The sequence below is a fragment of the Methylobacterium gossipiicola genome (assembly GCF_900113485.1).
Classification (GTDB): Bacteria; Pseudomonadota; Alphaproteobacteria; order Rhizobiales; family Beijerinckiaceae; genus Methylobacterium; species Methylobacterium gossipiicola.
On the sequence record NZ_FOPM01000016.1, the window covers coordinates 57,672 to 108,719 of the forward strand.

Here is a 51,048-nt window from a genome sequence, read left to right on the forward strand (position 1 = left end):
AAGAACTCCAGCAGGGTCCGGTAGCTCATCACCGCCGGATCGAAGAGGATTTCAATCGCCTCGGCATGGTTGCCGTGGTTGCGGTAGGTGGCGTTCGCCACTTCGCCGCCGGAATAGCCCACGCGCGTCGCGACGACGCCCGGCTGTTTGCGGATGAGATCCTGCATGCCCCAGAAGCAGCCTCCGGCCAGCACGGCGCGTTCGGTCGTCATGCGTCATCTCCCAACGGGGCAGCGGGATGCCGCCTACCCTCAAGATGGGAAACCGGGGTGGGTTTTCCAGCGCCTCGGCCGGATCACTCCGTGTCCGGGGCGGAGCGCGCGCCGCGATAGCCCGTGGCCAGAACGTAGAGTTCGCTCGAATCGGCGCGGCTGGCATTCGGCTTCACGTGGCGCACGGCGGCGAAATCACGCTTGAGATCGGCGAGCAGCGTGCCCTCGGTGCCCCCCTGGAACACCTTGGCGAGGTAGGACCCGCCGGGGGCCAGGATTTCGCGGGCGAACTCGGCCGCCGTTTCGGCCAGACCGATGATGCGCAGGTGGTCGGTCTGCTTGTGGCCGGTGGTGTTGGCGGCCATGTCGGAGAGAACGAGGTCGGCCGGTCCCCCGAGGAGGTCCGTGAGGATCTCGGGCGCCTTCGGATCGAGGAAGTCGAGGGTGATGAATTCGACGCCGGTCATCGGCTCGATCTCCAGGAGATCGATTCCGACGATCCGCCCCGAACCGCCGACGATCTTGGCCGCCACCTGCGACCAGCCACCGGGGGCGGCGCCGAGATCGACGATGCGCTGGCCGGGCTTCAGGAGTTTGAACCGCTCGTCGATCTCGATGAGTTTGAACGCCGCCCGCGAACGGTAGCCCTCGCGCTTGGCCCTGGCCACGTAGGGATCGTTGAGCTGGCGCTCCAGCCAGCGCTTCTGCGAGGCCGTGCGGCCACGTCCGGTTTTGACCCGTTGCTTGAGTTCGCCGCGCAAACCCGCGCCGGCACCACGCCTGTCGCTCACCGGTAACCCCCACGGCGCCAGACGCCGTCCTCACGCATCATGTTCATCAAGAGCCCCTCGCGCAGGCCGCGATCGGCGATGCGCAGGCGGTCGGACGGGAAGGCCCGGCGAATCGCCTCTAGGATGGCGCAGCCCGCCAGGACGAGGTCGGCCCGGTCGCGACCGATGCACGGATTGTCGGCGCGCTGGTCGAGGCGGGTGTCGAGGAGATCGTCGATGGCGCCGCCGACCTCGCCGTCGCTCATCCAGAGGCCGTCCACCCGGCGGCGCTCGTAGCGGGCGAGGCGCAGGTGCATGGCGGCCAGCGTCGTCACGGTGCCGGAGGTCCCGAGCAGGTGGAAGTGCCGGGCATTGGCCGCTGGCGCCGCCCGGATGGCGAAGCGGGACAGCATGTCGGCCACCTCCTCCACCATGCCCTCGAAGGTCAGGCGGGTGACATCGGCGCCGCCGTGGCGCTCGGCGAGGGTCACCACCCCCACGGGCAGGGAATCCCAGGCCCGGATGCGCAGGGTCGGGTCCGTGGACGGATTGGTCGCCGCCCCGTCGAGCCAGGCGATCTCCGTGGAGCCGCCGCCGATGTCGAAGATCACCACCGATTCCGCATACGGGTCGGCCAACGCCGCGCACCCCGTCACGGCGAGGTAGGCCTCCGTCTGGCGGTCGACGATCTCGAGGTCGAGGCCGACCTCGTCGCGCACCCGCTCGACGAAGGCTGCGCCGTTGACGGCGAGGCGGCAGGCTTCCGTGGCGATGATCTTGGCGCGGACGACGCCGCGCGCCTGCATCTTGGCGCGGCACACCCTCAGGGCGTCGATGGTCCGCTCGATGGCCGGCTCACTCAGGCGGTCCGCGTTCCCGAGACCTTCACCGAGGCGCACGATCCGTGAGAACGCATCGATGACCCGGAAGCCGTGGGAGGCTGGTTCGGCGATGAGCAGGCGGCAATTGTTGGTGCCGAGATCGAGGGCCGCGTAGGCATTGCGGCGTGTCGGCCGATGGGTGACACCGGACCCCTCCGAGCGCGGCGTTCCCCCGGGGGGCGCCGTCGGTGTGATCGGCCGGGCCGCAGGGCCGACCGGTATGGTCGCGGTGCTCTCTTCCCGCATCGGCTGTGCCGAATTCCTTGGCGCGTGATCCCAGGCGGAGAGCCGGATCATCATTCATCGACCAAGGTACAGGGCTCGCAGGCAAACTGCAAAGCCCTGATATGCTTGGCCGGATCGCCTGCGCACAGCCGTTGCGGGAGGTCGTGCGGCGGATCAGCTCGGCTTGCCGGCCGGGGCGGATCAGCTCGGCTTGCCGGCCGGGGATGTGCGCGACACTGGCCGCAGCAGGCTCTTCACCTGCGAGAACGGGCGCGGCCGATTGATCACCTCGTCGAGGCGCGTCCACAGGGTCTTCGGCGAGAACGGCTTGGCGATCACCTCGTTGACCCCGAGCGAAATCGCCCGGTCGACGACGTTGCGGCGCGGCTGCCCGAGCATGAGGATGATCGGCACCGTGGGGGAGGGCGAGGTGCTCGGGGTGCGGGCGAGGCGGATGAACTCTTCCCCCGAGATGATCGCCAGGTCCCAATCGATGATCGTGAGGTCCGGTTTGCTCTCGGCCAGCGCGCCGAGGGCCTCGGCCCCGTCGGGGGCTTCGAGGACGCGTTTGATGCCGACGCGCATGAGCATGTCGCGCACGATGCGGCGGATATACAGGCTCTCGTCCACCACCAGGGCGGAAAGGTCCGGGAAGGTCGGTGTGGCGATCATGATGGCGGCATTCGACTCCGGTCCGCTCCTCCGAACGGTCCCGTATGATCTTGAGGCAACGTCCTTTTCGTTTTCCTAACGACCAAATCCCGGGCGCGAATTTCGCGTTTTCCGAACCAGGACGGAAGGGAGTCTTTCCGAACTCTTCACCGGGACCCGGAGGCGGGCACCGCATTTTGCCGCACGAAAATGACGGAACCCCTACGCCGCAGGGGAAATGCACCTTGCGAGAAAGGCGCATTTCGGTCAGGACTAAGGCGTTATTCTTGGTCACCGCTGCCGGGGGTAATGATAGTGCGGAGCGTGGGCTGTCTGGGATGGCGCGCACGCGGTATTCAGAAATGATGGTCGGCGGACGGTTTTTGCGAGCTTTCTATGGGACGTGGTCGTGATTTCAGGGGGCCGCAGAAGCGCGGCTTCGATGAGGGTGGAGCCGAGCCGCGTTGGCCCGATCAAGCTCCGCCGAGCGGCGGTGGCTACGGCGGCGGTTTCGGCGGTGGCGGTTACGACCGCGGCCCGTCGCGGGCGGCGGCAGCCCCCTCGGGACCGGAGCGTGACGCGACGGTCAAGTGGTTCAACAAGGAGAAGGGCTTCGGTTTCGTCGAGCTGGCCGACGGCTCGGGCGATGCCTTCCTCCACATCCGCGCCGTCGAAGCCGCTGGCCATGCCGACCTCCTCCCCGGCACGCGCCTGACGGTCCATACGGCCCAGGGCCAGAAGGGTCCGCAGGTGACGGATGTCACCAGCGTGGACACCTCCACGGCCGAAGCCGCCCCCATGCGCGATTCCCGTCCGCCCCGCTCCGGCGGCTTCGGCGGTGATCGCTTCGGTGGCGACCGTGGCGGCTACGGCGGCGGTGACCGCTACGGCAGCAGCGACCGCGGCGGCGGCGGACGTTTCGCCAGCGGCCCCTCGACCGAGATGAGCGGCACCGTGAAGTGGTACGACCCGGCCAAGGGCTTCGGCTTCGTCTCCGTCAACGACGGTGGCAAGGACGTGTTCGTGCACCGCTCCGCCCTGTCGCGCGCCGGCCTCGACTCCCTGGCCGAAGGCCAGCAGGTCGTTCTCGGCGTCGTCGAGGGTCAGAAGGGCCGCGAGGCCCAGAGCGTCCACGTCGACGATTGATCGACCCCCGGTGGCCGCTTTGCGGCCATCTTTTCGAGACGTCAGTGAGCGGCGGCCCCTTCGGGTCGCCGTTTCGCGTTTTGGCATCGCCTTGTTCGGAGTGACGGATGCGGACCTTTTTGCTCGCCGCGCTGGGCCTCGTCGTGACCACGATTCCACCTGCGGCGGAGGATTTCACGGGCTTCTATGCCGGGGTGAACGCGGGCTATGCCTTCGAAAGGGGCGATGGGTCCGAGCGCGGTCCCGGGCCGACCGGGCTCGGCGGCGTCGGCTCATCCGAAGCCGGGCCCAATGCCCTGCCGCCGAGTGCGCAGGACGCCTCGCGCGCCCTTCAGGCCCGTAACCGGTCCTCGGGCGGCGGGACGGGCTTTCCCCGCTGAGGGCGGGACGCCGTGACTCACGCCCCCATCTCCTATCGGTCGATCGGCCAACGAAAAAGGGCCGCCCCTCGGGGCGGCCCTTCTCGCATTCGGCTGCGATCCGGTCGGGATCAGCGCGAATAGAACTCGATGACGAGGTTCGGTTCCATCTGGACGGGGTAGGGGACCTCGCCGAGGTTCGGGATGCGGGTGACGCGGGCGGTCATCTTGGCGTGATCCACCTCGATGTAGTCCGGCACGTCGCGCTCGGGAAGCTGCGAGGCCACCACGACGATCTCGAGCTGCTTCGAGGCTTCCTTGACCTCGATGACGTCGCCGGTCTTCACGAGGTAGCTGGCGATGTTCACCCGCTGGCCGTTGACCTTGACGTGACCGTGGTTGACGAACTGGCGCGCGGCGAACGGGGTCGGCACGAACTTGGCGCGGTAGACCACGGCGTCGAGGCGGCGCTCGAGCAGGCCGATCAGGTTCTCGCCCGAATCGCCACGGAGGCGGATGGCCTCGGCGTAGTAGCGGCGGAACTGCTTCTCGGTGATGTTGGCGTAGTAGCCCTTGAGCTTCTGCTTGGCGCGCAGCTGCGTGCCGAAGTCGGACATCTTGCCCTTGCGGCGCTGGCCGTGCTGGCCGGGGCCGTACTCGCGGCGATTGACGGGGCTCTTCGGGCGGCCCCAGATGTTCTGGCCCATGCGGCGATCGAGCTTGTGCTTCGCCTGAATACGTTTGGACATCGCGGTTCCTCTCGCAATGGAGATCTATCGAGGAACGCGCCCTCCTCTTTCCGGACCGGCCCGATGGCCTGCCCCGGAACGACAGAGCGGCCGAAGCCGACTCACGGGTGCGCTGGAAAATGCGACGGGGCCCCTCATCGGAGCCCCGTTGCAGGCGGTTCGTTAGAGCGGATCGGCGCCGGCGTCAATGCCGAGCCGGCTCGAAAGCGCCGCCTATTGCAGACCGAGCGGCATCGGCTCGACGGCGACGGTCCGGATGCCGCGCGCCGTCAGGGAGCGCCGCAGCGGTTCGGTCAGGCCGGCTCCCCCCGTGAAGGCGCCGAGCACGGGGCCCGCGTCGGGGGCGTCCCGGTCCGCCGACCCGAGGAGCTGGATCACCCGGCGGGCGATGGCGGGGGCCGGATCGATCCAGGTGACGGGCCACGGTGCCAGGGCCTGGAAGCGGGCGAGGAGGAGCGGATAATGGGTGCAGGAGAGGCAGACCACGTCGGTGCGGCGGCCATCGGCCTTCGTGACGAAGCAGGGCGCGATCTCGGCGGCCAGCGCAGCATCGTCGATGGCCGCGCCGGCGAGTTCCGCTTCGGCGAAGCCCGCGAGGTTCGGGGCGCCCACGAGGGTCACGTCACAGGTGCCGGCATAGGTCTCGATGAGTTCGTGGGTATAGGCCCGCGCCACCGTGCCGGGCGTCGCCAGCAGGGTGACGACCCGCGAGCGCGTCGCCGCCGCCGCCGGTTTGATCGGCGGCACCACGCCGACGAACGGGGTGACGAAGCGTTGGCGCAGGGCCGGCAGCACCAGGGTCGAGGCGGTGTTGCAGGCCACCACCACGAGGTCGGGCGCATGCAGCGCGAGGAGACGCTCCATCACCGTGAGCACGCGCTCGATCAGGACCGATTCGCTGAGGCGCCCGTACGGGAAGGCCGCGTCGTCGGCGGCGTAGACGAACGCCGCGTCGGGCCGCGCGCGGCGAACCTGCTCCAGGACCGTGAGGCCGCCGAGCCCGGAATCGAACACCAGGATGGTGGGCATCGGCGCCACCTTCCGGGCCACGGCACCCGTGGTCGCTCCTGCCATGAGATCGATCCGCATCCGAGAAACCGGTCCGATTGTCGCGCTACGAAGGCAAAATGTCGGTCCGCATCGGTTAAGAGGATGTCACCGTGGCCGGAAAAAGGCGTTCGATCCCCGGCCGCGACGAACGGCCCAGCTTGCCCTCCGTTGTCGAATGGCGGCCCGGCCTTATCTCCCTTGCTTGACGAGAGGGAGTGGCCGCCATGGCAGCGACGGCAGCGTTGCGCGAGATACGTGACGAGGCGAAGGACAGGCCGGTTTTTCCGCCCCCGTCCCTGACGGCGCGTCCCATCGACCGGGCCGCCTGGATCGCCGCCTTCCATCATGTCCGGGACGAGACCGAACGTCGCGCTGCGCCCCTATCGCCGGAGGACCAGCAGGTCCAATCCATGGCGGATGCCAGCCCGACGAAATGGCACCGCGCCCACACCACGTGGTTCTTCGAGCAGTTTCTTCTGCGGGATCACATGCCGGGCTACGTCCTCTACGACGAGCGGCTGCACTACCTGTTCAATTCCTATTACGTTGCCGCCGGCCCGCGTCAGCCGCGTATCCTGCGCGGCCTCATCACCCGGCCGACGACCGCCGAGGTCGCGGCGTATCGGACCCATGTCGACCGCGCCGTGGGGGCGCTCCTCGCCGAGGCCGCGACGGAGGCCCTCGCGACGCTGCTGCCGATCCTCGAAATCGGCCTCTATCACGAGCAGCAGCATCAGGAATTGCTGGTCACCGACATCCTGCACGCCTTCGCGCAAAATCCCCTCGGCCCCGCCTACGACGAAGCCTGGCGTTTTCCGCGGCCGCAGGGCACGCCCGGTTCCGTTCCGCTTCCGAGCGGCGTTACCCAGATCGGGCATGCGGGGGAGGGGTTCTCGTTCGACAACGAATCGCCCCGGCACGACGCTCTGATCCAGGGCGGCGCCATTGATCGCAGTCTCGTGACGAATGCCGATTGGCTCGCCTTCATGGCGGATGGGGGCTACGCCCGGCCCGAACTCTGGCTCTCCGACGGATGGCTCGCCGTCCAGGCGGAAGGGTGGGATGCCCCGGGTTATTGGCGGCACGGGGAGGACGGCTGGGCCAGCATGACGCTCGCCGGAATCCGGCCCATCGATCCGTCCCTGCCCGTGACCCATGTGAGCTACTACGAGGCCGATGCCTATGCGCGCTGGGCCGGGCGCGACCTGCCGACGGAGTTCGAGTGGGAGGTCGCGGCCCGCGACGGGCACCTGCCCGACGCTTTCGGCCTCGTCTGGCAATGGACCCGCAGCGCCTACACCGCCTATCCGGGCTACCGACCCGTCGACGGGGCCCTCGGCGAGTACAATGGCAAGTTCATGTCGAACCAGTTCGTCCTGCGCGGCTCCTCCGTGGCGACGCCCGGGGGCCATGCCCGGACCGGTTACCGCAATTTCTTCTATCCGCACCAGCGCTGGCAGTTCACGGGCCTGCGCCTGTCCGACGCCCGCGCCTGACTGAGAGTTCGCGCGTTGACCATCAATCCCGTCTTCACCAACGCCAAGCCCCTGGCGGCGCCCGATGCCCGACGCCAGTTCGAGGCGGATGTCGTCGCGGGCCTGTCGGCCCCGCGCAAGTTCCTCTCGGCGAAATACTTCTACGATGCGGCCGGGTCGGATCTGTTCGAGGCCATCACCCGGCAGCCTGAATATTATCCTACTCGCACGGAACTCGATATCCTCGACGCGAAGGGCGCCGAGATCGCCGCCCTGCTGCCGGAGCGCGCCAGTCTCGTCGAGTTCGGCAGCGGTTCCACCGTGAAGGTGCGGCGGCTCCTCGTTCACCGGCCCGACCTCGGGGCCTATGTCCCGGTGGACGTCTCGGAGACGTTCCTGCGCAGCGAGGCGCAGGCCCTCGCGGTCGATTTCCCGAACCTCGCCATCGCGCCCGTGGCGGCCGACTTCACCCGGGCCTTCACCCTGCCAGAGGGCCTGTCACGGCAGGGCGTCGCGGGCTTCTTTCCGGGCTCGACCATCGGGAATTTCGAACCGCCCCAGGCGACCCACCTCCTGGCCCATTTCGGCCGAGTGCTGGGTCGCGACGCCATTCTCGTGGTCGGCGTCGATCTGGTGAAGGACAAGGCCGTTCTGGATGCCGCCTACGACGATGCCGCCGGGGTCACCGCGGCGTTCAACCGCAATCTGCTGGTTCGGATCCAGCGCGAACTCGGCGCGATTCTCGACGTCGACGGCTTCGATCACCGGGCCTTCTTCGATCCGGCCGAGTCGCGAATCGAGATGCATCTGGTGAGCCGGGCAGCGCAGACGATCCGCCTCGGCGCGCACGTCTTCACCTTCGCCGAAGGCGAGACGATCCACACGGAAAACAGCTACAAATACACCCGCGAGGGCTTCCGGACCTTGGCGGACGCCGCCGGGTGGACTCCCTGCGCCGTCTGGACGGATCCTGACGACCTGTTCTCGGTCCACGCCCTACGGCGGTTGTGAGCCGTCGCCAACGACGGATACAACGGCCCCCGGATTAGGCTTTGAGATGATGGATCAGCTGCGCTTTTCCATCATCGCCTTGACCTGCATCAGCTGATCCCAGACGAGGCCGGGCGACGTGCCGAGGGCCTCGAAGGTGGCGTTGATGCCCCAATACAGTCCCACCACGATCAGCGGGACGAGGATCCAGCCCAGGATTTCCTCCCCGCGATGCCGCCGCCGCCGCCGGAGACGCCGGGCCTCACGGCGTGTCGGGGCCGGAACGGCGTGGTGTTGCACGGGCGTCAGGGGGCCTTCATGCAGCTCTGTCATCCGGATGCCCCCTCATTCCGCCTCGGACGAACCGCCAACGGCGCTTGTTCGACCGACCGATGTCTGAAGGAGGGCTTGGTAACCATCACGGACTCGGATGTCGACCGGGCGAACGACCGCATCGACCGCCGCTCGATCCGGGACCGGTTCGTGAAACCGATCCCGGCTGATCGTCGGAGCCTTCATCTGTACTCCGATCCAGTCCCTCGGAAAGGCGGAGTACGACTTTGTTCAGGCGCCGCGCGGGCTTTCTGGACCGACCGCCCGCTCGCGTCGAGCGGGCGCCGTATCAGGCCTTGACCAACGGCACCTTCGGCACGGTGCGGACGCTGCCCGAACCGCCATTGCCCGATCCATCGTCCTTCTTGCGCGGCGACACCTTGGCGCGTGTGCGCTTGTGCTTCTTCACCGCGTTGGTGACGTCCTTCTCGGGCTTCGGTGTCACGGGGCCTGCCGGAAACTCGAAACCGAGGGCCTGTTTCTCGTCCTCGCCCGGGGGCTTCACGATCACCCGCACGGCCCCGCCATCCTTGAGGCGCCCGAACAGCACCTCGTCCGCCAGCGGCGTCTTGATGGTGGACTGGATCAGGCGGGCCATGGGGCGGGCGCCCATGGCATCGTCGTAGCCGTGTTCCACCAGCCACTCGCGGGCCTCGTCGGACAGCTCGATGGTGACGTTGCGGTCGCCGAGCTGGGCTTCGAGTTGAAGGACGAACTTGTCCACCACCTTGGCCACCACCTCCTTCGGCAGGTGACCGAACGAGATGATCGCATCGAGGCGGTTGCGGAATTCCGGCGCGAACAGCTTGTTGATCGCCTCCACGTCGTCCCCGACCCGCTTCGACTGGGTGAAGCCGTAGGCCGACTTCGCCAGATCCGAAGCGCCCGCATTCGTGGTCATGATGATGATCACGTTGCGGAAATCGACCTGCTTTCCGTTGTGGTCGGTGAGCTTGCCGTGATCCATCACCTGCAACAGGATGTTGAACAGGTCCGGATGGGCCTTCTCGATCTCGTCCAGCAGCAGCACGCAATGCGGATGCTGGTCGATGCCGTCGGTGAGCAACCCGCCCTGGTCGAAGCCGACATAGCCGGGGGGCGCGCCGATGAGGCGGCTCACCGTGTGGCGCTCCATGTATTCCGACATGTCGAACCGCAGCATCTCGACGCCGAGGGAGGCCGCGAGTTGCTTGGCCGCCTCGGTCTTGCCGACGCCCGTGGGGCCGGCGAAGAGGTACGAGCCGATGGGCTTGTCGGGGTCCCGCAGACCGGCCCGGGCGAGCTTGATCGCTGAGGTCAGGGCCTCGATGGCATTGGGCTGGCCGTATACGACCCGCTTGAGGCTGTCGGTGAGATTCTTCAGCACCACCGCGTCGTCCTTCGACACGGTTTTCGGCGGGATCCGCGCCATGGTGGCGATGGTGGCCTCGATCTCCTTGACGCCGATGGTGCGCTTGCGGCGCGCCTCCGGAACCAGCATCTGCGAGGCGCCGGTCTCGTCGATGACGTCGATGGCCTTGTCGGGCAGCTTCCGGTCGTTGATGTAGCGCGCGGAGAGTTCCACCGCCGCCTGCACCGCCTCGGTGGTATATTTGAGCTTGTGGAACTCTTCGAAGTACGGCTTCAGGCCCTTCACGATCTCGATGGCGTCCGGGATCGACGGTTCGTTGACGTCGATCTTCTGGAACCGGCGCACGAGGGCGCGATCCTTCTCGAAGTACTGGCGGTACTCCTTGTAGGTGGTCGAGCCGATGCAGCGGAGCGAGCCGTTGGCCAGCGCCGGCTTCAGGAGGTTCGAGGCGTCCATGGCCCCGCCCGAGGTCGCGCCGGCGCCGATGACCGTGTGGATCTCGTCGATGAACAGCACCGCGTTCGGATGCGCCTCGATCTCCTTCATCACCTGCTTGAGGCGTTCTTCGAAATCGCCGCGATAGCGGGTGCCGGCGAGCAGCGTACCCATGTCGAGGGAGAACACCGTGGCGTCGACGAGAACTTCCGGCACCTCTTTCTCGATGATCTTGCGGGCCAGACCCTCCGCGATGGCGGTCTTGCCGACGCCCGGATCGCCCACCAGCAAGGGGTTGTTCTTCTGCCGGCGGCACAGGATCTGGATCGTGCGCTGCACCTCGGTCTCGCGGCCGATGAGCGGATCGATCCGGCCGTCGCGGGCCTTCTTGTTGAGGTTGATGCAGTAGGCTTCGAGGGCGTCGCCCTTCTTCTTCGGCCGCGCCTCGTCGCCGTCACCGCTCGGACGCTCGGCGGCGGATTCCTCATCGGCGCCGCGCACGGGCTTCGGCTCCGATGCACCCGGCCGTTTGGCGATGCCGTGGCTGATGTAGTTGACCGCGTCGTAGCGGGTCATGTCCTGCTCTTGCAGGAAGTAGGCGGCGTGGCTCTCGCGCTCGGCGAAGATCGCCACCAGCACGTTGGCGCCCGTCACCTCCTCGCGGCCCGAGGACTGCACATGGATCACCGCGCGCTGGATCACGCGCTGGAAGCCCGCCGTGGGCTTGGCGTCCTGCCGTCCGTCCCCGATGAGATTCGCGAGCTCGGTGTCGACGTACTCGACGAGGCTGCGCTTGAGGGTGTCGACCTCGACGTTGCAGGCCCGCATGACCGCCGCGGCGTCCTGATCGTCTACCAGGGCGAGGAGAAGATGCTCCAGCGTCGCGTATTCGTGCCGCCGCTCGCCGGCGAGCGCCAGGGCGCGGTGGAGAGCTTGTTCTAGGCTGCGAGAGAAGCTGGGCAAAGCGTGGCCTCTGAGTGGGGGTGGCCTATTTCTTTTCCATGACGCACTGGAGAGGATGTTGGTGTTTGCGCGCGAAGTCCATCACCTGCGTCACCTTGGTCTCCGCGACCTCGTAGGTAAAGATTCCGCACTCACCGACACCGTTCTGATGAACGTGCATCATGATCTGGTAGGCGTCTTCCTGAGACTTGTTGAAGAACTTCTCGACGACGTGGACGACGAATTCCATCGGCGTGTAGTCGTCGTTGAGAAGCAGCACGCGATACAGGCTAGGGCGCTTGGTCTTGGGTTTGGTCCGGGTGATGATCGCCGTACCGGAGCGACCGTCGTCGCCGTCGGTCGGGCCTCCGGGATTCGCGGCCGCGCGGATGGGCGGCTGGGGAACGCCGCTCCCTGAATTCCGCCCGAGGGACGGTGCGGCTCTGCCCTGCATCAGGACGTCGGACATCTGAATCGTATCGACCCCATGAGCCGGCTCGGCATGGCGCGCGGGGCTAGTCCCGCGCGTCGTTCCGAACCGTCTCAGGCAATCTATAGCCCCGTCGGCGACTTCGCCAGTCGGCTGCGCTCACTTGTCCGTTCGACGAAAGAGGTGAGCGGTTTGACCCCCCGTTCGCCGGGGCGCGGCCTTCGAGTCATGGCGGAGCGCCGCCCCCGTGCTCCGGTCGATCCGTGCGCCCCGGCTGCAAAATTCTTCGCTGCCGCCACCCGCCGAAGGACGAGTCCCCCGGCGGGTGTCGTGGGAGAGTCGGCTCAGCCGAACAGGATCAGCGCCTTCGCCAGGGTGGTCCAGATGCCCCAGGCGATGGGCAGGCCGACGGCCACCCAGGCGAGGAGCGCGACGGGGGTGAGGCCGCCGCGACCGATGCCACCGTCGCCGGCCCGGCTCGAGGCCGCCACCCCGCCCTTCGAGACGGCGGCGAGGTCCGCGTCGGTCATGAACCAGCGCGCCGCGAGGGGGCGAACCAGCAGGTTGGCGACGAAGCCCGCCGCCAGGAAGCCCGCGAGGATGTACAGGGTCCGGGTGTAGAGTTCGGCGCCCTGGATGCCCGCGTCGATCTGTGTCTGCCGGATCGCCGTCACCACCAGGGGACCGACCACGCCCGCCGTCGACCAAGCGGTGAGGAGCCGACCGTGAATGGCGCCGACGAACTGGGTGCCGAACACATCGGCGAGATAGGCCGGGATCGTCGCGAAGCCGCCGCCATACATCGACAGGATCACGCAGAAGAACGTCACGAACAGGGCCTTCGAGCCGATGCCGGCGGCCCAGGGCGCCGCCGCGTAGAGCACGCAGCCCAGGGCGAAGAACGTCGCGTAGGTGACCTTGCGGCCGATGCGGTCCGACATCGAGGCCCAGAAGAACCGGCCGAGGATGTTGAACAGGGACAGGAGCCCCACGAAGCCCGCCGCCACGGCGGCGATCTGGGTCTTCTGCCCGGCGTCCAACTGCCCGAAGGCGACGCCCGGCTGGCCGATGAGGGCGCCGCCGAAGATCTCCTGCAGCATCGGCGAGGCCAGCGCCAGGACGCCGATGCCGGCCGAGACGTTGAGGCAGAGGACGGCCCAGAGCAGCCAGAATTGCGGCGTCTTGTGCGCGTTGTCGAGGTGGACGTGGCCGGAGGTGATCATCGCGCTCTTCGAGGCGGGCGGAGTCCAGCCCGCCGGTTGCCATCCCGCCGGCGGAACTCGGTACCCGAAGGCGCCGCAAGCCATGGCCAGGATGTAGAGGCCGCCCATCACCGCGAGGGTCTGCCAGACGCCGGCGGAATCCGGGGTCTTGAAGGTGTTGATGAGCAGGGTCGCCAGGGGCGAGCCGATCATGGCGCCGCCGCCGAAGCCCATGATGGCCATGCCGGTGGCCATGCCGCGCCGGTCGGGGAACCACTTCACCAGGGTGGAGACCGGCGAGATGTAGCCGAGCCCGAGGCCGATGCCGCCAATGAGGCCCATGCCGAGCCAGATCAGCCAAAGCTGGTGCAGGTAGACCCCGGCCGAACCGATGAGGAAGCCGCCGCCCCAGCACAGGGCCGCCGCGAGGCCCGCCTTGCGCGGGCCGGCCCGCTCCAACCAACCGCCGAACACCGCCGCCGAGAGGCCGAGCATGACGATGCCGATGGAGAACACGATGACGAGGTCGCTGACGCGCCAGTCGCAGGTGGTGGTGAACAGCGCCGTCATGACGCTCATGTCCGGGCAGGCGGCCGGGGCCGGCTGGCCGACGCTGATCGCCCGCGACAGGGGCAACCAGAACACCGACAGCCCGTAGGACATGCCGATACAGAGATGGATAGCCAGCGCCGCCGGCGGCACGAGCCACCGGTTGAACCCGGCCTTGGCGACGATCCGCTCACGGGACAGCCAGTTGGGGGTGCCGGCACCCGTAAAGGGTGCCGCACCGGCGCGCATGGTCATTCAAACCTCCCCAGGATCGATCAATGTTTTTTCGGGATTAAAACACGTCGCCAAACGTAGCGCTATCCGCGACGCGGCCTGATGTGGATGGGGCGAAGCGGTCGGATGGAGGCCGTCCGCATGGGCCATGGGTCTCCGGGTGGCACCGCGCACGCTTCCGCCGAAACGGCCATAGACGATGTTTCGGCGTGTCGCATCGCCAAATAAGACATATATCGCCGATTTTAACGTCCCCTTCAGACAGTCGCACCGGCTTCCAGGGATTCTCGGCAAGATGCCCCGGGGCAAGTCGCCGCCGCCAAGGAGGAAGCTTCAGGCTCGGCGGACACCGATCTCCGGTGGCGTGACTCCCTTTCGGCCCGGCCGGCGCCATCTCTGGTCATGGAGTGCCGCGGGTCCCGCTGGCTGGACCGCAGGCGGATGTGCACACGGAGACGGACATGAAGGTCGGATTCATCGGGCTCGGGCAGATGGGCCACGCCATGGCGGCGAACCTGCTCAAGGCCGGTCACGAACTCACCGTGTGGAACCGCTCGGCCGACAAGGCCGGCGACCTCGTGGCGGCGGGCGCCCGGCTGGCCGCGAGCCCGGCCGAGGCGGCCGAGGACGACGTCGTGATGACCATGCTCGCGGACGATGCCGCCGTGGAGGCCGTGGTCTACGGCGAGAACGGCATCCTCGGCGCGCCGGCCCTGCACGTCTCGCACAGCACCATCGGGGTGCCCCTGGTAGAGCGGCTGACGCGGGACCATGCCGCCCGATCCGGGTTCGTGGCGGCCCCCGTCTTCGGCCGCCCCCCCGCCGCGCAGGCGGGCAAGCTGTTCGTGGTGGCCGCCGGGGCGGACGAAGCCGTCGAACGCTGCGCGCCCCTGTTCGAGGCCGTCGGCCAGCGCACCTTCCAGGTCGGGACAACGCCCTCGGCCGCGAGCGTGGTGAAGCTCGGCGGCAACTTCATGATCATGGCCGCCGTCGAGGCGATGGCCGAGGCCATGACCCTGGCGGAAGCCGGGGGCGTCGAGCGCCGCGCCATGCTGGAGGTGCTCACCGGCACGATCTTCAACGCGCCGGTCTACAGCCTCTACGGCGAACTCCTGGTCGAGGACCGGTTCCGCCCCGCCGGTTTCGCGGCGCCCTTGGGGCTGAAGGACATGAACCTCGCCGATGCGGCGGCCACGGCCGCCCGCGTGTCGATGCCGGTGCTGGGTGTCGTGCGCGATCAGCTGCGCGCAGCAATCGCCAACCACGGCCCGGACGTCGATTGGGCCGGCATCGCCCTGTCCGTGCGGCAGGCCGCCGGCCGGACCTGAGCCCGGCTCCGGACACAGGCCCTGGCCGCCTGAGTGTCTCTCACAAAACTCCCGCTGCACCGTCGTCTTGAGAGCGAGAAGCGTCCAGGGACGGGAGTTTTGTGAGGCACTCTTAAGCAGGCTTCGCTAAAGCGGCGGCCATGGCCCAGCTGTCCTCGCCCCCGCCCATCCCCGCCGCGCACATCCTCATCGCGAGCTTCGTCGGCACCGCCATCGAGTTCTACGATTTCTACGTCTACGCCACGGCCGCCGCCCTGGTGATCGGGCCGATCTTCTTTCCGCCCGGCGATCCCGCCGTGCAGACGCTCGCCGCCTTCGCGACCTTCTCCATCGCGTTCATCGCCCGGCCCCTCGGGGCGGCGTTCTTCGGCCATTTCGGAGACCGCGTCGGGCGCAAAGCCACCCTGGTCGCCTCCCTGATGATCATGGGCCTGTCGACGGTGCTCATCGGCTGCCTGCCGTCCTATGCCACCGCCGGCTGGTGGGCGCCCTTTGCCCTGTGCGTCCTGCGCTTTGGCCAGGGCGTGGGCTTTGGCGGCGAATGGGGCGGGGCGGCTCTGCTGGCCGTCGAGAACGCCCCGCCGGGCCGCCGCGCCCTCTACGGCATCTTCCCCCAACTCGGGGCGCCTGTCGGCTTCATCACGGCCAATCTCGGCTTCCTGGGGCTCGCCCTGGCGCTCAGCCCCGCCGACTTCCAGGCTTGGGGCTGGCGCATCCCGTTCCTCGCCTCCGCGGCTTTGGTCGGCGTCGGGCTCTATGTCCGCCTCAAGCTCACGGAGACGCCGGTCTTCCGCGCGGCCCTCGAAAAGGTCGCGCCCGAGCGGGTGCCGCTGGCGATCATCTTCACGAAGTATATCCGCGCGACCCTGCTCGGCACCTTCGCCATGGTGTCGTGCTACGCGGTGTTCTACCTCTCGACGGTGTTCGCCCTCAGCTACGGCGTCTCGACCCTGGGCTTCACCCGGCCGACCTTCCTGCTGTTCGAGTGCGTCGCCGTGCTGTTCATGGGGCTCGGCATCCCCCTCTCGGGCTGGGCCGCCGACCGTTACGGCCGCCGTCCCGTCCTCCTCTCCGGCCTCGTCTTCACCGCCGCCCTCGGCCTCGCCCTCGGGCCGATGCTCGGCAGCGGGGAGGGCGGCCTCGTCCTGGGCTTCCTGTGTCTGGGCCTGTTCGCCATGGGCTGGCTGTTCGGCCCCATGGGCGCCCTGCTGCCGGAGCTGTTCCCGACGCGGGTGCGCTACACCGGGGCGTCGGTGACCTACAACCTCGCGGGGATTCTGGGGGCCTCCGCCGCGCCGTATCTGGCGCAGCGGCTTTCAGAATGGGGCGGTGTGGGTTGGGTGGGGCTTTATTTGGCTGTGGCCGCTGGGGTTAGTTTTGTTGCTGTGGCGTTGATGGAGGAGACGAAGCAAAATAAAATCATTTGAATGAACAAAATGAAAAATATTATTCAATTAAATGAACTTTCCGGACGGAAGTGGTCATTGTATTTGTATTTTATTTTAGATTTGATGTCGAACGGCAGGGCCGATTTTTTTGGATATTATCCTCTGCTGTGGGCAATTTATCCGCGCGGCGAAGAGGCCGATGGACAGCTTTTTCGAATCAATTTATTAGCGTGACAGGCTTGCAGGCAGATTCGTTGTTATGTTTCGTAACAAGTAATATAAATGGCGGGGGCATCGCCTTCGCGACTCGTGATCCTGGTGACCTTGACTGTCATCCTGCGCATAGAGAGTGCCTGCAAGCTTACCATGTCAATAGAACGAATGAACCAACTGAAAAATTCTCAGGGGAAATTTGGTTTTGCTAATGCTCTTGGAATTTCATTGAAACAGTTGACCCGAGCTGTATACGGTATCCCGGTTCAAAACAGATATTCTACTTTTCTAATTCCGAAATCGACAGGTGGTCATCGAGTTATTCATGTCCCGCATCGTGAAATTAAGTTTGTGCAAAAAGCATTGGCTAATCTCTTGCAAATATGTTTAAGCGAAATAGAAACTAAGAAAGGAGTTGTGCGCCCTGTTTCTCACGGGTTCCACCCTGGTCGTTCAATTTTCTCAAACGCCTGGGCGCACCGTAACAAGAACTATGTGATGAATTTTGATTTGGAAAATTTTTTCCATTCAATACACTTTGGAAGAATCTGCAGCTTCTTTGAAAAAAACAACGACTTTTTATTGCACCCAAAAGTGGCTAATTTGATCGCAAATCTGTCGTGCCACAGAATCGACGGCGGAGGTACGTTTCTACCACAAGGAAGTCCTTGTTCGCCTATAATTTCGAATTTTATTGCAATGCCTTTGGATCAGAAGCTTAGGAAGCTTGCCAGAGATAACGGGTGCCGTTATTCGCGCTATGCTGATGATATTACTTTTTCAACAAATAAAGATTTATTTCCAGATGATATAGCAATTTTTGATGTATCTTCAAAAAAGTGGATTGCTGGCTCTGGGATATTGAAAGTTATATCCAAGAGCGGTTTTAAGTTGAATATCCAAAAAACCAATATGAGCATTGCTGGGACTCGGCAAATAGTGACTGGTTTAGTGGTAAATAAACAAGTTAGCGTTAGCCGGCCGGTATATAAATGGGCTAGAGCCGCTGCGGATCATATGTTCAAGGACGGCGTTGCATTCAAAAGGGATCCTTCAACCGCTAGTATACATACAACTGATCGCCAAGTGACGCTGGGCCATATAATAGGTCAAGTAAATCATATCTGCTATGCAAGAAGAAAATCTAATATCCCACTTCTAAATTCTCGTAAGATGGTTGGCCCTGAATTATTGTATCGGAGATTGACTTATTATGAAAGATTTTTTGCTCACAAAGAAACTCTTATAATTTGCGAGGGTGAAACAGACAACACGTATTTGAAGATTGCGATTGATAAACTTGGCCATAAATTCAAGAATGTCGCAAGACGTGCAGATGGTAATCCTCAGGTAAAACTATTGAATGTAACGCCCCATATTACGATATACACTGCGTTGAACGGCGGGTCAGACCAGCAGAAGTCTTTCCTGCAGAATTATGACAATGATATGAGTATTGTGGGTGAGCGCTGGGCGGATAAATGCGTAATTATATTTGGTGATAACGATAGCGGCGCGAATTCAATAATGCAAATACTTCGAGGAAAATCGATTATACCGGGCGATATAAAAACGGCAGATTTTACTTATTACACGAGGAATTTGTACGTCATCCTTACGCCTATTCCGAATAAAAATAGTATTTCCATGATTGAAGATTTTCTAGATCCAAATGCATCTAGAGTAAAATTAGAAAATAAAGTTTTTCATCTGGGTGGTAAAGGTTTCGATGAGAAAAAGCACTATGGAAAAAAGGCGCTTTCTGAGCATGTTAGACAGAATGCAAGCAAGTATGACTTCTCTAAGTTTGAAATCATTCTCAAGAGAATTGATTTAGCAATTGATGATTATAGCAGCCGGTTGGCGGCTTTAAAATTGTAAAGTGATTAGGTGTATTGCGATCAGGCCAGTTCAATCTTCGGGCATCGATCCATCACCACCACGACCCCCTTCGCCTCTGCTCTCGCAGCCGCCGCCTCATCCCGCACTCCTATCTGCATCCAAATAAAGCGCGGCGGCTGGGCCAAGGCCAGCGCCTCATCCACCACACCCCCCGCCGCGTCAGATGAGCGAAAGATGTCCACCAAATCGACGGGCTCGGGCAGATCGGCGAGCCGCGCCACCACGGTCTGGCCAAGGAGCGTTCGCCCACTGAGCCCAGGATTGACCGGGATCACGCGAAACCCGCGCGCGAGCAAGAACGCCATGACGTGGTGGCTCGGGCGGGCGGGATTGGCCGAGGCGCCGACCAGGGCGATGCTCTTCGTCTCGGTGAGCACGCGGCGAATCAGGGCGGGGTCGTAGGAATCGTGGGCCATGCCCGGTTGTCGGGCAGGGCGGGGCGTGCTGCAAGGGGAGGCATGGCGACATCCGCGATGACCCTCGACGAGACCGTGGCGTTCCTCGATGCGGCGTTCCCGCAGATGCATCACGGCGGGCGCAGCTATCACCTCGTCGGGGTCGGGCCGTCGCGCGCGACGATACGGATGGACCACCACGCCCGGCACCTGCGCCCCGGCGGCACCGTGTCGGGACCGGCCATGATGGCGCTCGCCGATTACGCCCTCTACGCGGCGATTCTCGCGAGCATCGGCCCCGTGGCGCTCGCCGTCACCACCAGTCTGAATTTCAACTTTTTGCGCAAGCCCGGCCCGACGGGGTTGGTGGCGGAGGCGCGGCTGCTGAAGCTCGGGCGCCGCCTCGCCGTGGGCGAGGTAGCGATCACCGCGCCCGATTCGGAGGACCTCGTCTGCCACGCCACGGGGACGTACGCGATCCCGCCGGAGCGATGAGGGGGATGCGCTCAAAATGCGGTATTCCCATACCACTTCGATGAACTGACTGAAAAAACTGAGGTTTTCGTCGTTCTCGCGTGCCGAACCGCATTCGCCCTTGACGGCGGTTCGTTCACCCCCTAGAGACCGCCCAACGCCGCTGCGTCCTCGACGCGGCGGCGCACCCTTTTCCAAGCACAGTATGGACCTCACGGGATGAGCAGCGCGCAAAAGACCTATTCGCTGAAGCCCGCCGATGTCGACAAGAAGTGGATCATCGTCGATGCGGAGGGCCTGGTCGTCGGCCGGCTCGCCTCCATCATCGCGATGCGCCTGCGTGGCAAGCACAAGGCCGCTTACACGCCCCACGTCGATTGCGGCGACAACGTCATCGTCATCAACGCCGAGAAGGTGAAGTTCACCGGCCGCAAGCGCGAGCAGAAGGTGTACTACCACCACACCGGTTACCCGGGCGGCATCAAGGAGCGGACCGCGAAGTTCCTCCTCGACGGCCGGTTCCCCGAGCGCGTCGTGGAGAAGGCCGTGGAGCGCATGCTCCCGCGCGGTCCCCTGTTCCGCCAGATCATGGGCAACCTCCGGGTCTACAAGGGCTCCGAGCATCCCCACACCGCCCAGCAGCCGCAGGCGCTCGACGTCGGCAGCCTCAACCGCAAGAACGTGAGCGCTTGATCATGGCGACCCTTCAGTCCCTCTCCGACCTCACCCGCGGCAACGTCGAGAACCCCGAGAACGCCGCTCCGGTGCACGTGCAGAAGCTCGACGCCCAGGGCCGCGCCTACGCCACCGGCAAGCGCAAGGACGCCGTCGCCCGCGTCTGGATCAAGCCCGGCAACGGCACCGTGGTGGTCAACGGCCGCAGCGTCGAGACCTACTTCGCCCGCCCGGTGCTGCGCATGATCCTGCGCCAGCCCCTGCAGATCGCCAACCGCGTCGACCAGTACGACATCACCGTCACGGTGCATGGCGGCGGTCTCTCGGGTCAGGCCGGCGCCGTGCGCCACGGCCTGTCGAAGGCGCTCACCTACTACGAGCCCGAGCTGCGCACGCCGCTCAAGCGCGAAGGCTTCCTCACCCGCGACAGCCGCGTGGTCGAGCGCAAGAAGTACGGCCGCAAGAAGGCCCGTCGCAGCTTCCAGTTCTCGAAGCGCTGATCGGCCAACACCGATCTATCCAGAAGGGCGGCGTCACAGCCGCCCTTTTTTCGTTCAACGCGGAGACGCTCTCGCATGGCCAAACCCTTCCGGCGCGTCGGCGCCCCCGTGGCGGGCGCCGTCACCCTGTGCCTGGACGAGGCGGACGGCGCGGTGACCGGCGCGGTCAAGCTCGCCGATGGGGCGCTGTTCAGCAGCACCGGGACGTTGCCCGTGGGCCAGGCGTTCGGCATCGCCGTGCACGTCGCCAACGAGGGCGGCCTCGAGATCGTGGTGATCGATCCGAAATCCGTGTGGAAGCCGTCCTGGGGCGTCCTCGAAGGCTGACCCCCTTACGGATGCGCGTCCGCGTCCCGCGACAGCAGGCCGTCGATGGTGGAGAACAAGGTCGTCCAATCGACGGGCTTGGCCACGTGGGCATCCATGCCGGCGGCCCGGCAGCGGTCGATCTCCTCCACCAGGGCGTTGGCCGTGAGCGCCACGATGGGAAGCCGAGCCCGCCCGGTCTCCGTTTCCGCCTCCCGGATGGCTCGGGTCGCCGCGAGGCCGTCGAGGCCCGGCATCTGCACGTCCATGAGCACGAGGTCGAAGGGGGCTTGGTCGAGGGAGGCTTGCGCCGCGACGGCGTTCACGGCGCCCTCGCCATCGTCCACCACCGTGACGGTGTGGCCCTTCTGACGTAGCACCGTGGCGATGATCTCCTGATTGATGGGATTGTCTTCGGCGAGGAGCAGGCGGCGAGCCCGGGGGGCGGGGGCCGTGAGGGCGGTGCGTCCGGGGCGCGCATCCGTCGTCTGGGCGAGCGGCAGGGGCAGGGTGAACCAGAACGTGGACCCGACCCCGAGGCGGCTGGTGGCGCCGATCTCGCCGCGCATGAGCCGGACGAGGCGCTTCGAGATGGCGAGGCCGAGGCCGGTGCCGCCGTACTGGCGCGAGATCGAACCGTCGGCTTGGGCGAAGCGCTCGAACAGGTGCGCCATGGCGGAGGGCGCGATCCCGATGCCCGTATCGATCACCTCGATGGTGACGAGGGGCACGGCGTCGCGATCGCTCCAGCGCGCTCGCAGGGTCACGCTGCCCTGCGCCGTGAACTTGATGGCGTTGGTGGCGAGGTTCAGCAGTACCTGACGCAGGCGGGTCGGATCGCCGATGAACCAATCGGGCATTCCGGGCGCCACCTCGACCCCGATGGCCACGGGCCGTCCCCGCGCCGCCTCGACGGAGAGTTCGCGGCACGCTTCCAGGAGAGCACGAAGGCCGAACGGCACCGCCTCGATGGCGAGCTGGCCGGCCTCGATCTTCGAGAAGTCGAGGATGTCGTTGACGATGGTGAGGAGTGAGCGCCCCGCTTCCTGGGCGAGGCCGAGGAGGCGGGCCTGCGACACGCTCAGGGTCGCGTCGCCCATGAGGAGGTCGTGGACCCCGAGCATACCCGTCAGCGGTGTGCGCAGCTCGTGGCTCATATTGGCGAGGAACTCGGCCTTGGCCCGGGCCCCGGCCTCCGCCGCGAGCTTGGCCCGTTCCAGGTCGATCTCCTGGCGGTGACGCTCCGTCACGTCGCGGATGGCGTGGATGATCTGGACGTCGCCCTGATCCTCGATGCGCCGGAACGCCGCCTCGACCCAGATGTCGTGGCCGTTCCTGTGCCGCAGGCGATACACCGCCGAGCCCGTCGGGCGCTTTGCCGAGAGGGCGTGCAGGGTCGCCGACAGGTTGGCGATGTCCTCGGGGTGGACGAGGGTGCGCAGCCCGGCCGCGTTCGCCTCGTCGATGGTGTAGCCGAGCATGGGGACGACGGCCGGAGAGATGTAGATGTGGCGTCCGCTCGAATCGTCGAGGAGGATGAGGTCCGAGGTATGGTCGGCGAGCAGCCGGTAGCGGGCCTCGCTGTCCCGCAGGCGGGTCTCGGCCACGCGGCGGTCGGTGATGTCGGTGAGCGTCTGGACGTGGCCCTTGCCGTCGGGCATCGGCAGGGATCGGATCTCGATGACGCTGCCGTCCTCGCGGCGCCGTTCCGAGCGCAGGTCCGTGGTCCGGCGCTCGCCGTCGAGGTGCCAATGGGCGGGGTCCTGGATCAGGACACCCCAGGCCCCCGTGGCGCGGCAATGGCGGCGCACGTCCCGGTACTCGGGCCGCTGGGCGACCATTCCGGCGGGCAGGCGCAGGATCTCCACGGCGCGGTGGTTGGCGACCGGTACGGTGCCGTCGGCAGCGATCACCATCAGGCCCTGGTCGATGCTCTCCAGGGTCGCTTCGAGGAGGGCCGACTTGTCGGCCAAAGCCCGTTCGGCCTGCCTCCGGTCGGTGATGTCGGCGAATACGCCGGACAGGGCCGCCCCCCCGGTTTCGTCCGCCATCCGGTGGATTCCACGGGCGAACACGTCGCGGATTTCGCCGTCCGGCCGGACGATGCGCAGGCGAAACTCGAAACCTGTCTTCTGCTGGATCGCGCGGGCCATGGCGGCTTCGACGCGGGCCCGGTCGTCGGGGTGGCAGGCCTGCTTCCCGGCCTCCATCGTCGGCGTGAACGTCGCGGGGTCGAGGCCGTGGATGCGGTAGACGGCATCCGACCACGTCACCCGGGCGGTCGCGAGATCGATGTGCCAATGGCCGACATGGGCGATCGTCTCGGCGATTCGGAGGAGGCGCATCGCATCGCGGGCCTCGGCCTCGGCGGCGTCGAGGCGGCTGCGGTCGCTCAGACGCACGCAGATGCGGGTTACGGGTCCCGATGGGATTTCGCGCAGGGGCAGGTAGCGGGCATCGAGGCGGGGCAGGTCCCCGAGTCGCACACCGCCATCGGCGACCTGAAACGATTCGCCCGTGGCGACGACCCGCGCGAGATGGGGGCGCATCGCCGCCGGGATCTCGGAGGGTCCGATATCCGAACCGGCGCCTTGGGGCGCCCCCTCCCGCGATCCCAGGGCGCGGCGCGCGGCGGCGTTCGCCCGCACCATCCGGATCGCCCCCCCGGGGGCGACCGCGAACAGGATCTGCGGATCGGGCTCCGTCTCGAAAAGGTCGCCGAACAGATGCCGCTCGCGCCCCTCGGCCTCGGTGCGGGAGCGGCTTCGGCGATGGCGGGCGAGGGCGAGGCCGGCGAGCACGCAGGCGCACAGGACGACGATCAGGGCCGGGATCGCCCGTTCCGTGGTCGCGAAATCGCGCCAACCCGTGGCGATGTCGGCCGGAAGCGTCTCGGGGAGGCGGGCGATCTGCCAGCCGCCGAGGAGCAGCGCTCCGGCGGCGAGGCTGGCTTCCAGGGCGTACCGGTGAAGGCGCCGGGGGGCGGGGGGATCAAGCACGCTGGCTCCCCCCGGCCGTCCGCGGGCGTTGCCGGGCGAGGAGAGCGGCGACGCCGATCACCAGGACGGCGCCCGTCGCGGCGCCGAGGGTCGCGGCGTGCCGCAGGTCGCCGACCTGGCGGGCGACCATCGGGTCGGTGACGATCATCTCGCCGGCGATCCAACCGAGGAGGGCGGCGCCGGCCCAGACGATGGCCGGCACGGCCTGGAGGAGGCGGGCGATGAGGGTCGCTCCCACGACGATGAGGGGGATCGACAGGAGCAGGCCGAAGACGAACAGGGCGACGTGCCCCCGGGCGGCCGCCGCGATGGCGACGACGTTGTCGAGGCTCATCACCGCGTCGGCCACCGCGATGGTCCGCACGGCGCGCCACAGGGACGTGCCGCCGTCGACCTGATGGGCCTCCTCGTCCTCGCCGAGGGCGAGCTTCACGGCGATCCAGAGGAGCAGCAGCCCCCCGACCACCCGCAGGAATGGGACCGCCAGGAGCCAAGTGATCGCCAGGGCGAAGACGATGCGCAGGAGCACCGCCGTTCCGGCGCCGAGCAGCATGCCGACCCGTCGCTGATCCGGGGGGAGGGCGCGGCACGCGAGGGCGATGACCACGGCATTGTCGCCGGACAGGAGGAGATCGATCCAGACGATCTGCAGCACCGAGACGAGGAAGGGCGTGTCGAAGGAAATCATCGAAGCCTTGGTGCGGGTCGTCTTCCGGAGCGGGCGATCCGTTCGAGACTCGTTTTACGCGAAACCTCCTGAACCGCGAGTCGTGGGATTGTGCTGAGCGTACCACTCGCATGTGGACAGATCACCGCTGCGTGGCCCCGGCCGCGACGCGTTCGCGCCTCTGACGAAGCCTTCGGCCCCAGGGTTGTGGTTGCCGGGACACGGACGTAGAGGCCGACCGGGGTCGGAACCGGAAGCCCAAGAGATCGATGCGATGCCGCTATTTGCCGCCAACCTCACCCTCCTGTTCACGGAAGTCGCGTTCCTCGATCGGTTCGCGGCGGCGGCGGAAGCCGGCTTCACCGCCGTCGAGTTCCTGTTTCCCTACGCGCATTCCCCCGAGGCCATCGCCGAGCGCCTCGCCCGGCATGGCCTGACCCTCGCGCTGTTCAACCTGCCGCCCGGAGACTGGGCGGCGGGCGAGCGCGGCCTCGCCGCCCTGCCGGACCGGTTCGCGGACCTTCAGGCGGGGGTCGAGACCGGGCTCGCCTATGCCGCCGCCACGGGCGCCGCCCGCCTGCACCTCATGGCGGGGTTGGCCGATCCGCGAGATCCCGAGGCGCGGGCCGCCTATCGCCGCGCCGTGGCCTGGACCGCCGAGCGCCTCGCCCGGGAGGGCCTCGACCTCGTCATCGAGCCCATCAACGGCCGCAACATGCCGGGATACTTCCTCGACGATTTCGAGGCGGCCGCCGATCTCATCCGCGACCTCGCCCTGCCGAACCTGAAGCTCCAGTTCGACCTCTACCATTGTCAGATCCTGCACGGGGACGTGACCACGCGCCTGCGCGCCCTCATGCCGATGATCGGCCACGTCCAGACCGCGAGCGTACCGGACCGCCACGAGCCGGGGACGGGCGAGATGAGCGACGCGTTCCTGTTCTCGGAACTCGATCGCCTCGCCTATGCGGGGTTCATTGGCTGTGAATACAATCCCGTCGCCGACACGGCGTCGGGGCTCGGCTGGTTCGCGCCCTACCGCGCGGACCAGATCGCCTATCGGAAGATCTGAATGGCCGCCGGCGTCAGGATCACGACGAACAGCACCGGCAGGAAGAACAGGATCATCGGCACGGTGAGCTTGGGCGGCAGGGCGGCGGCCTTCTTCTCGGCCTCGTTCATCCGCATGTCGCGGCTCTCCTGCGAGAGAACCCGCAGGGCCTGACCCACGGGCGTTCCGTAGCGCTCGGCCTGGATCAGCGCCGTCGTCACCGCCTTGACGGCGTCGAGGCCCGTCCGGCTCGCGAGGTTCTCGTAAGCGACCCGCCGGTCGGGCAGGAACGACAATTCGGCCGTCATGACCGCCAGTTCCTCGGCCAGTACCACCGATTGCGGAGCCATCTCGGTGCTGACCCGTCGGAACGCGTTCTCGACGGACATACCGGATTCGACGCAGATCAGCATGAGGTCGAGGGCGTCCGGCCAGGACTGGCGGATCTCCGTCTGTCGTTTCTTGGTGGCGTTGAGCAGGTAGAGTTCCGGGAGTTTGACGCCGAGCAATGTGGCGCCGATCACGATCATCATCCGGATCGTCGCCGGTTGATCGATGACCTTCAGGACGAACAGATAGAGGAAGGCCGCCACCAGCATGGCGATGGGCATCACCATCCGGAAGAACAGGAAGGTGGTCTCGGCCCCCGGCGAGCGGTAGCCGGCCATGAGCAGTTGCTGGCGCGCCGTCTCGGTGCCGAGCCAGCGGTCGAGATTGAACTGCTCCACCGCGCTCTTCATGTAGGCCTTGGGCGCCACCCGCAGGTTCACTTTGGCGTTGGCGCCGGCCAGTCGCTCGCGCTCGCGCAGGCGCATCTGCTCACGCTCGTCGCCAACGATCTTCATCCGCTGCTTCAGGCGATCGGGCTCGAGCAGGGGCTGGACCAGGGCGAAGGCGGTGGCCGCGGCCGCGATGCCGCTCAGCGCCATGCCGAGGAAGCGCGGATCGATCAGCTTGTCGGCGATATGGTCCAGCATGATGCGCGCGCGTTCGGCCCAAACGTTCGAAACAGGAGTTCAGAAATCGAAACTGATCATCTTCTTCATGGTGAAGACGCCCAGCGACATCCAGATCGCCGAGCCCACGAGGGCGACCCTGCCCATGTCCGTCGTCCACAGCAACGAGACGTAATCCGGACTGGCGAAATAGGTGAGGAGCGCGACGATGAAGGGCAGGGCGGCGATGATCCCGCCGGACGCCTTCGCCTCCATGCTCATCGCCTGGATCTTGGCGGCCATCTTCTTGCGTTCGCGCAGGACGCGCGAGAGGTTCGAGAGCGCCTCCGACAGGTTGCCGCCGGCCTTCGCCTGGATACCGATGACGATGGCGAAGAAGTTCACGTCGGAGACCGGGACCCGCTCGTACATCTTGAGCAGGGCGTCGCCGAGGGACACGCCGAGGGTCTGGGATTCGACCACCATGCGGAATTCCGAGCGGATCGGCTCCTCCGCCTCGCGCGAAATGATGCGGAAGCAGTCGCTCAGGGGGATGCCGGCGCGGATGCCGCGCGTGATGATGTCGATGGCCGTGGGCAGTTCAGCGATGAAGCGGGCGATGCGGCGCTTGCGGCAGAAGGCGAGGAACCACAGGGGCAGGCCGAAACCGCCGGCGAAGAGGGCCGCGAGGGCGGCGAGGGGGCTGCCCGTCACGGTCAGCCCCAGCAGGCCCGCGACCAGGCCGAGGAGGACCGCCAGGGTCTGAAACCGCCCCTTGCTCACCGTGAGGCCGGCCCGGGCGATCTTGAGTTCGAGGCTGACGCGCGCGCCGGTCTTCTTGGCCTCGACCTCTTTGAGACTCTTGGCGACCTGCTCGCGACGCGTGGTGGAGGTCACGCGAGCGATCACCTGCTGCGAGGGGCTGCTCATGGCCTTGCGGCGCTGGGCGGCGCGCTTCTCCCCGGTCAGGAGCGGCGTGAGCACCACCCAGGCGACGGCACCCGCCGCGACGGCGGCGAGACCGGCGGCGAGGGGCATGTGGGCGTTCACGAAGCCACCGCCCGGGCGCGGACGTCGTCGCCTCCCCGAGGCGGGGTGGCGGACCCCGGATGGGCCTGCGCGGACCGGGCGATCATGAATCGAGGCCCGCGCTTCCGGCCGCCGCGTCGAGGGCCGCCGCGAGGGCCTGCTCCTCGCCGTAGTAGCGCGCGCGCTCCCAGAATTTCGGGCGGCCGATGCCGGTGGAGCGGTGGCGCCCGACGAGCTTGCCGTTCGCGTCCTCCCCGAGGATGTCGTAGAGGAACAGGTCCTGGGTGATGATCACGTCACCCTCCATCCCGAGCACCTCGGTGATGTGGGTGATGCGGCGCGAGCCGTCACGCAGGCGGGACGCCTGGATGATCACGTCGATGGAGCCGCAGATCATCTCGCGCAGGGTCCGGGACGGCAGGGTGAAGCCCCCCATGGTGATCATCGATTCGAGGCGGCTCAGGGCCTCGCGGGGCGAGTTGGCGTGGAGCGTCCCCATGGAGCCGTCATGGCCGGTGTTCATGGCCTGCAGCAGGTCGAACGCCTCCGCGCCGCGCACCTCGCCGACGATGATGCGTTCGGGGCGCATGCGCAGGCAGTTCTTCACGAGGTCGCGCATGGTGACCTGGCCCGAGCCCTCCATGTTGGGCGGGCGGGTCTCGAGGCGCACCACGTGGGCCTGTTGCAGCTGGAGTTCGGCGGCGTCCTCGCAGGTGATCACCCGCTCGTCATGGTCGATATAGGCGGTGAGGCAATTGAGCAGCGTCGTCTTGCCCGAGCCGGTGCCCCCCGAGATGACGACGTTGCAGCGCACCCGGCCGATGATCTGCAGGATGCGCGCGCCTTCCGGGGAAATCGCCCCGAAGCCGACGAGCTGGTCGAGGGTGAGCTTGTCCTTCCGGAACTTACGGATGGTCAGGATCGGCCCGTCGAGGGCCAGCGGCGGCGCGATGATGTTGACGCGCGAGCCGTCCGGCAGGCGGGCGTCGCAGATCGGCGAGGATTCGTCGACGCGTCGGCCGACCTGGCTGACGATTCGCTGGCAGATGTTCATGAGCTGCTGGTTGTCGCGGAAGCGCACGCCCGTGAGCTGGATCTTGCCGCCGACTTCGATGAAGGCCCGGTTGGCGCCGTTGACCATGATGTCGGCGATGTCGTCGCGCATCAGCAGGGGCTCCAGAGGGCCGTAGCCGAGAACGTCGTTGCCGATGTCGTCGAGCAACTCCTCCTGCTCGTTGATGGACAGGACGATGTTCTTGAGGCCGATGATCTCCGAGACGATGTCGCGGATTTCCTCGCGGGCGGATTCGGCGTCGAGCCGCGCGAGCTGCGCGAGATCGATGGCCTCGATGAGGGCGCCGAAGATCATGCTCTTCGTGCGGAAATAATCCTCCGACTTCGCCGGGGCTTCCGGCGCGGCGACGATCTTCGCCACCTCGACGCGCGGCCGAGTCACCGTCTCCTGATGGATCGGTTGCGTCGGTTCGGGACGCGGCGCGGGGGCCTTGGGCGCTGCCAGCGCGGCGGCGGCTTGTCTCCTACCGAACATGATGCGCCGCTCCGGCCGGGTGGGACAGGGGCATCACGAAACCTTGCGCCGCTGCAGGCGCGCCAGCAGCGGTTCGAGGATGTTGGCGCGTCCGCGCCGCGTCTCGGGGCGGCCCACGAGGGTCGCGGCGAGGGTCGAGAACACGTCCGTGGCCTTCGCGCCGGCCTGGACCTCGCCGATCATCTGGCCGTTATTCGCCGCCGTGCCGAAGAGGTTCGCATCGAACGGCAGACTCGCGAAGATCGGCGCGTCGAGGGCCTTGGCGAATTCCGCCGCGCTGATTTCGGGCCGCTTCGGCATGCCGACGCCGTTGAGGACCACGCGGGCGCGATGGTCGTTGGGCCGGTTCTGCTGCAGCAGGGTGAGCATGTTCTTGGTGTTGCGCAGGGAGGCGAGCTCGGGCGCGCTCACGATCAGGATCTCGTCGGCGGAGATCAGGAGGCGCCGCGACCACGCGGTCCAGACATGGGGCACATCGAGGACGATGCACGGCACCGCCCCGCGCAGGAGGTCGATCACCGCGTCGAGGGCCGGTTCGCCGAGGTCGATGGTCCGGTCGAGGGTCGCCGGCGCGGCGAGCAGGGTGAGGTTGTCGCTGCATTTCGACAGCAGGCGGTCGAGGAGGTTCGCGTCGAGGCGCTCGGGGCTGAACACGGCCTCGGCGATGCCCTGGGGCGGGTCCTGGTTGAAGTTCAGGCTCGCGGTCCCGAAGGCGATGTCGAGGTCGGCGATGACCGTGGCGGTGTCCTGCTCCCGGGCGATGGTCCAGGCGAGGTTGTGGGCGAGGGTGGAGGCGCCCACTCCGCCCTTGGCCCCCACCACCGCGATGGTGCGGCCGACGGGCTTGACCCCCGGGGCGGAGAACAGATCCGACACCGCCTGAATCAGCCCGATGGGATCGATGGGCGCCATGAGGTACTCGCTCACCCCGCGCTGGATGAACTGCCGGTAGAGCATCACGTCGTTGACGTGGCCGACGATGATCACCTTGGTGCCGGGATCGCAGACATCGGCCAGGGCGTCGAGGCATTCGATGGGGCGCGATTTCGCGCCCTGGGTCTCGATGACGATGACGTTGGGCGTCGGCGCATGGCGATAGGCTTCGACGGCGGCGGCTCCGCCGCCCATCTGGACCTTCACATGCGCCTTCTGCATCCGCCGGTCGCTGGTGGCGGCCTCGATGACGGCCGCCGTGTCCTGGGTCTCGCAGAAGGCCTGGATCGTGATCCGCGGCACCGGGGCGATGATGCGCTCGGGTGTCTGGTTCGGCTCCGCCATGACGTTCGTTTCCGGTTCGGGTTGCCTCGAGGGGGCGCTTCGGACCACGCGGTGTCCGAGTGACGCCTCGGTCCGCCCCTCGGGTGAAGGAGCCGATCCGGTGCGACGAGAGCTATTCGGTCACCTGAGTCTTCACGCTTGTTTTGCCATCTTGCCGCCAGGGAATTGACGGATCATTTCCGTTACGCATTTTCTCGATGTTCCGCGTGCGACGGATCGTGTCGATGCGTCCCTCCGTGCGGCCGCGCACGAGGTCGACGGGATCGGCGATCTGAGCGGCGACGTTCGATTGCGTGGCGCAGCCGAGGTTCCAGGCGGGTTCGTTGCGCCCGGTGAAGCCGGGATCGCCGACCCCGAGATCCTGGGGCCACACCCCGCAGGGACCGACGACCTTCGCCTCCATCCTCTGGAAGCTCAGGCGCAGGGGCGTCGCGAGGCCCGGACTCGCCACAATGTAACCGGTCACGATGAGTTGGCCCGCCCCGAGGCCGGCCCGCGCGCCCATCCGGCGGATCGCCGCCCCCGTGCGCTCCACGGCAACGCCCATCGCCGGGGCGACGCCGCGCGGCAGGTCGAGGACGAGGGTGCCGCGACCGTAGCGGCGGAATTCGAGGAGGAAGGCGTCGATGTCGTCGGCCTGGCGCGGATCGAGATGTCCGGTGCCGGTGACGAAGACGTCGAGGCTGCGGGTCCCATCCGCGAGGGCGATGGGGTGGCGGGCGCGGTAATCGTGCGGATAGAGCGCGCCCGTCGTCAGCGGCGCCCGGTTCTGGCAGGCACCGACGAGTCCCGCCAGGGCGGCGAGCGCGGCCACGGTCTTGATCTTGAGGGGCGCGGGCATGGGAAGGGTCCTGGCGGATCGGGGTCTGACGGGCGGACCGCCTACTGCATCGATCCAGACGGAGGCTTCAGCCGTGTCCGGGAAAAGTGATGCAAAAGCAAAAGCCTCGTGCTCTGACGCATGAACGAAGTGATTGCGTCAGAGCACTAGTCGGTGATGAAGCCGACGCGGCCGCGATAGGTCGGCCCGAGGGGGCTGGCGCCGGCGGCGCCGTAGAGGCGGTTGAGGCGGCCGAGGAGGATGCCCTGCGAGTCCTGGGCGTCGACGAAGCCGTCGTCGGGCCGCGCGACCTGGCGCGCCTCCATGGCCTTGGCGATGTAGGGGGTGACCATGATCATCAGCTCCGTCTCCTGGCGCTGGTAGTCGCGCGACCGGAACAGGGCACCGATGACCGGCAGGTTGACGAGGCCGGGCAGGCCGTTCACCGCCGCCTTGCTCTTCTGCTGGATGAGGCCGGCGGTCATCATGGTGGCGCCGGAGGCGAGTTCCACCGTCGTCTCCGACTTGCGGACGGTCAGGCCCGGCACCGCGGATTGCGTGCTGCCGTTGACGAAGGTGTAGGAATTCTGCGGATCGATCTCGCTCACCGAGGTGCCGACCCGCACGGAAATCCGGTTCTCGCCCAGGACCACGGGCGTGAAGTTGAGGGTGACGCCGTAGGGCTTGAAGGCGATGCCGACGACGCAGACCGGCGCGGCCCCGGCGACGGCGCTCGGTGTGCAGGTCTGGCTCGCCGGGACCGGGATTTCACCGCCGGCGGTGAAGTTCGCCGATTCGCCCGAGATGGCCGTGAGCGTCGGCTCGGCCAGCACCCGTGACACGCCGGCCTGCTCGAAGGCCCGCAGGGTCGCGGTGATGCTGGCGCCGCCCGCGCCGTTGATGGTGCCGGCGAGCTGGTTCCCGGCCGGGAACTGGCCGCCCGAGAGCGTGAACGGCGTCACGTTGGCGAGGTTCAGGCCGGACCAGCTGCCGTTCACATTGATGCCGAACTGCTTCAGCACCGTGCGGGCGACCTCCACGACGGTGACGCGCAGCATCACCTGATCGCGGCCCCGGATGGTGATGTTGTTGATCACCGCGCCGCGCGTCAGTCCGCCGCCGGGCGCGGCGCCCAGGGTGGCGTTGCCGGAGCCCGCCGAACCGGACTGGCCCACGAAGGCATTGGCGATGTCGAGGGCCTGGGAGGCCTCCGCCGCCGAGTTGACGCTGCCCGACAGGATGATCGACGCGCCCGCCGTGCGGATGTCGAACCGGCCGCCGGCGATGCTCTGGGTCAGGAGCTGGCGCAGGGCGCCGAGCTGGAGGTCCCGCGCCACGGTGACGTCGAGGGCGGTGATCTGGCGGCCCTCGGCATCCATGATGAAGATCGAGGTCGCGCCGTCCTCCATGCCGATGATGAACACCTTGCGGGTCGAGCGCACCACGGCGTTGGCGATCTTCGGGTTGGCCACGAACACCTCCTTGGCGTCGCGCGGCAGGTCGATGACGATGGAGCGTCCCGTGGTCATCTCGATCTTGCGGGCGCCGCCTTCGTAGCCGTCGAGGACGGGGGCGGGCGCGAGCCGCGGGGCCGGCCGGGCCGCGACGGGACCGGCGAGGAAGCAGGCCGCCACGACCGCGAGGGCGGACGGGCGACGGGCGTCGATCCAGCGTCGGGGCATGGGAAGGGTTCCTGTCATCGCGTCCGCCGGAGCCATCAACGTCGCGACTGCTGTTTGGAGACGCCGAAGCGGACGACGGTCATGCTCGCATCCGCGCGCGCCTCCGGTGCCGCGTCCGTGGCGCGGCCCGCATCCGTGAGGCTGCGCAGGGACAGCGAGAGCTGGCCGACCTTCTGGGCGAGGGTGACGAGTTCGGCCTGGGCCGGGGTGAGGGCCAGGGTCGCGGTTTCGCCGGTGACGACGTTGGTGCCGTTGCGCTCCTGCACGATCTGCCCGATGGCGAGGACGCGGATATCGGTGAGCACCGTCTCGGACACCTGGGCGTCGGGCCTGCCCGACTGCGCGGCGTCCTCGTCGCGATAGGTGCGGATGAGATCGACGTGATCGTTGGGCAGGATGAAGCCGCCGGCGGAGCTCGAACCACGGCTATCGGTGACGATGGCGACGGCCCGCATCCCGGGGGGCAGGATGGCGGCCATGAAGCTGCCGTCCGACCGGGCGAGCTTCTGCGGCCGGATCGGCTCGCCCGCGAGGAAGCTCGAGCGCACGATGGAGCCGGCGATCTCTTCCAGCCCCTTCGGCTGGGTGGTCCGGGCGATATACCCCGCGCCCATGGCGTTGTCCGGCCAGGGCTGCCAGCGCAGATCCGCCGTCTGGATCGTTTGCCCCATGGGGAGTTCGGCCGCCGCCACGAGGACATCGGTGGTGGGCAACGTCGGCGGTGGTGGCGGCGCAGCCGTCAGCACGGGGGCCGGGGGCTTGTCCTCGCCGCTCATCAGAAAGGCGGCGAGCCCTCCCGTGACGAGGGCGATGGCAAGGACGGCGAGGCGTGCGGGTGTCATCACCGGGGTCAACCTGTCGGACGGCCAAATGCCGAACGCCATCAGGTTGCCGTCGCAATCCTCAAATTACGGTTAATGAATTCTCTCATGGCGGTCCGAACCCCGCGACCGGGTCGGGAATCTGTCCGTTCTAACTGGGGAGCCGCGTCGCCCGATCGGGGAGGGCGGTCCCGGCGCCGGCCGGTGGCCGTCAGAGCCCGAGGGCGCGCGACCAGATCGCCGTGTCGGGCAGGACCATCACCGCCGCGAAGGCGAGGGCGATGCCGTAGGGCACGCCGGTGTTCTTATCGTGCAGGTGAAGGAGGAACGGCATCCGCGACAGGGACGGGCCGACGAACACCGGCAGCGGCTGCGAGCGCAGGGCGAGGATCGCCAGGGTCAGGACTCCACCCGCGAGGGCCGCGAGGGTGAGGTAGTCGACGAGGTTGCCAAACCCGATCCAGAGCGCCGTGCCGGCGGCGAGCTTGGCATCGCCCCCGCCGATATGGCCGAGGGCGAAGAGCGTGAACGTCGCGGCGAGGACGAGGAGGCCGGCACCGGCATGCAGGGCTACGTCGTGCCAGCCCAGGCCGAACACCATGGCGAACACGGCAAAGCCGGCCACCAGGGCGAGGGTGATCCGATTGGGGATCAGCATCGTCAGAAGATCGTTCACGGCGGCATAGGCCATCAGGAACGGGAAGACGATGAGAACGCTCGCGGCGCCCATGGCGAATCTCGTCGGCTGGCGGTGGAGTCGCGCGGAATCGTAAAGGCGGCGCAAATTTTGTGGCGCGCCGCCGTTAGGGTCCCTTCCGTCGAAGCGTTGACCCGACGGGCCGCCGCCGAAAGGCAGACCGGTCCCTATCAGCTCTGCTTGAGGCTGTTGCCGACGACCGTGAAGGTGCCGCTGATCTTGGTCGAGAGCGTATTGAGGGCGGCGATGATCGCGACCGCGATGAGCGAGGCGATCAGGCCGTACTCGATGGCGGTGGCACCGGACTCGTCGGACGCGAAGCGCTTGAACATGTTCGTCATGACCTGGGATCCTTATTGGTTCGCCTGGCAGGGAATAGGTAATGCCGTCGAATCTCGTCACGTATCGTCCGGCGACAGGAGGAAGTTGCCCCGGCCACCTTGCATTTCAGTTAAACGGCCCGGTGAAACTCGGGGGCATTTGATCTGAATTTTCGATGGTAAATCCTTGGTAAATACAAGTCCGCATCGAACGACGGAGGTGCGTTTGCGTGGTGCGGCTGGGCCGGAATCCTCCGTCGGCCGTCTTCGACGTCACCCATCGCAGGGGTTAGGCCGACATTTACCAATTTCGTGCTGAGTCGAGCATGAGCGCCGGTCGGCCCCTTCCCCGGGGCGAACCGGTCCGTACACACGAGTGCCCCACCCATGGACGATCGGCCCCCGAGACACCGGCGCGACGCCCTCCGAATGGCGATGATGGTCCTCGGCGCGTTCTACGCGAGTGCGGTCGCGGCACCGCACGCGGCTCTGGCCGAAGCCTCCGCCATCGTGGCCGTGACGGTGGACAACGCGAAGCTGATCCGCCTGCCCGAGAACACCCAGACGGTGATCGTCGGCAATCCGATCATCGCCGATGTCGCCTTGCAGAAGAACGGCGTCGTCATCCTCACGGGCAAGAGCTTCGGCTCGACCAACCTCATCGCCCTCGACCGGGGCGGCAACATGCTGGCGGAATCGACCATCCGGGTGCAGGCGCCCCAGGCCGCCGTCGTCACGGTCCAGCGTGGCCTGGAGCGTGAGTCGTATTCCTGCACCCCGAACTGCCAGCCCTCGGTGCAGCTCGGCGATTCGACGAAGTATTTCGGTGACGTCAGCGGTCAGGCCGAGGCCCGCCGCGCCCTGGCGGTGGGCGGGAAATAGGCCGGCGTTCCGGCGCCGAAGCGTGGCCCTGCCGGGTTGCCGCACGGGGCACTTGCGGCTATAGGCATCGCGGCGCCCGCCAGACACCCTTGGAGGCACGGGCGCGGATCGGAATTCGGTGTGGCCGTCCGTTTCGGGCGGCTTTCCTCGTTTTTCGACTTGTTTCAATCTTTGAAGGATCACGCCATGAGCGCAGTCAAGACGCTTGAGGCCGTGGCACGCGACCGGGTCGGCAAGGGGGCCGCCCGGGCCGTTCGTCGCCAGGGCCACGTTCCCGCCGTCATCTACGGCGGTGGCCAGGCCCCGCAGGCCATCGCCATCGACCTCATCCGCACCCGCACCCTGATCTACGCCGGCGGTTTTAAGACCACGCTGTTCGAGATCAACGCCGGCGGCAAGAAGACCCGCGCGATCCCGCGCGACTTCCAGCTCGATCCGGTGAGCGGCGTGCCGCTGCACGTCGACTTCCTGCGCGTCGTCGCCGGCCAGTCGATCACCGTCGAGGTGCCGGTGCACTTCGTCAACGACGAGGCGGCTCCCGGCATCAAGCAGAACGGCGGTACCCTGAACGTCGTGCTGCACACCCTCGCCCTGGACGTCGCCCCTGACGCGATCCCCGAGGCCATCGAGATCGACCTCACCGGCCGCCAGATCGGCGACGCCATCCACATCACCGATGTGAAGCTGCCCGCGGGCGCCACCTTCACGGGTGAGCCGGATGCGACCGTCGCCAACATCGTGCCGCCGACGGTGCTGGGCGCCGAGGTCGAGGCCGAAGAGGCCGCCATCGCCGAGGCCCAGTCGGCCGAGGCCGCCGAGGAAGCGGCTTCGGAAGACGCCGCCGAGGGCGAGAAGAAGGAGGACTGAGACCTGGGGGCTCCCCCGGTTCTCTTTCTCTGACGATGCCCCGGCCGCGAGGCCGGGGCATTCCTGTTTCCAGGCCCCCTTCTCCGACAGGACCACCGCGCCATGCGCCTGATCGTCGGCCTCGGCAATCCGGGCCCCCGCTATGCCCGCAACCGCCACAATATCGGTTTCCTCGCCATCGACGAGATCGCCCGCGTTCACCGGGCCGGGCCGTGGCGGAAGAAATTTCAGGGCGAGATCGCCGAAGTGGCCCTCGGCCCCGAGCGGGCGATCCTGCTCAAGCCCCAGACCTTCATGAACGAGTCGGGCCGGTCCGTCGCGGAGGCGCAGCGCTTCTACAAGATCGCGCTGGCCGACGTGATCGTGCTCCACGACGAACTCGATCTGGCGCCGGCCAAGGTCCGGGTGAAGCTCGGGGGCGGCAATGCGGGCCACAACGGCCTGCGTTCCATCACGGCCCAGTGCGGCAACGACTATCGCCGGGTCCGCCTCGGCATCGGGCATCCGGGCGACAAGGCCCTCGTCCATGCCTACGTGCTCAACGATTTCGGCAAGGGCGAGAGTGCCTGGGTCGACGACCTCGACCGGGCGGTGGCCGACAACATTCCGCTGCTGGCGGCGGGCGAGGATGCGAGCTTCCAGAACAAGGTCCACCTCGCCATGGCGGGCCGGGGCTGGGACGACGTGAAGGCGGTCAACGCCCGTGATTGACACGAAAACACGAGGACACGATATCGGGGCGATTCCGGAGGCGGCGATGAAGAACGTGACCGTGACCATGAGCGAGACGCTGCTGCAGCGGGCGCGGGTTGCGGCCGCGCGTGATGGCAAGAGCCTGTCGAAATTTGTCGCCGAGGCCGTGGAGCAGCGGGTTGGCCGGCCAATGACCCAGCGCGAAGCCCTCGACATCTTCCTGTCCGGGCCGCCGCTCCACGTCCTGGACGAGAACGGAAAAGCTCCGACCACGTCGCAGCTCTACGATGACGACTGAACGTGTTTTCGTCGATACGAACGTTCTTCTCTACGCCCGTGACGATCGTTATCCCGACAAGCAGAGCGCGGCCGCGCTCTGGCTCGCGACGCTGGCGCAGCGCGAGGCGCTGGTCGTCAGTCCCCAAATCCTCGGCGAACTCCACAACGCCGTCCTGCGGGGCAAGATCAGGGTCGACGAGGGAGAGTTGCAGCGCACGACCGCCGCGTTGCAGCCATTCTCACACGGCGCCACCGATCTCGAACTCATCGCGCGGGCCTGGAGGATCCGGAAGGAGACAGGCTTCCAGTGGTGGGACTGCGTGATTCTCGCCGCCGCGATCCGGTCCGGCTGCCGCTACCTCCTGTCGGAGGATTACCAGCACGGCAGGACGATCCACGGGACAACGATCCTCAACCCTTTCACCGTCGGCCCCGAGGCCGTCACGACCGAGCATTAGGACTGACACCATGGGCTTCAAATGCGGCATCGTCGGCCTGCCGAACGTGGGCAAGTCGACCCTCTTCAACGCGCTGACGCAGACGGCGGCGGCGCAGGCGGCGAACTACCCGTTCTGCACCATCGAGCCGAATGTCGGCGAGGTGGCGGTGCCGGATGCGCGCCTGGACGATCTCGCCCGCATCGCCGGCTCGAAGGAGATCATCCCGACCCGCCTCACCTTCGTGGACATCGCCGGCCTCGTGCGCGGCGCCTCGAAGGGGGAGGGGCTCGGCAACCAGTTCCTGGCCAACATCCGTGAGGTCGACGCCATCGCGCATGTGGTGCGCTGCTTCACCGACGGCGACGTCACCCATGTCGAGGGAAAGGTCGATCCCGCCGCCGATATCGAGACCATCGAGACCGAGCTCATGCTCGCCGACCTCGACAGCCTGGAGAAGCGCCTCTTCGCCCTGGAGAAGAAGGCCAAGGGCGCCGACAAGGAAGCCAAGGAGGCCCTTGACCTCGTGAACCGGGCCCTGCCGCTCCTGCGCGAGGGCCGGCCCGCCCGCCTCGTGGAGCGCAAGCCCGAGGAAGAGGCCCTGTTCCAGACCCTCGGTTTGATGACGGCCAAACCCGTCCTCTACGTCTGCAACGTCGACGAGGGTGATGCGGACAAGGGCAACGCCTATTCCGAGGCCGTCATGGCCCGGGCCAAGGCCGAGGGGGCCAAGGCCGTGGTCGTCTCGGCCAAGATCGAGAGCGAGATCGCCGTGATGCCCCTGGCCGATCAGGGCGAGTTCCTGGAGGCCGTGGGGCTGACGGAGCCGGGCCTCAACCGGGTGATCCGCGCCGGCTACGAGCTTCTCGGCCTCATCACCTACTTCACCGTCGGCCCCAAGGAGGCCCGCGCCTGGACCATCGAGAAGGGCACCCGCGCCCCCGCCGCGGCCGGCGTGATCCACACGGATTTCGAGAAGGGCTTCATCCGCTCGGAGACCATCGCGTTCGCCGATTACGTCGCCCTGAAGGGCGAGGCCGGCGCCAAGGAAGCCGGCAAGTTCCGCCTGGAAGGCAAGGAGTACGTCGTCCAGGACGGCGACGTGCTGCATTTCCGCTTCGCCAACTGAGTCATCGTATGACCGGCATCGCCTTCGAGGACTTCACCCCCGGCGCCGTCATCGAGGGCGGGCCGATCACGGTCACCCGCGACGAACTCGTGGCGTTCGCCCGGGAGTTCGATCCGCAGCCCTTCCACCTCGACGAGGCGGCGGCGAAGGCGACCTTCGTCGGCGAACTCATCGGCTCCGGCTGGCAGAGCGGCGGCTTCGGCATGCGGATGCTGCAGAAGCACGTCTTTCGTGGCGCCACCTCCATGGGGTCGCCCGGAATCCTGCAACTGCGTTGGCTTCGGCCCGTGCGGCCGGGGGATGCCTTAAGCATCGCCGTGAAGGTCGACAGTTGCCGCGCCTCGAACACGAAGCCGGATCGCGGCTTCGTGCGGTTCGACATGACCCTGTCGAACGGCCGCGACGAGGCGGTGATGACCCAGGCGTTCACCGTGATGTTCGCCCGCCGGGGCGCCACGCCGCTGCCGCCGCGCGTCGTCAATCCCATCGAGCCGACCGCCCCCGTCGAGGGGACGGATGCCGTGCGCCTCGACTTCCTCGCGGATGCGGAGATCGGGATCACCCGCGATCTCGGCCACCACCTGTTCACGCCGGAGGCCATCGTGGCCTTCGCCAGGGCGTACGATCCCCAGGCTTTCCACCTCGATCCGGAGGCGGCGCGGCAGACCCATTTCGGTGCGCTGTGCGCCTCGGGCTGGCACACCGCCGCCGCCTGGATGAAGCGCCTGCACATCACCCGCGCGCGCGATATGGCCCTGACGGCGAAGACCGGGCCGGTGCCGCAACTCGGCCCCTCGCCGGGCTTTCGCGACCTGCGCTGGCTCGTGCCCGTCTATGCCGGCGACACCCTGCGCTATGCCTGCACCCTGACCGACAAGCGCCAATCGGCCACGCGCCCGGGCTGGGGGCTGGCCACGCACCACAACGTCGCCATGAACCAGCACGGCACGAAGGTGTTCGAGTTCACCGGCTCGGTGTTCTGGGAGTGGGCGCCGCCCGGCTGAGGCACGCACGCTCCGATCCATGGGGCCGTCTTCCCGCACGCCCCAGGCGCGCCTCACCGCGCGGTCCGCCGAGCGTCCGTCACGACGGCGTACAGCGCGTCGGCATCGCGGGCCTCCCGCATCGCCGCCGCGGCCTCGGGATCGCGCATCCGACGGGAAACGCAGGCCAACGCGTTCAGGTGCGAGCCCTGCGCATCGGCGGGAAGCAGCAGGAGGAACACGAGGTCGACGGGCCTCTCGTCGACGGCATCGAACGCCACCGCATCCCGCAGGCGGATCAGGCATCCGAAGGGACGCCGAAGGGCGTCGAGCCGCGCATGCGGCAGGGCGATGCCCTGACCGACTCCGGTGGACCCCAGGGCCTCCCGCCGCTCCAGGGCGGATCGGATCGCGGCGACATCCCATCCGAGGGCCTGGGCGGCCCGCCGGGCCAGCTCGGCCAGGATCACGCCCTTGCCGGATGCGCGAACGCCGACGGCGACCTGGTCGGGGGACAAAAGCTCGTCGATGGTCATTCGCATCGGTCCGGTCGCGGGCGTGCTGGATCGGCGATGGCGCTCCCTTCGACCGCGTGGCGACGGGGCGCGATGCCGGTTCGGTGAGGGAAGGGGCGCGGGAGCGAGGCGACGGCGCGGTGCGTGATCCAGGGCTCGGCGAGCCCCCCGCGTCCGGTCAGCTCCGCGTCTCGTCGTCCGGGGCCTTCAGCCGGTAACCGACGCCGGTCTCCGTCAGCAGGATGCTCGGACGCTCGGGGTCGGCCTCGATCTTGAGGCGGAGCTGTCGCATGTAGACGCGCAGGTATTGCGGGTCCGACGAGGTCGAGACCTTGCTCATGAGTTGGGCATGGGTGAGGGCCTTGCCGGCATGCTGGATCAGAACGCGCAGGAAATCGTATTCGCGGGGCGTCAGCTTGACGTCCGCGCCGCGCACCCGAACGAGGCGGCGGACGAGATCGACGCTGAGGCCGTCGACTTCGAACAGGGCGCGCTCGCCCTGGACGGCGAGTTGATGGCGCAGGGCCGCGCGGATGCGGGCGAGGAGTTCGCCCATGCCGAAGGGCTTGGTGACGTAATCGTCTGCGCCGAGATCCAGGGCCTCGACCTTGCCGGCTTCGTCGTCGCGGCTCGACAGGACCACCACCGGCAGGTCGCGGTGGTCCTGGCGGATGGCGCGCAGCAGGTCGTGGCCCCGCATGTCCGGCAGGCCGAGGTCGAGGATGACGAGGTCGATCCTCTCGCGGGACAGGAGGTCGAGGGCGGTTCGGCCGTTGGGCGCCTCGCGGATGTCGTAGCCCTGGGTGGCCAGCCCCATGCGCAGGAGCTTCCGGATCGGGGGCTCGTCGTCGATGACGAGGATGGTGATGCTCATGCCGCCGGCTCCGCGAGGGCGTGTCCCGCCGGAGGGACGGGCAGGAGGATGGTGAAGACCGCCCCGAGACGGTCGGGGCGGTTGCCGGCCGTGAGCGTCCCGCCCATCGCCTCGACGAAGCCGCGCGCGATGGCGAGGCCGAGCCCGGTCCCGGCCCGGACGCTATCGGATTTGCGCACCCGATAGAACTTGTCGAACACCCGCTCCACGTCGGCCTCGGGCAGCCCGTCGCCCTCGTCGAGGATCTGGAGCCGCACCCGTCCGGGCTCGACCCGCCCCCGCACCGTCACCGTCGAGCCCTCGGGGGCGTACTTGGCGGCGTTGTCCAGCAGGTTGACCAGCACCTGCTCGAACAGAACCGGGTCGAGGCGCAGGGCCGGCAACCCGGCCGGCAGGTCGAGGGCGACGGCATGGCCGGCGAGGATCGGCCCCAGCCGACGCAGGGCCGTATCGACGGTTTCCCCGACGTCCTGAAGGGTGAGGCTGGCCGCCACCGCCCCGGCCTCCAACCGCGTCATGTCGAGGAGATTGACGATGAAGCGGTTGAGCCTCTCCGATTCCGAGACGATCGTGTCCAGGAGGTCCGTCTTGGACTCCCGCGCCAGCGCGTCGTCGAGGTCGCGCAGGGTGGTGGCCGCCCCCAGGATCGCCGAGAGGGGCGTGCGCAGGTCGTGGGAGATCGACGTGAGCAGGGCCTGGCGCAGGCGGTCGGTCTCGGCGGCGCGCTCGGCCCGGTCGAGATCCTCCACCAGGCGGACCCGCTCGATGGCGAGGGCCGCCATGTCGGCGAGGGCATCGAACAGGCGTCGGTTCTCCGGCGACAGGATCGGCCCCGTCCCGTCGGCATCGAGGCCGATCACCCCGATGATGCCGCGGCCGGTGCGCATGGGCAGGAACAGGCGCTTGGCGCCCGGCAGGGTGTCGGCGCCGCGCCCGGCGGGGCGCTCGTTGTCGAAGGCCCACTTGGCCGCGCCGAGGTCGGCCGCGTCGAGGGTGTCCTCGGGCGGGAAGCCGGCCCGGACCGAGACCGTCCCGTTCTCCGGCAGGAGGAGGACGACCCGGACCCTCAGCATCGCGGCGATCTGGGCCGATGTCGCCCACAGCACGTCGTCGAGGGTGCCGCAGCCGGCGAGCTTGCGGCTGAAGCCGTAGAGGCGTTCGGTGGCCCGGGCGCGCCCCTGCGAGACCATGGCCTCCCGGCGCGAGCGGGAGGCGAGGTTCGAGACCACCACGGCCACCACCGTGAACAGCAGGAACGCCGCGATGTTGGTCGGGTCCGCGATGGTCAGGGTGTAGACCGGGGGCAGGAAGAAGAAGTTGTAGGCGAGCGAGGCCGCGACCACGGCCAGGAGCGAGGGACCGAGGCCGAGGCGGACCGCCACGGCGACGATGGCGGTCAGCAGGATGAGGTCGGCGTTCTCGACGCCGAGATAGGGTTCCACCAGCAGCGCCACCCCGAGCGCCGCCGCCGTGCCGAGAAGCCCGACGGAATACGGCAGGATCTCGACGGGCCGCGCGTCGACGGCCGTGGCCACCGTCTTCGCCGGGACCGGATCGGCCTTGGCGGCCTCGCCCGCGATGACGTGCACGCTGATGTTGCCCGACCGGCGGATGATGTCGTGCACCACCGAGCCGTTGAGCAATTCGAACAGGGCCGAGCGCTCGGCCTTGCCGAGGATGATGTGGTTGACGTTGGTGGAGCGGGCATAGGCGAGGATGTCGTCGGCGACGCGGCGGCCGCCCGGCAGGGTCACGGCATCACCCCCGAGGCGGTCGGCCAGACGCAGGGTGTCGGCGATGCGGTCGCGGGCGGCCTCGTCGAGGGAGAGGCCGCGGGGACCCTCCACGGTGACGGCGGTCCAGGGCGCGTGCAACCGGTCGGCGAGGCGTTTGGCGTGGCGGACGAGGCCGGCCGAGCGCGGGTCCTCGCTGATGCAGACGAGCACCCGTTCCCCGGCGCCCCACGGTCCCGCGATGGCGTTGGCCCGCATGTGACTGAGGAGTTCGTCGTCGACCCGGTCGGCGGTCCGGCGAAGGGCCAGCTCCCGGAGCGCCGTGAGATTGCCCCGCGAAAAGTAGTGCTTCAGGGCGCGCGCGGCGTTGCCCTTCACGTAGACCTTGCCGTCGCGAAGGCGCTGGATCAGGTCGTCGGGGTTGAGGTCGACCACCTCGATGTCGTCGGCCCGGTCGAGGATGCCGTCCGGCACGGTCTCGCGGACCCGGATGCGGGTGATCTGGGCGACGACGTCGTTGAGGCTCTCGACGTGCTGGATGTTGAGGGTGGTGTAGACGTCGATGCCGGCGTCGAGGAGTTCCTCCACGTCCTGATAGCGCTTGGGATGGCGCGATCCGGGGGCGTTGGTGTGGGCGAGTTCATCCACGAGGGCGAGGGCCGGTTGGCGCGCCAGGAGCGCGTCGAGGTCCATCTCCTCCAGCACCGTGCCGTGATACGCGACGGCACGGCGCGCGACCACCGTGAAGCCCTCCACCAGGGCCTCGGTCTCCGCCCGACCGTGGGTCTCGACCACCCCGACGACCACGTCCACCCCGGCCTTGAGCCGGGCGTGGCCGACGGTGAGCATCTCGTAGGTCTTGCCGACCCCCGGAGCCGCCCCGAGGAAGATCTTGAGGTGTCCCCGGCGACCCTCTTCCCGCCGGGCGACCGCCAGCAGGGCATCGGGCGAGGGTCGGTCGGGATCATGGCGGGGGATCGACGGGGGCAAGGGGGTCATCCGAGGCGGTGCGGGTGGCTCTCACGATACGCCCGGCACGCCGTCGGTCTCGCATCGAGGACCGTCGGGAGCCGGCCGGTCCGCGGGACCGTTCAAGTCCCGGCCTGTTCGTCCAGGGCGAGGTTCAGGGCGAGCACGTTGACGCGCGGCTCGCCGAGGATGCCGAGGACGCGGCCCTGAACCCGGGCCTCCACCAGGGCGCGGACCCGATCCTCCGACAGGCCGCGCGTTTTGGCGATCCGGGGCACTTGGAACAGGGCGGCCTCCGGCGAGATGTCGGGATCGAGGCCCGAGCCGCTCGTCGTCACGAGGTCGACGGGCACGGGCTGGCCGGGGTTCTCGGCCCGACGCGCCGCGACGTCCGCCTTGACCCGCTCGGCGAGCGCGGCGCTCGTCGGCCCGAGGTTGGAGCCCGACGAGTTCGCGGCGTTGTAGGGGGCCGGAACGGTCTTGGTGGCGTCGGCCGGATCGGCGGCGCTGGTGGCGGACGGGCGGCCCTGGAAGTAGCGGTCGCTGGTGAAGGATTGTCCGATGAGGCCGGAGCCGACGACCTTGCCGCCGCGCTCGATCAGGCTGCCGGCGGCCTGGGTCGGGAAGACGGCCCCGGCGAGGCCGGTCATGGCGAGGGGGTAGGCGAGGCCCGTGATCGCCGTCAGGGCGGTCAGCAGAACGAGGGCGGGGCGAAGCTGGTTCAGCATGGATGTCGACCTGATGGACGGTTTCGTGGCGGATCAGACGAGGTGCAGGGCGGTGATGCCGAGATCGATGGCCTTGATGCCGAGGAAGGGGACGAGGATGCCGCCGAGGCCGTAGACAGCCAAGTTGCGGCGGAGCAGCGCCCCGGCCCCGACGGCCCGGTAGGATACGCCCTTGAGTGCCAGGGGGATCAGCACGACGATGATCAGGGCGTTGAAGATGATGGCCGACAGGATCGCGCTCTCGGGCGAGGTCAACCTCATGACGTTGAGCGCCTGGAGTTGCGGATAGAGCACGAGAAACATCGCCGGGATGATGGCGAAGTACTTCGCCACGTCGTTGGCGATGGAGAACGTGGTCAGAGCGCCGCGTGTCATGAGCAACTGCTTGCCGATGCCGACGATCTCGATGAGTTTGGTCGGGTCGCTATCGAGGTCGACCATGTTGCCGGCCTCCCGGGCCGCCACCGTGCCGGTGTTCATGGCGACCCCCACGTCGGCCTGGGCGAGGGCGGGCGCATCGTTGGTGCCGTCGCCGCACATGGCCACGAGCTTGCCCTGGGCCTGCTCCTTGCGGATCAGGGCGAGCTTGTCCTCCGGGGTGGCCTGGGCGAGGAAGTCGTCGACGCCGGCCTCCGCCGCGATGGCGGCGGCGGTCATCGGATTGTCGCCGGTGATCATCACCGTGCGGATCCCCATCTGGCGCAGCTCGGCGAAACGCTCGCGGATGCCGCCCTTCACGATGTCCTTGAGGGTGACGACGCCGAGGAGCCGTCCGTCCCGGGTCACGGCGAGGGGCGTGCCGCCGGCCTTGGCGACGTCCTCGGCGATGGCCTGGATCTCCCGGATGGTCTCGTCGGCGACGCCGGGGCTGTAGGCGAGGGCGGCGCTCGATCCACGCGACGCCATCGGCGGCTGCCTCACGGACGTGATGATGGACTCGACGGCACCCTTACGGATGGAGGAACCGTCGATGTCGACGCCGCTCATCCGGGTCTGGGCGGTGAACGGCACGAAGGTGGCGTTCAAGCTCGCCATGTCCCGGGCGCGCAGGCCGTACTTGTCCTTGGCGAGCACGACGATGGAACGGCCCTCGGGGGTCTCGTCGGCGAGGGACGCGAGCTGTGCCGCATCGGCGAGGTCCTGTTCCGACACGCCGTGGACCGGGCGGAACTCCGTGGCCTGACGGTTGCCGAGGGTGATGGTGCCGGTCTTGTCGAGGAGCAGGGTATCGACGTCGCCGGCCGCTTCCACGGCCCGACCCGACATGGCCAGCACGTTGAACCGCACCAGCCGGTCCATGCCGGCGATGCCGATGGCCGACAGCAGAGCGCCGATGGTGGTCGGGATCAGCGTGACGAACAGCGCGACCAGGACGATCAGGGGGATCGATCCCCCGGCATAGGCGGCGAAGCTCGGGATCGAGGCGACGGCGAAGACGAACACGATGGTGAGACCGGCGAGCAGGATGTTGAGCGCGATCTCGTTCGGGGTCTTCTGGCGCGAGGCGCCCTCGACCAGGGCGATCATGCGATCGACGAAGGTCGAGCCGGCGGCGGCCGTGATCCGCACCCGGATCTCGTCGGAGAGCACCTGCGTGCCGCCCGTCACCGCCGAGCGGTCGCCTCCGGATTCCCGGATCACGGGGGCGGATTCGCCCGTGATGGCGGCCTCGTTGACGGAGGCGACGCCGAGGATGACTTCGCCGTCGGACGGGATGATGTCGCCGGCCTCCACCAGCACCACGTCGCCGACCTTGAGGTCGTTGCCCGGCACCGTGTCGTAGTCCCGGCCGGAGCCCCGGAGGCGCTTGGCCATGGTCTCGGTGCGGGTGCGCCGCAGGCTGTCGGCCTGGGCCTTGCCGCGCCCCTCGGCGATGGCCTCGGCGAAGTTGGCGAACAGCACCGTGAACCAGAGCCAGAGGATGATCTGGCCGGAAAAGGCGAGGTTGGCGCCGCCGGTGGCGACGTCGCGGAGGAACAGGATCGTCGTGAGGGCGGCGACGACCTCGACCACGAACATGACCGGGTTCCTGATCATCGTGCGCGGGTCGAGCTTGGTCACGGCGCCGACCAGGGCCGGTCCGACGAGGGCGGCGCTGAAGAGGCTTGCGGAATTGGGGCGGGCCATTGCGGGTGTCCGATCGGAAACGTCTTCGGGGCGGCGCGATCCCGCGCCGCGGGGCGGTGTTCAGGGTGCCAGGGCGCGGCCGAGCAGGGCGGTCCCGGCCAGGAGACCGAGGGCGCCGAGCAGGGTCAGGCCGAGCAGGGCGAGGATCACGTCGGAGAGCCGCACGTCCTGCCCGTCGCGCCCGGTCCGGCTCCAGGGCTCGGACCGGGGGCGGTGGCGGGCCAGGGCGCGACGCATGGCCAGGTGTTGGCGTGGCGGCATCAGGGCGCGCGGCATCCTAGCCTCCCACCGCGAAGGTCTGGCCGAGGCCGCCGGCGAGGTGCTCGACGATGGGACCGAGGGCGAGCGCCGGGAAGAAGGTCAGGCCGCCGACGATGAGGATCACGCCCACCAGCAGGCCGACGAACAGGCCGCCATGGGTCGGGAACGTCCCCACCGAGGCCGGAACCGTCTTCTTGGCCGCGAGCGAGCCCGCGATGGCGAGCGCCGGGACAATGACGAAGAACCGCCCGAACAACATGCCGAGGCCCAGCGTCGTGTTGTAGAAGGCGGTGTTGGCCGTGAGCCCGCCGAAGGCCGAGCCGTTGTTCGCCGCCGCCGAGGTGAAGGCGTAGAGGATCTCGGAGAACCCGTGCGGGCCGGCATTGGCCGGCCCCGCGAGGCCCGCCGCCACCACCGTCGCCAGCGCGGTGAAGCCCAGCATCATCAGGGGCAGGCACAGGATGGCGAGCATCGCCATCTTGACCTCGCGACCCTCGATCTTCTTGCCGAGATATTCCGGCGTGCGCCCGACCATGAGGCCGGCGACGAAGATCGTCACGATGACGAAGACGAGGATGCCGTAGAGGCCCGCGCCCACGCCGCCGACGATGATCTCGCCGAGCTGCATGTTGATCATCGGGATCATGCCGCCCAGCGCCGTGAACGAGTCGTGCATGGCGTTGACGGCCCCGCACGAGGCCGCCGTGGTGATGGCGGCGAACAGGGCGGAGCCGAGGATTCCGAAGCGGACCTCCTTGCCCTCCATGTTGCCGCCGGCGAGCCCGAGGGAATTGAGGACCGGGCTGCCCGCGCTCTCGGCCCAGTAGACCACGGCGGTGCCGGCCAGGAACAGCACGCTCATGGCGGCGAGGATGGCCCAGCCCTGGCGCTCGTCGCCGACCATCCGGCCGAACACGTTGGTCATCGCCGCGCCGAGGGCGAAGATCGTGACCATCTGGACGAAGTTCGACAGGGCGGTCGGGTTCTCGAAGGGATGGGCCGCGTTGGCGTTGAAGAAGCCGCCGCCATTGGTGCCGAGCATCTTGATCGCCACCTGGCTCGCCACCGGGCCGACCGCGATGGTCTGCCTGGCGCCCTCCAGGGTCGTCGCCTCGACGGCGCCGCCGAGCGTCTGCGGGATGCCCTGCCAGACGTAGAACAGGGTCAGCGCCATGCAGAGGGGCAGCAGCACGTAGAGGGTCGTGCGGGTGAGATCGACCCAGAACGAACCCACGGTCTTGGCCGAGGCCCGGGAGAAGCCCCGCACCAGGGCGACGGCGAGGGCGATGCCGGTGGCGGCGGACAGGAAGTTCTGGTGGGTCAGACCCAGCATCTGCGTGAGATACGACAGCGTCGTCTCGCCGCCGTAGGATTGCCAGTTCGTGTTGGTGACGAAGCTCGTCGCCGTGTTGAAGGCGAGGTCCGGTGCCACGGCGGACTGGCCGTCCGGGTTGAACGGCAGCACCGCCTGGACGCGCAGCAGCGCGTACAGGGCGAGGAAGCCAAGTCCGTGGAAGGCGAGCATCGCCAGGGCGTAGGAGAGCCAGTGCTGCTCCTGGGCGGCGTCGATGCCGGCGACGCGATAGAGCCCGCGCTCGACGGGGCCGAGGACGGGCGACAGCAGGGTTCGCTCACCCGTGAAGACCCGGGTCATGTAGCCGCCGAGGGGACGGGCGAGCGCGAGGACGATCGCGCAGAACAGCGCGATCTGGATCCAGCCGTTGATGGTCATGGGAGGCGTTCCTTCAGAACCGCTCGGGGCGGACGAGGGCGTAGGTGAGGTATCCGAGCAGCCCCAGGGTCACGAGGGCGCCGAGCGTCAGGTCGAGGATCATGGCGGCCTCAGAGGCGTTCGCAGAGGGCGGCGTAGCCGGCCGCGAGGGCGAAGAACGCGAGCCCGGTCGCGAGGAAGACGAGGTCGAGCATGATGGGTCCGTCTCGGTGGGGGCGACCGGACACGGGCGATCCGCGACCGGCCGGGGCCGTCCGCGACTGTGGAGCGGAACCGCGTTAGGACTCGAGACGGAATGGCGGGCGATCTTATAAGGATCGCATGAGGATTCGCGGGTTCGCCCGGCCTTCTGGGGCAGCCGTCCTACGGGGGAGGGCGGCCCAGGGGACGCGGGAGGCTCCCCCGCTCGACGCGCGGTGGACGGAGTGTGACCCGACCGGCCACGAAAAAGGGCCGGCCCCTCGCGGAGCCGGCCCTCAATTCAACGGTCTCGATCGTCGGTCGCCCCGGGGCGGCCGATCGGACGCTTACACCCAGTCGTCGTCGCCGCCGCCGCCGAGGTCGCCGCCGAAATCACCGCCCGGATCGTTGTCGAACGAGGCGCTCTGGAAATCGTTGCCGCCGCCGAGGGCCGCGCCGAGATCCTGGTTGTTGGTGTCGGACCCGAAGAAGTTGTTCTCGGTGATGTTGCCACCGCCGCCGAGGCCCGCCGCGGCGGCGCTGCCGAGGGAGGAGTGACCGCCCGCGAAGGCGTTCGAGAGGGCGCTGCCGAGGAGCATGCCGCCGGCCGCACCCGCCGCCATCGGCAGCGCCGTCGCCATGAAGCCGCCACCGCGCGCGGGCGCCGCCTGCTGGCCGCCCCACGGACCGCCCTGGGGCGGACCGCCGTAACCGCCCTGCGGACCGTAGCCGGGCTGCTGGCCGTAACCGGGCTGGGGCTGGCCCTGGTTGCCCCAGGGCTGGCCGGCCGGGCGCGGCGGCTCCTGCCGCTGCGAGCCGCCGCCGAAGATGCTCGATAGGAAGCCGCCGCCGCCCTGGGGCTGCTGCTGGGCGGCCTGCTTGGCCTGTTCGAGCTGCTGGTTCAGGCTCTTGATCGCCTCTTCCTGCACGTAGATGAGCTGCGCCATCGCGTAGGGCGCATAGGGCTGGTTGCGCAGCTTCTCGGCGATGAAGCGTTCGGCCTCCAGATCGCGGGGCTGGTTCGCGGCCTGCTCGAGACGCTGGAAAATACCGCCGATGACGTCGCGTTCTTCGCTGTTCATGGAGTTGTCCTCCTGGGCCAAGCCGGCGGCATCCGCACCGCACGCGCGGAGCTTGAGATGGGGGCCGCTCGGGCTTTTGTCAGGGGTTCAACGCAAACTCTGCCGTTCGGGATGCATCCTTTCGTACGTCCGCGCGCGGAAACGAAAAAGCCCGGCCTTTCGGCCGGGCTTTCCCGTGGATCGGGTCTGGAGCGCGTCCCGGAGGACGCGGGCCAAATCCTAGTAGGAGCCGAACTTGTAGTTCAGGCCGGCGCGGACGACGGCGAACTCGGTGTCGCGGATCTGACGGCCGCCGGAGACGAGGGCGACGCCGGGGCTGTTGGTGGTGATGACGGTGCCGACGTTGTTGACCGCGAAGGCGCCGTTGTTGCGGTTGCCCTGGTCGAGGTTGACGTACAGACCTTCGACCTTGAACGTCACGGCCGAGGACTTGAAGAAGTTGAAGAACGAGTCCGTCGGGAGAGCGTACTCGATGCCACCGCCGGCGGCCCAGCCGGTCTGGAAGCTGTCGCGGCTGGCGTTGGTCAGACCGAAGTCACGGCCGCCGCCGGAACCGTAGGCGAA

At 67.7% G+C, this 51,048-nt stretch carries 51 protein-coding genes and 1 pseudogene (1 of these 52 cut by a window edge); 20 read left to right on the plus strand and 32 right to left on the minus strand.

Features of this window, described 5'->3' with window-relative positions:
- From msrA to BM249_RS14295, 4 genes are all read right to left on the minus strand, one after another.
- Positions 1–212, minus strand: the 5' end (the start) of a protein-coding gene (gene msrA, locus BM249_RS14280; RefSeq protein ID WP_091972915.1) for a peptide-methionine (S)-S-oxide reductase MsrA. Its footprint begins 337 nt before the window's first position; the window shows 212 of its 549 coding nt (coding positions 1–212); the start codon lies at positions 210–212; the stop codon falls past the left edge of the window.
- An 83-nt stretch (positions 213–295) separates the two neighbouring features.
- Complete coding sequence (locus BM249_RS14285) at positions 296–1,003, minus strand: RlmE family RNA methyltransferase (RefSeq protein WP_091972917.1); 708 nt, start codon at positions 1,001–1,003, stop codon at positions 296–298.
- Positions 1,000–2,109 (minus strand): Ppx/GppA phosphatase family protein, encoded by a 1,110-nt coding sequence (locus tag BM249_RS14290; protein ID WP_244528758.1) that lies wholly within the window; start codon positions 2,107–2,109, stop codon positions 1,000–1,002. Before BM249_RS14290 ends, BM249_RS14285 begins: the two co-directional genes overlap by 4 nt.
- Positions 2,110–2,289: 180 nt before the next feature.
- Positions 2,290–2,760 carry a response regulator gene (locus BM249_RS14295; protein WP_091972919.1) on the minus strand — a complete coding sequence of 157 codons (471 nt, stop codon included), beginning with the start codon at positions 2,758–2,760 and terminating at the stop codon, positions 2,290–2,292.
- Positions 2,761–3,135: 375 nt separating this feature from the next.
- Between BM249_RS14295 and BM249_RS22150 the strand changes: the two genes are divergently transcribed.
- A complete protein-coding gene (locus BM249_RS22150) occupies positions 3,136–3,885 on the plus strand; it encodes a cold-shock protein (RefSeq protein WP_091972921.1) in 750 nt (249 codons plus the stop codon).
- 107 nt (positions 3,886–3,992) lie between these two features.
- Complete coding sequence (locus BM249_RS14305; protein ID WP_091972923.1) at positions 3,993–4,265, plus strand: hypothetical protein; 273 nt, start codon at positions 3,993–3,995, stop codon at positions 4,263–4,265.
- A gap of 110 nt (positions 4,266–4,375) precedes the next feature.
- On the opposite strand, the gene rpsD is transcribed toward BM249_RS14305, so the two are convergent.
- Together rpsD and murI are read right to left on the minus strand one after the other, a co-directional pair.
- A complete protein-coding gene (gene rpsD, locus BM249_RS14310; protein WP_091972925.1) occupies positions 4,376–4,993 on the minus strand; it encodes a 30S ribosomal protein S4 in 618 nt (205 codons plus the stop codon).
- 213 nt (positions 4,994–5,206) lie between these two features.
- Positions 5,207–6,082, minus strand: coding sequence for a glutamate racemase (murI, locus tag BM249_RS14315; protein ID WP_091972928.1), 876 nt, complete (start codon positions 6,080–6,082; stop codon positions 5,207–5,209).
- A gap of 185 nt (positions 6,083–6,267) precedes the next feature.
- On the opposite strand from murI, the gene egtB reads away from it, so the two are divergent.
- Both egtB and egtD read left to right on the plus strand, forming a co-directional pair.
- Positions 6,268–7,539 carry an ergothioneine biosynthesis protein EgtB gene (gene egtB, locus BM249_RS14320; RefSeq protein WP_091972931.1) on the plus strand — a complete coding sequence of 424 codons (1,272 nt, stop codon included), beginning with the start codon at positions 6,268–6,270 and terminating at the stop codon, positions 7,537–7,539.
- Between the two features lie 15 nt (positions 7,540–7,554).
- The gene (egtD, locus tag BM249_RS14325; protein WP_091972934.1) at positions 7,555–8,529 is read left to right on the plus strand and encodes an L-histidine N(alpha)-methyltransferase; all 975 of its coding nucleotides are present in this window, start codon (positions 7,555–7,557) and stop codon (positions 8,527–8,529) included.
- A gap of 54 nt (positions 8,530–8,583) precedes the next feature.
- On the opposite strand, the gene BM249_RS14330 is transcribed toward egtD, so the two are convergent.
- The 4 genes from BM249_RS14330 to BM249_RS14345 all read right to left on the minus strand — a co-directional run bounded on the left by BM249_RS14330 (position 8,584) and on the right by BM249_RS14345 (position 13,999).
- Positions 8,584–8,841: a hypothetical protein gene (locus BM249_RS14330; protein ID WP_091972937.1), complete on the minus strand. Its 258-nt coding sequence runs from the start codon at positions 8,839–8,841 to the stop codon at positions 8,584–8,586.
- 289 nt (positions 8,842–9,130) lie between these two features.
- Positions 9,131–11,590, minus strand: coding sequence for an ATP-dependent Clp protease ATP-binding subunit ClpA (clpA, locus tag BM249_RS14335; protein ID WP_091972939.1), 2,460 nt, complete (start codon positions 11,588–11,590; stop codon positions 9,131–9,133).
- 25 nt (positions 11,591–11,615) lie between these two features.
- Positions 11,616–11,960: an ATP-dependent Clp protease adapter ClpS gene (gene clpS / locus BM249_RS14340; protein ID WP_091973037.1), complete on the minus strand. Its 345-nt coding sequence runs from the start codon at positions 11,958–11,960 to the stop codon at positions 11,616–11,618.
- A 383-nt stretch (positions 11,961–12,343) separates the two neighbouring features.
- Complete coding sequence (locus BM249_RS14345) at positions 12,344–13,999, minus strand: OFA family MFS transporter (protein ID WP_091973040.1); 1,656 nt, start codon at positions 13,997–13,999, stop codon at positions 12,344–12,346.
- Positions 14,000–14,445: 446 nt separating this feature from the next.
- Between BM249_RS14345 and BM249_RS14350 the strand changes: the two genes are divergently transcribed.
- The 4 genes from BM249_RS14350 to BM249_RS14360 all read left to right on the plus strand — a co-directional run bounded on the left by BM249_RS14350 (position 14,446) and on the right by BM249_RS14360 (position 18,794).
- The gene (locus BM249_RS14350) at positions 14,446–15,312 is read left to right on the plus strand and encodes an NAD(P)-dependent oxidoreductase (protein ID WP_091972942.1); all 867 of its coding nucleotides are present in this window, start codon (positions 14,446–14,448) and stop codon (positions 15,310–15,312) included.
- A 140-nt stretch (positions 15,313–15,452) separates the two neighbouring features.
- Positions 15,453–16,739, plus strand: coding sequence for an MFS transporter (locus tag BM249_RS14355; RefSeq protein ID WP_091972945.1), 1,287 nt, complete (start codon positions 15,453–15,455; stop codon positions 16,737–16,739).
- Positions 16,740–16,934 (plus strand): hypothetical protein, encoded by a 195-nt coding sequence (locus BM249_RS21360; RefSeq protein ID WP_143103773.1) that lies wholly within the window; start codon positions 16,740–16,742, stop codon positions 16,932–16,934.
- Between the two features lie 84 nt (positions 16,935–17,018).
- Positions 17,019–18,794 (plus strand): retron Ec67 family RNA-directed DNA polymerase/endonuclease, encoded by a 1,776-nt coding sequence (locus BM249_RS14360; protein ID WP_177232421.1) that lies wholly within the window; start codon positions 17,019–17,021, stop codon positions 18,792–18,794.
- 20 nt (positions 18,795–18,814) lie between these two features.
- Here the strand turns inward: BM249_RS14360 and BM249_RS14365 are convergent, their stop codons facing one another.
- Entirely contained in the window at positions 18,815–19,231 is a 417-nt protein-coding gene (locus BM249_RS14365; RefSeq protein WP_091972947.1) for a CoA-binding protein, read from the minus strand.
- A gap of 42 nt (positions 19,232–19,273) precedes the next feature.
- On the opposite strand from BM249_RS14365, the gene BM249_RS14370 reads away from it, so the two are divergent.
- The 4 genes from BM249_RS14370 to BM249_RS14385 all read left to right on the plus strand — a co-directional run bounded on the left by BM249_RS14370 (position 19,274) and on the right by BM249_RS14385 (position 21,186).
- Entirely contained in the window at positions 19,274–19,705 is a 432-nt protein-coding gene (locus BM249_RS14370; RefSeq protein ID WP_091972950.1) for a PaaI family thioesterase, read from the plus strand.
- Positions 19,706–19,903: 198 nt separating this feature from the next.
- On the plus strand, positions 19,904–20,377 hold the full coding sequence (gene rplM / locus BM249_RS14375) for a 50S ribosomal protein L13 (RefSeq protein WP_091972953.1): 474 nt from the start codon (positions 19,904–19,906) through the stop codon (positions 20,375–20,377).
- A gap of 2 nt (positions 20,378–20,379) precedes the next feature.
- Positions 20,380–20,859, plus strand: a complete 480-nt coding sequence (gene rpsI, locus BM249_RS14380) for a 30S ribosomal protein S9 (RefSeq protein WP_091972956.1) — start codon at positions 20,380–20,382, stop codon at positions 20,857–20,859.
- 75 nt (positions 20,860–20,934) lie between these two features.
- Positions 20,935–21,186, plus strand: coding sequence for a hypothetical protein (locus BM249_RS14385; protein WP_091972959.1), 252 nt, complete (start codon positions 20,935–20,937; stop codon positions 21,184–21,186).
- 5 nt (positions 21,187–21,191) lie between these two features.
- Here the strand turns inward: BM249_RS14385 and BM249_RS14390 are convergent, their stop codons facing one another.
- The gene (locus tag BM249_RS14390; protein WP_091972962.1) at positions 21,192–24,164 is read right to left on the minus strand and encodes a PAS domain S-box protein; all 2,973 of its coding nucleotides are present in this window, start codon (positions 24,162–24,164) and stop codon (positions 21,192–21,194) included.
- Positions 24,157–24,852 carry a TerC family protein gene (locus BM249_RS14395; RefSeq protein ID WP_177232422.1) on the minus strand — a complete coding sequence of 232 codons (696 nt, stop codon included), beginning with the start codon at positions 24,850–24,852 and terminating at the stop codon, positions 24,157–24,159. The genes BM249_RS14390 and BM249_RS14395 overlap by 8 nt, the downstream gene beginning before the upstream one ends.
- Positions 24,853–25,105: 253 nt before the next feature.
- Here BM249_RS14395 and otnI point away from each other — a divergent pair, with 253 nt between their 5' ends.
- Positions 25,106–25,903, plus strand: a complete 798-nt coding sequence (otnI, locus tag BM249_RS14400) for a 2-oxo-tetronate isomerase (RefSeq protein ID WP_091972967.1) — start codon at positions 25,106–25,108, stop codon at positions 25,901–25,903.
- Here otnI and BM249_RS14405 read toward each other — a convergent pair.
- The 9 genes from BM249_RS14405 to BM249_RS14445 all read right to left on the minus strand — a co-directional run bounded on the left by BM249_RS14405 (position 25,888) and on the right by BM249_RS14445 (position 35,034).
- Positions 25,888–26,859, minus strand: coding sequence for a type II secretion system F family protein (locus BM249_RS14405; RefSeq protein ID WP_091972969.1), 972 nt, complete (start codon positions 26,857–26,859; stop codon positions 25,888–25,890). The two genes, otnI and BM249_RS14405, sit on opposite strands and share 16 nt — an antisense overlap.
- Positions 26,860–26,898: 39 nt before the next feature.
- On the minus strand, positions 26,899–27,855 hold the full coding sequence (locus BM249_RS14410; RefSeq protein ID WP_091972972.1) for a type II secretion system F family protein: 957 nt from the start codon (positions 27,853–27,855) through the stop codon (positions 26,899–26,901).
- 94 nt (positions 27,856–27,949) lie between these two features.
- Positions 27,950–29,395 carry a TadA family conjugal transfer-associated ATPase gene (locus tag BM249_RS14415; RefSeq protein ID WP_091972975.1) on the minus strand — a complete coding sequence of 482 codons (1,446 nt, stop codon included), beginning with the start codon at positions 29,393–29,395 and terminating at the stop codon, positions 27,950–27,952.
- 33 nt (positions 29,396–29,428) lie between these two features.
- The gene (locus BM249_RS14420) at positions 29,429–30,673 is read right to left on the minus strand and encodes a CpaE/TadZ family protein (RefSeq protein WP_091972978.1); all 1,245 of its coding nucleotides are present in this window, start codon (positions 30,671–30,673) and stop codon (positions 29,429–29,431) included.
- Between the two features lie 112 nt (positions 30,674–30,785).
- Positions 30,786–31,514: a CpaD family pilus assembly protein gene (locus BM249_RS14425; RefSeq protein WP_091972981.1), complete on the minus strand. Its 729-nt coding sequence runs from the start codon at positions 31,512–31,514 to the stop codon at positions 30,786–30,788.
- Between the two features lie 146 nt (positions 31,515–31,660).
- Positions 31,661–33,175: a type II and III secretion system protein family protein gene (locus BM249_RS14430; RefSeq protein WP_091972983.1), complete on the minus strand. Its 1,515-nt coding sequence runs from the start codon at positions 33,173–33,175 to the stop codon at positions 31,661–31,663.
- Between the two features lie 35 nt (positions 33,176–33,210).
- Positions 33,211–34,017 carry a Flp pilus assembly protein CpaB gene (gene cpaB / locus BM249_RS14435; RefSeq protein WP_091973048.1) on the minus strand — a complete coding sequence of 269 codons (807 nt, stop codon included), beginning with the start codon at positions 34,015–34,017 and terminating at the stop codon, positions 33,211–33,213.
- Between the two features lie 190 nt (positions 34,018–34,207).
- A complete protein-coding gene (locus BM249_RS14440; RefSeq protein WP_091972986.1) occupies positions 34,208–34,726 on the minus strand; it encodes an A24 family peptidase in 519 nt (172 codons plus the stop codon).
- Positions 34,727–34,863: 137 nt separating this feature from the next.
- Positions 34,864–35,034: a Flp family type IVb pilin gene (locus BM249_RS14445; protein WP_091972989.1), complete on the minus strand. Its 171-nt coding sequence runs from the start codon at positions 35,032–35,034 to the stop codon at positions 34,864–34,866.
- A 417-nt stretch (positions 35,035–35,451) separates the two neighbouring features.
- Here BM249_RS14445 and BM249_RS14450 point away from each other — a divergent pair, with 417 nt between their 5' ends.
- The 7 genes from BM249_RS14450 to BM249_RS14480 all read left to right on the plus strand — a co-directional run bounded on the left by BM249_RS14450 (position 35,452) and on the right by BM249_RS14480 (position 40,304).
- Positions 35,452–35,895, plus strand: a complete 444-nt coding sequence (locus BM249_RS14450; RefSeq protein WP_425284831.1) for a pilus assembly protein N-terminal domain-containing protein — start codon at positions 35,452–35,454, stop codon at positions 35,893–35,895.
- 186 nt (positions 35,896–36,081) lie between these two features.
- Positions 36,082–36,762, plus strand: coding sequence for a 50S ribosomal protein L25/general stress protein Ctc (locus BM249_RS14455; protein WP_091972995.1), 681 nt, complete (start codon positions 36,082–36,084; stop codon positions 36,760–36,762).
- A gap of 102 nt (positions 36,763–36,864) precedes the next feature.
- Positions 36,865–37,473 (plus strand): aminoacyl-tRNA hydrolase, encoded by a 609-nt coding sequence (gene pth / locus BM249_RS14460; RefSeq protein ID WP_091972998.1) that lies wholly within the window; start codon positions 36,865–36,867, stop codon positions 37,471–37,473.
- A 46-nt stretch (positions 37,474–37,519) separates the two neighbouring features.
- The gene (locus BM249_RS14465) at positions 37,520–37,753 is read left to right on the plus strand and encodes a hypothetical protein (protein ID WP_091972999.1); all 234 of its coding nucleotides are present in this window, start codon (positions 37,520–37,522) and stop codon (positions 37,751–37,753) included.
- Positions 37,743–38,192 (plus strand): PIN domain-containing protein, encoded by a 450-nt coding sequence (locus BM249_RS14470; RefSeq protein WP_091973002.1) that lies wholly within the window; start codon positions 37,743–37,745, stop codon positions 38,190–38,192. The genes BM249_RS14465 and BM249_RS14470 overlap by 11 nt, the downstream gene beginning before the upstream one ends.
- Positions 38,193–38,202: 10 nt before the next feature.
- Positions 38,203–39,300 (plus strand): redox-regulated ATPase YchF, encoded by a 1,098-nt coding sequence (ychF, locus tag BM249_RS14475; RefSeq protein ID WP_091973005.1) that lies wholly within the window; start codon positions 38,203–38,205, stop codon positions 39,298–39,300.
- Positions 39,301–39,308: 8 nt separating this feature from the next.
- Positions 39,309–40,304, plus strand: coding sequence for a MaoC family dehydratase (locus tag BM249_RS14480; protein WP_091973007.1), 996 nt, complete (start codon positions 39,309–39,311; stop codon positions 40,302–40,304).
- A gap of 53 nt (positions 40,305–40,357) precedes the next feature.
- On the opposite strand, the gene BM249_RS14485 is transcribed toward BM249_RS14480, so the two are convergent.
- The 10 genes and pseudogenes from BM249_RS14485 to BM249_RS14530 all read right to left on the minus strand — a co-directional run.
- Complete coding sequence (locus tag BM249_RS14485; RefSeq protein WP_091973010.1) at positions 40,358–40,819, minus strand: PTS sugar transporter subunit IIA; 462 nt, start codon at positions 40,817–40,819, stop codon at positions 40,358–40,360.
- 157 nt (positions 40,820–40,976) lie between these two features.
- A complete protein-coding gene (locus tag BM249_RS14490) occupies positions 40,977–41,672 on the minus strand; it encodes a response regulator transcription factor (protein WP_091973012.1) in 696 nt (231 codons plus the stop codon).
- Positions 41,669–44,395: a sensor histidine kinase gene (locus BM249_RS14495; RefSeq protein ID WP_244528760.1), complete on the minus strand. Its 2,727-nt coding sequence runs from the start codon at positions 44,393–44,395 to the stop codon at positions 41,669–41,671. The genes BM249_RS14490 and BM249_RS14495 overlap by 4 nt, the downstream gene beginning before the upstream one ends.
- A gap of 101 nt (positions 44,396–44,496) precedes the next feature.
- Complete coding sequence (locus BM249_RS14500) at positions 44,497–45,102, minus strand: K(+)-transporting ATPase subunit C (RefSeq protein ID WP_091973018.1); 606 nt, start codon at positions 45,100–45,102, stop codon at positions 44,497–44,499.
- Positions 45,103–45,135: 33 nt separating this feature from the next.
- Complete coding sequence (gene kdpB, locus BM249_RS14505; RefSeq protein ID WP_091973021.1) at positions 45,136–47,229, minus strand: potassium-transporting ATPase subunit KdpB; 2,094 nt, start codon at positions 47,227–47,229, stop codon at positions 45,136–45,138.
- A 60-nt stretch (positions 47,230–47,289) separates the two neighbouring features.
- A complete protein-coding gene (locus BM249_RS14510; RefSeq protein WP_091973023.1) occupies positions 47,290–47,505 on the minus strand; it encodes a hypothetical protein in 216 nt (71 codons plus the stop codon).
- Between the two features lies 1 nt (position 47,506).
- A complete protein-coding gene (gene kdpA, locus BM249_RS14515; protein ID WP_091973026.1) occupies positions 47,507–49,222 on the minus strand; it encodes a potassium-transporting ATPase subunit KdpA in 1,716 nt (571 codons plus the stop codon).
- A gap of 13 nt (positions 49,223–49,235) precedes the next feature.
- Positions 49,236–49,325 (minus strand): K(+)-transporting ATPase subunit F, encoded by a 90-nt coding sequence (locus BM249_RS14520; protein WP_091973029.1) that lies wholly within the window; start codon positions 49,323–49,325, stop codon positions 49,236–49,238.
- Positions 49,326–49,749: 424 nt separating this feature from the next.
- Complete coding sequence (locus tag BM249_RS14525) at positions 49,750–50,484, minus strand: DUF2076 domain-containing protein (RefSeq protein ID WP_091973051.1); 735 nt, start codon at positions 50,482–50,484, stop codon at positions 49,750–49,752.
- A 219-nt stretch (positions 50,485–50,703) separates the two neighbouring features.
- Positions 50,704–51,048, minus strand: a pseudogene (locus tag BM249_RS14530) (porin family protein); the annotation flags it as partial.

Coding starts and splice junctions, on each gene's coding strand:
- BM249_RS14290 (WP_244528758.1), bottom strand. CDS start 2,109: ATGCGGGAAGAGAGCACCGCGACCATACCGGTCGGCCCTGCGGCCCGG.
- BM249_RS14295 (WP_091972919.1), bottom strand. CDS start 2,760: ATGATCGCCACACCGACCTTCCCGGACCTTTCCGCCCTGGTGGTGGAC.
- BM249_RS22150 (WP_091972921.1), top strand. CDS start 3,136: ATGGGACGTGGTCGTGATTTCAGGGGGCCGCAGAAGCGCGGCTTCGAT.
- BM249_RS14305 (WP_091972923.1), top strand. CDS start 3,993: ATGCGGACCTTTTTGCTCGCCGCGCTGGGCCTCGTCGTGACCACGATT.
- rpsD (WP_091972925.1), bottom strand. CDS start 4,993: ATGTCCAAACGTATTCAGGCGAAGCACAAGCTCGATCGCCGCATGGGC.
- murI (WP_091972928.1), bottom strand. CDS start 6,082: ATGCGGATCGATCTCATGGCAGGAGCGACCACGGGTGCCGTGGCCCGG.
- egtB (WP_091972931.1), top strand. CDS start 6,268: ATGGCAGCGACGGCAGCGTTGCGCGAGATACGTGACGAGGCGAAGGAC.
- BM249_RS14330 (WP_091972937.1), bottom strand. CDS start 8,841: ATGACAGAGCTGCATGAAGGCCCCCTGACGCCCGTGCAACACCACGCC.
- BM249_RS14345 (WP_091973040.1), bottom strand. CDS start 13,999: ATGCGCGCCGGTGCGGCACCCTTTACGGGTGCCGGCACCCCCAACTGG.
- BM249_RS14350 (WP_091972942.1), top strand. CDS start 14,446: ATGAAGGTCGGATTCATCGGGCTCGGGCAGATGGGCCACGCCATGGCG.
- BM249_RS14355 (WP_091972945.1), top strand. CDS start 15,453: ATGGCCCAGCTGTCCTCGCCCCCGCCCATCCCCGCCGCGCACATCCTC.
- BM249_RS21360 (WP_143103773.1), top strand. CDS start 16,740: ATGAACAAAATGAAAAATATTATTCAATTAAATGAACTTTCCGGACGG.
- BM249_RS14365 (WP_091972947.1), bottom strand. CDS start 19,231: ATGGCCCACGATTCCTACGACCCCGCCCTGATTCGCCGCGTGCTCACC.
- BM249_RS14370 (WP_091972950.1), top strand. CDS start 19,274: ATGGCGACATCCGCGATGACCCTCGACGAGACCGTGGCGTTCCTCGAT.
- rplM (WP_091972953.1), top strand. CDS start 19,904: ATGAGCAGCGCGCAAAAGACCTATTCGCTGAAGCCCGCCGATGTCGAC.
- rpsI (WP_091972956.1), top strand. CDS start 20,380: ATGGCGACCCTTCAGTCCCTCTCCGACCTCACCCGCGGCAACGTCGAG.
- BM249_RS14385 (WP_091972959.1), top strand. CDS start 20,935: ATGGCCAAACCCTTCCGGCGCGTCGGCGCCCCCGTGGCGGGCGCCGTC.
- BM249_RS14395 (WP_177232422.1), bottom strand. CDS start 24,852: ATGATTTCCTTCGACACGCCCTTCCTCGTCTCGGTGCTGCAGATCGTC.
- otnI (WP_091972967.1), top strand. CDS start 25,106: ATGCCGCTATTTGCCGCCAACCTCACCCTCCTGTTCACGGAAGTCGCG.
- BM249_RS14405 (WP_091972969.1), bottom strand. CDS start 26,859: ATGCTGGACCATATCGCCGACAAGCTGATCGATCCGCGCTTCCTCGGC.
- BM249_RS14410 (WP_091972972.1), bottom strand. CDS start 27,855: ATGCCCCTCGCCGCCGGTCTCGCCGCCGTCGCGGCGGGTGCCGTCGCC.
- BM249_RS14415 (WP_091972975.1), bottom strand. CDS start 29,395: ATGTTCGGTAGGAGACAAGCCGCCGCCGCGCTGGCAGCGCCCAAGGCC.
- BM249_RS14420 (WP_091972978.1), bottom strand. CDS start 30,673: ATGGCGGAGCCGAACCAGACACCCGAGCGCATCATCGCCCCGGTGCCG.
- BM249_RS14425 (WP_091972981.1), bottom strand. CDS start 31,514: ATGCCCGCGCCCCTCAAGATCAAGACCGTGGCCGCGCTCGCCGCCCTG.
- BM249_RS14430 (WP_091972983.1), bottom strand. CDS start 33,175: ATGCCCCGACGCTGGATCGACGCCCGTCGCCCGTCCGCCCTCGCGGTC.
- cpaB (WP_091973048.1), bottom strand. CDS start 34,017: ATGACACCCGCACGCCTCGCCGTCCTTGCCATCGCCCTCGTCACGGGA.
- BM249_RS14440 (WP_091972986.1), bottom strand. CDS start 34,726: ATGGGCGCCGCGAGCGTTCTCATCGTCTTCCCGTTCCTGATGGCCTAT.
- BM249_RS14445 (WP_091972989.1), bottom strand. CDS start 35,034: ATGACGAACATGTTCAAGCGCTTCGCGTCCGACGAGTCCGGTGCCACC.
- BM249_RS14450 (WP_425284831.1), top strand. CDS start 35,452: ATGGTCCTCGGCGCGTTCTACGCGAGTGCGGTCGCGGCACCGCACGCG.
- BM249_RS14455 (WP_091972995.1), top strand. CDS start 36,082: ATGAGCGCAGTCAAGACGCTTGAGGCCGTGGCACGCGACCGGGTCGGC.
- pth (WP_091972998.1), top strand. CDS start 36,865: ATGCGCCTGATCGTCGGCCTCGGCAATCCGGGCCCCCGCTATGCCCGC.
- BM249_RS14465 (WP_091972999.1), top strand. CDS start 37,520: ATGAAGAACGTGACCGTGACCATGAGCGAGACGCTGCTGCAGCGGGCG.
- BM249_RS14470 (WP_091973002.1), top strand. CDS start 37,743: ATGACGACTGAACGTGTTTTCGTCGATACGAACGTTCTTCTCTACGCC.
- ychF (WP_091973005.1), top strand. CDS start 38,203: ATGGGCTTCAAATGCGGCATCGTCGGCCTGCCGAACGTGGGCAAGTCG.
- BM249_RS14480 (WP_091973007.1), top strand. CDS start 39,309: ATGACCGGCATCGCCTTCGAGGACTTCACCCCCGGCGCCGTCATCGAG.
- BM249_RS14485 (WP_091973010.1), bottom strand. CDS start 40,819: ATGACCATCGACGAGCTTTTGTCCCCCGACCAGGTCGCCGTCGGCGTT.
- BM249_RS14490 (WP_091973012.1), bottom strand. CDS start 41,672: ATGAGCATCACCATCCTCGTCATCGACGACGAGCCCCCGATCCGGAAG.
- BM249_RS14500 (WP_091973018.1), bottom strand. CDS start 45,102: ATGCTGAACCAGCTTCGCCCCGCCCTCGTTCTGCTGACCGCCCTGACG.
- kdpB (WP_091973021.1), bottom strand. CDS start 47,229: ATGGCCCGCCCCAATTCCGCAAGCCTCTTCAGCGCCGCCCTCGTCGGA.
- BM249_RS14510 (WP_091973023.1), bottom strand. CDS start 47,505: ATGCCGCGCGCCCTGATGCCGCCACGCCAACACCTGGCCATGCGTCGC.
- kdpA (WP_091973026.1), bottom strand. CDS start 49,222: ATGACCATCAACGGCTGGATCCAGATCGCGCTGTTCTGCGCGATCGTC.
- BM249_RS14520 (WP_091973029.1), bottom strand. CDS start 49,325: ATGATCCTCGACCTGACGCTCGGCGCCCTCGTGACCCTGGGGCTGCTC.
- BM249_RS14525 (WP_091973051.1), bottom strand. CDS start 50,484: ATGAACAGCGAAGAACGCGACGTCATCGGCGGTATTTTCCAGCGTCTC.